The organism is Stenotrophomonas sp. PFBMAA-4, assembly GCF_030053215.1.
Taxonomy (GTDB): Bacteria; Pseudomonadota; Gammaproteobacteria; order Xanthomonadales; family Xanthomonadaceae; genus Stenotrophomonas.
Map to the genome: position 1 here is coordinate 56,986 of NZ_JASGBW010000019.1, position 42,912 is coordinate 99,897.

Consider the following 42,912-nt stretch of genomic DNA (forward strand, 5'->3'; position numbering starts at 1 on the left):
GCTGTCGGCGCCACCGTTGCACTGGTCCACCGCCGCGATCGGTGCACTGGGCGTGGCGGGCATTGTTGGCGCGCTGCTGGCCGCGCGCGTGGGCCACTGGATGGATCGTGGTTTCGCGGTGCGCGTCAGCCTGGCCGCGCTGCTGCTGATGCTGGCGGCGTGGTGGCCGCTGCTGGGGCTGCCGCACTCGCTGGGGTTGCTGCTGCTGGGCGTGGTGCTGCTGGACCTGGGCGGGCAGGCACTGCACGTAGCCAACCAGGCGCTGCTGCTGCGCGCACCGGTTGAACAGCATGGGCGCCTGGTGGCGCTGTACATGCTGTTCTATGCGGTGGGCAGCGGTAGTGGCGCGGCGGCCGGCACCTGGGTGCAGGCGCGCCACGGCTGGGGCGCGGTGTGCCTGCTGGGGGCCGGCATCGCGGCGTTGGCGCTGTTGTGGTGGGCGCTGTGCCGCCTGCGCCGCCAGCCGTGCGGCGCGAGGGGATAGTCAGCGTTGCAGGGCACGGCGCCCGGGTGCGTCGGGCAGGGTGGCATCAGCCAGCACCACCCGGTTGCGTCCGCCACGCTTGGCGGCATACATCGCCGCATCGGCACGCGCCATCAGCCGCTCGTAGTCGGGGTGGCCATCGTGGGCGGCCACGCCGATGCTGGCGCTGAGGTCCAGCTGCTGGCCGTTGGCCAGGCTGACTGGCGACTGCGCGATCTGTCGCCGCAGGCTTTCAGCGATCACCATCGCCTGCGATTCGCTGGCGGCCACCAGCACCACCACGAACTCTTCGCCGCCGTAGCGGAACAGGTAATCGCTGCCACGGGTCAGCTGCCCCAGCAGGGCGGCCACGTGCTGCAACGCGCGGTCACCGGCGTCGTGGCCATGGCCATCGTTGATCGCCTTGAAGTGGTCCAGGTCCAGCAACAGCAGCGAGAAAGGTGTCTGGTTGCGCGTGGCCAGCTCAATTTCCCGGCGCAGCACGGTCGGCAGGAAGCGGCGGTTGAGCAGGTTGGTCAGTGCATCGCTGCCCGCATCCAGTTCGCCGATACGCTCGAACAGCAGCGTCATCAGGCTGCGGATGGTGGCCAGGTCTTCGCGGATGGGCGGCAGCACGGCCAGCCGCTGTGCGGTGTCATCGCTCTTGGCGCGCACCAGGCAGGCGTCGATGCGCGCGACCAGGCGGGACACCTGCTGGGTCTCGCTGCTTTCGCCGAAGCTGGGCACGCCCTTGTGGGTGAACCACAGGCCGAACTCGGACGTGGCCAGGCTCGCGCCTTCGCCATCGCAGGTGTGGCCGGCCAAGGTGTACAACAGGGTGTTTTCCCAGTCCAGCAGCAGTGCACGCTGGCGCTCGCGTTCGGTGCTCACGTTCTGCACCAGCGAGAACAGGCGATATGCCGCATCGGCGCGCGATGAGCGCTCGCGGGCATGGGTATAGGCCAGGGTCATGCCTTCCATGGCGATGTCCATGGTTGCACTGAGGCAATCGATGGCAGCGAATGCCGTATCCGCATCACTGGCCAGGCCACGCACGCGCACGAACAGTTCGTGCTTGAGCACGCGCGCACCGCGGGTGACGAGGTCCACGGGAATGCCGACCCGTGCATGGACATCGCCGATTACACGCTGCGCGGCCACCGCCATGGCCACGCCTTCGGCATCGGTGCACAGCAACTGGTTCAGCCAGCGCTGCATGGCGGGCTGCAGGCGATCCTTCACCTGCTCGTGGGACAGGAAGCGGCGCGCACGCGCATCCTGCAGCAGGACGTCGTAGAAGCGCTGTGCCAGCGCGGGCGGTGCATCCTGCGCGACCTGCCGCAGCAGCGCGGTCGCTGCGGGGCCAGCCTGCAGCAGGCAGTGCTGCCAGGCGTCGGCCAGCGGTTGGCTGGCCTCATCCAGTTGGGGTGTGTCCACGTCGGTATCCAGCGGCGTACGGCAAACCACCGATATCGGCAGCGCGGGTGTACGGTTGATGGGGGGCGAGCCGGCAGTTTAAGCGGCATGCAGCGTGCCTGCATCGATGGCAGGGCGGCGACGCCTGCAATGTTATAAACAGCGTAATAGTCTCCCGCGGCCACCGCGCGTAGCCTGACCGCATTGCACAGGAGCTTTGCCATGGGCCACGACCACGACCACCTGCCATCGGAAATCCGCCACGAGAAACCGTTGTGGTGGGCGCTCGGCCTGACCACCACGTTCCTGGTGGTGGAGGTGGTGGGTGCGTTCTGGACCAACAGCCTGGCCCTGCTGTCCGATGCCGCGCACATGGCCACCGATACGTTGGCACTGATGATCGCGCTGGTGGCGGTGCGGCTGAGCCGGCGCCCGCCGGATGCGCGACGCACTTACGGCTATGCGCGGCTGGAAGCACTGGGCGCGATGATCAATGGCGCGATGCTGTTCGTCGTTGCCGGCTACATCCTGTGGGAAGCCATTGCGCGCTTCCGCCAGCCGCAGGAGATCGCATCGACCGGCATGCTGGTGATCGCAGCGATTGGCCTGGTCATCAACCTCATTTCAATGCGCCTGCTGCAGGCCGGCAGCGGTGAAAGCCTCAACGTGAAAGGCGCCTACCTGGAAGTGTGGGCGGACATGCTGGGCTCGGTGGCGGTGATCGTTGGCGCGCTGCTGATCCGCTGGACCGGCTGGAAGCCGATCGATCCGATCCTTGCCGTGCTGATCGGCCTGTGGGTGCTGCCGCGCACCTGGGTGCTGATGCGCGAAGCCATCAACGTGCTGCTGGAAGGCGTGCCCAAGGGCACCGATGTGGCCAAGGTGCGCGCAGGCTTGAGTGCGCATGCCGCCGTGCTGGACGTGCATGACCTGCACGTGTGGGCACTGGCATCAAGCACCCCGGCGCTGACCGCGCACGTGGTGATGCGCGATGGCACCGACGCCGACGCGCTGCGCCGTGAACTGGGCGCACGCCTGCACGAGGAGTTCGGCATCGATCATGTGACCCTGCAGATCGAGGCTGACCACTGCGGCGAAGCGTGCGGGGAGCCGGCCAGGCACGAGCACGATCATGACCATGATGTACAGGGTCATCATGGCCACGTGCACCGGTAACAGATCCCGACTGGGTCTCGTCGGCTGGGTAGAGTCGCCTCTACCCGTCGACCCTACCCTCATCGCGGCGCGAGGCCAGGCGGTCGGCCAGGCGGGTTGGTTCGGGCAGGCGATAGCCGCGCAGCGTGCGCTGCACCCAGGCCAGCGCGGTATCGGCGCTGACCCGGTGGCCGCCCGCCACGAACAACGGCTTGCAGCGGGCCTTGCTGCGCAGCACCCAGCCCAGCTGCTCGTCTCCGTCCAGCAATGGTGTCTGTGCGCCGGGCTCGGCACCGGGTTCTTCGAAGCGGCCGACCAGCTTCGACTTGGCCACGCCGATGCTCGGCAGGTCGGTCACCACGCCCAGATGTGATGCCACGCCCAGCCGCCGCGGGTGGCTGATGCCATGGCCATCGACGAACACCAGGTCCGGGGTGCGTGGCAGCTGCGCCAGCGCGGCCAGCAGGGCCGGCAGTTCGCGGAAGCTGAGCAGGCCCGGGATGTAGGGCATGACGGTGGGAATGCGCGCGATTTCCTGCGCCACCGGCTGCAGGGTGGTGGCATCAAGCAGCACGGCGGCCGCGCGGGTGATGGCGCCGTTGTCCTCGAACCCCACGTCCAGACCGGCCAGCCAGCGCGGCGCGGCCGGCAGCCGGTCCTGGCGCTCGACGCGGCTGGCCAGCTGCACCTGGTGTGCGCGGGCGGCGGCGACGCTGCCTTGCCAGTGGCCCGGATCGATCACGGTCTTCATCGGCCCGGAGCATGGCATGACCGCTGCCACGGCGCGGTGAGCGTGGCCGGGGCTACAATGTCCGCCTGCCTATCCTCGCGTTGGAGATCCTGCAGTGACCCGTAAACTCGTACTGTTGCGCCATGGCCAGAGCCAGTGGAACCTGGACAACCGCTTCACCGGCTGGGTCGATGTCGACCTGACCGACCAGGGCCGCAGCGAGGCCGCCAACGCCGGCCGCCTGATGCGCGAAGAGGGCCTGCAGTTCGACGTCGCCCACACCTCGGTGCTCAAGCGCGCCATCCACACCCTGCAGGGCGCGCTGGCCGAACTGGGCCAGGACTGGCTGCCGGTCAACAAGTCCTGGCGCCTGAACGAGCGCCACTATGGTGGCCTGCAGGGCCTGGACAAGGCCGAGACCGCTGCCAAGCACGGCGAGGACCAGGTCAAGGTGTGGCGTCGTTCGTACGACATCCCGCCGCCGCCGATGGAGCTGGAAGATCCGGGCCACCCGATCCACGACCGCCGCTACGCCGGCCTGGACCGCAACGCACTGCCGGGCACCGAATCGCTGGCGACCACGCTGGACCGCGTGCTGCCGTACTGGCACGACGCCATCGCGCCGCAGCTGAAGGAGGGCAAGACCGTGCTGGTCACCGCCCACGGCAACTCGCTGCGCGCGCTGTACAAGTACCTCAACAACGTCTCGCGCGAGGAGATCCTCGAGCTGAACATCCCGACCGGCATCCCGCTGCTGTTCGAACTGAACGACGACCTGACCGTGAAGTCGTTCCGCTACCTGGGTGACCCGGAAGCAGCGCGGAAAGCTGCTGAAGCCGTGGCCAACCAGGGCAAGGCAAAATAAAGCAGAAGGCCGGCGCAAGCCGGCCTTTCGCTTTTTGTAGAGCCGAGCCCATGCTCGGCTGCTGTCTGTAGAGTCGAGCCCATGCTCGGCTGCTGTTTCCCCAGAGAGCCGCTGCACCGCCGTCAGCAGTCGTAACCCCAGTCTTCCACGGTCAGTGTGCAGCCCAGCAACGCGCCCAGTGCGGCCTGCTGCGCCAGCAATCGATCCAGTGCGGCCTGTTGGAAGGTCTGGCTGCCCACGACCTCGATCATGCCCGCGTCGGCTGTTTTCACGAACAGCGTGACGAAGCCACTGCCCTTGGCCCGTTGCATGCTGCCGATGCCGGCGCCCAGCAGCGGAAGTGGCAGGACCAGGCTGCGGCCGTCCTGGCTGAAACCCGCGATTCCGTTTTCGGCTGCGGACCACGCAAGCAGGTGCCCCGCTGGGGCCTCCACGATCCGGACGGCAAGGGAGGCGGGCAAGTGTGCTGGATCAACCAGGCCAGGGAGGGTGTAGAGCCGCAGCGCAGCGTCCGATGGCGTGGCGAGGGTAATGATGGTCATGGCAGGGCATGGTAACGGCCCGCATCCCTCCTGTGACCTTTGGCCGGTCCCCGGCATCGCCGCGCCCGCTACGCTGGACGATTCGCCGTCGGAGAGAGACTCCATGAACGTCCGCAACCTGGTCCCGCTGGGCCTGACCATCGCCATCGCTGCTTCGCTGGCCGCCTGTGGCAAGAATGAAACCGCGCCGGCCGCCACCGCCGATGCCAAGCCGGCCTTCGATCAGTCGCAGATCAAGACGCCGCTGATCTCGCTCAACAGCGCCGACCTGGACCCGTCCATCGCCGCCTGTACCGACCTCAATGGCTTCGTCAACAGCAAGTGGCTGCAGGCCAACCCGGTGCCGGGCGACCAGACCACCTGGGGCAGCTTCGAGATCCTGCGCGAGCGCTCGCTGGAAGTGCAGCACGCGCTGGTCGAGCAGGCCGCCGCCAGCCAGGCCAAGGCCGGCTCGGTGGAAGCCAAGATCGGTGACATCTGGAAGACCGGCAACGACGAAGCCAAGATCGAGGCCGCCGGCCTGGCGCCGCTGCAGCCGCAGCTGGACAAGATCGCTGCGCTGAACGACACCGCCGCCATCACCCAGTACCTGCGCGACAGCCAGGCCGAAGGCAAGGGCGTGCTGTTCTCGCTGTTCGGCAACGCCGACTACAAGGATTCGGCCAACGTCATCGCCTACGTCGGCCAGGGCGGCCTGGGCCTGCCGGAAAAGGGCTACTACTTCGACGAATCGCAGGCCAAGATCCGTGACGCCTACGTGGCCTACATCGCCCAGGTGCTGACCCTGTCGGGCATGGACGCGGCGCAGGCCGCCGAGCAGGCCAAGGCCGTGATGGCCTTTGAAACCCGCCTGGCCAAGGCATCGATGTCGCGTATCGAAATGCGCGACCCGGCCAAGCGCTACAACCCGCTCAGCGCTGCCGACGCCGACAAGCTGACCCCGAACTTCAGCTGGACCGCGCTGTTTGACACCCTGAAGGTGCCGGCCGCGCAGAAGTTCTCGCTGGCGCAGCCGGGCTTCTTCGGTGAAATGGACAAGATGCTGGCCGACGTGCCGGCCAGCACCTGGCAGGCGTACCTGCGCTTCCACACCATCGACGACGCCTCGCCGTACCTGAGCAGCCAGTTCGAGAAGGCCAACTTCGATTTCTACGGCACCACCCTGCGTGGCCAGAAGGAAATGCAGCCGCGCTGGAAGCGCGTGCTGGAATCGGTGAACGGTGGCATGGGTGAAGCCCTGGGCCAGCTGTACGTCGACGCCGTGTTCCCGGCCGAATCGAAGGTCGCCATGCAGCACCTGGTGGAAAACCTGTCGGAGGCGCTGAAGGCGCGCCTGGAGCAGCTGCCGTGGATGGGCGAGGAAACCAAGAAGAAGGCACTGGAAAAGTGGGCCAGCTTCACCCCGAAGATCGGCTACCCCGACAAGTGGCGTGACTGGGCGGGCCTGCAGACCAACGGTGACAGCTACCTGGGCAACATGCAGGCGGCACGCGCGTTCAACTACCGCTACATGCTGGACAAGATCGGCAAGCCGGTGGACAAGACCGAGTGGGGCATGACCCCGCAGACCGTCAACGCCTACTACAACGCGACCAAGAACGAGATCGTGTTCCCGGCGGCGATCCTGCAGGCGCCGTTCTTCGACGCCAAGGCCGATCCGGCGCTGAACTACGGCGGCATCGGTGCGGTCATCGGCCACGAGATGATGCACGGCTACGACGATTCGGGCAGCCAGTTCGCCGCCAACGGCAACTTCGACAACTGGTGGACCGACGGCGACCGCAAGGCCTTCACCGAGCGCACCGACAAGCTGGTCGCGCAGTTCGACGGCTACGAGTCGGTGCCGGGCGTGTTCGTGAAGGGCAAGCTGACCCTGGGCGAGAACATCGGTGACCTGGGCGGCCTGACCGTGGCCTACGACGCGCTGCAGATGGCCCTGAAGGAAGACCCGAAGGCGAATGTCGACGTCGATGGCCACAGCCAGGACCAGCGCTTCTTCATGAACTGGGCCACCGTGTGGCGCCGCAACTTCACCGATGGCGAACTGCGCGTGCGCCTGAACACCGATCCGCACGCACCGGCCAACTTCCGCGCCAACGGTGCACCGTCGAACATGCCGTCCTTCGCCGCAGCGTTCCAGTGCAAGGCGGGCGATGCGATGGTGCGCGCCGACGACAAGCGCGTCGTGATCTGGTAATCGATCGCACGTGATGCGTGATGCAGAAGGCCCGGCGAAAGCCGGGCCTTTTGTATGGCGGAACGGTGACCCGGTAGAGTCGACCGTTGGTCGACTATCGCGCGCAGCGCGCGGTTTTGGCGGTCTGTGCGAAGGGCAGTCGACCAACGGTCGACTCTACCTGTCTGGCGGAACGGTGACCCGGTAGAGTCGACCGCTGGTCGACTATCGCGCGCAGCGCGGGGTTTTCGCGGTCTGCGCGAAGGGCAGTCGACCAACGGTCGACTCTACCTGTCTGGCGGAACGGTGACCCGGTAGAGTCGACCGCTGGTCGACTATCGCGCGCAGCGCGGGGTTTTCGCGGTCTGCGCGAAGGGCAGTCGACCAACGGTCGACTCTACCTGTCTGGCGGAACGGTGACCCGGTAGAGTCGACCGCTGGTCGACTATCGCGCGCAGCGCGCGGTTTTGGCGGTCTGCGCGAGGGGCAGTCGACCAACGGTCGACTCTACCTGTCTGGCGGAACGGTGACCCGGTAGAGTCGACCGCTGGTCGACTATCGCGCGCAGCGCGGGATTCTGGCGGTCTGTGGGTAGAGCAGTCGACCAACGGTCGACTCTACCCGGCCAGCATGACGCGGAACCGGCCCAGCACGTAGGGGTCGATCAGGCCACCAGCCTGGTCATCAAGGATGCGCAGCACCGCCTCATGTTCCATCGCCTGGCGGTAGGGGCGTGCGCTGGTCATCGCATCGTAGGCGTCGACCACGGTGAGGATGCGTGCGCCCAGCGGGATCGACTCGCCCTGCAGGCCATCGGGATAGCCGCTGCCATCGTGTGCCTCGTGGTGGGCGCGGATCAGCCGCGCCACCGCCACCGCATCACTGCGGCCGGTGGCCAGGAAAATATGCTCGCCGCGCACCGGGTGCTCGCGCATGACTGCGCGGTCCTCTTCGGTGTGGCGGCGCGCGCTCAGCAGTACGTCATCGGGAATGCCGATCTTGCCGATGTCGTGGAAGCGCGCGGCGAGGGCGGTGTGTGCGCAGCCTTCGCTGTCCATGTCGCAGTGGAGGGCCAGGCGCTGCGCAAGCAGGCCGACGCGGTCGCAGTGGTGGCGGGTATAGGCATCACGCATCTGCAGCGACATCGACAGGGCATCGATCAGGCAGGAACCGGCGTGCAGCAGGTCGGGAGGACTGGAATGAAGCATGGGGGTGGGGCGCCGCCTTGGCATGCAGAAACAACAAGGCCCGCATCTGCGGGCCCGGATGGGGGGGGCGCATAGGGTAGCGCGCGTGGCACGTCGTGCAGGGCCACGCGCGTACCGTGGGCTACGGCATGCGGTGCTGTGTTCAGCCGCGCAGGGGCAGGGCGATCAGCCGCTGGTCTGCAGGGTCACGCGGTTGGCCTTGGCGAACGCGTCCTGCGCATCGCTCAGCACCTGCATGTCCTTGTCCATCTTCGTCATGGCCTGGTCCAGCTGTTCCAGCAGCGGTGCAACCTGTTCTTCGCTGTAACCGTCGGGCAGAGCGGCGATCTGCTCCATCACCGCGAACATGGCAGCGGTACTCTGCACCGAGTCACGCAGGTTCTGGTGCAGCGGTTCAGCATCCTTGCCGTGGGGCAGCTGTTCGATGTGGGTCAGGCGGTTGGTGGCTTCCTGGTGCGCGTTCTTCAGGCCGAAGCGGTACTGCTCCAGGCTCTTGCCGTCCTGCAGGGCGGCATGGAACGCTTCGCCACGCGCGCCACTGGTCCACTGCTCGACGGTATGCACCATGCTGTTCCAGCTGGCGACGTTTTCCAGCAGATAGTCGCGATTGCTCATGCCGCTGTTGCAGGCTGGTGGCCAGCAGAAGGGGGGCAAATCGATTCACGCAAACACTCCTTGTCTCGGGCGCAGGTTCGGTAGGTGCCAGCCCATCGCCCGCAACGGGCTGGCACCGGTGGTGCGCGGTGGCGTCAGCGCACCGCCAGGGTCAGCAGCAGCGCGCGGGCCGCGTTGAAACGGTCTTCCGGCAACGGCAGCGGGTGCTTGATGCGCAGCTTGTCCGGTCCTTCCATTGCGTACAGGTTGGGCTGCTTCTGGATCAGCTGGATCACCGCCATCGGGTCGATGTTCGGCTTGGATTCGAACACGATGCGGCCGCCGTTCTCGCCCAGGTCCAGTTTGCGGATGCCCAGGGTATTGGCCTGCAGCTTCAGTTCGGCGATGGCGAACAGGTGCTTGGCCGGATCCGGCAGCAGGCCGAAGCGATCGATCATCTCCACCTGCAGCTCGCGCAGCGCATCGCTGTCACGTGCGCTGGAAATGCGCTTGTACAGGGTCAGTCGGGTGTGCACGTCCGGCAGGTAGTCTTCCGGAATCAGCGCGGGTACGTGCAGCTCCACCTCGGCGCCGCGTGCTTCCTCGCCGGCATCCAGGTCAGGCAGCTTGCCCTGTTTGATGCTGCGCACCGCACGTTCCAGCAGCTCGGTGTAGAGGCTGAAGCCCACTTCGGCCATCTGCCCGCTCTGGTCCTCGCCCAGCAGTTCGCCGGCGCCGCGGATTTCCAGATCGTGGGTGGCCAGGGTGAAGCCGGCGCCGAGTTCGTCCATCGAGGCGATCGCTTCCAGGCGCTTTTCCGCATCGGGGGTGATCGACCGACGGTCCGGCGCCACCAGGTAGGCGTACGCGCGGTGGTGCGAACGGCCGACGCGGCCGCGCAGCTGGTGCAGCTGGGCCAGGCCGAAGCGGTCGGCGCGGTTGATGATGATGGTGTTGGCGTTGGGAATGTCGATGCCCGATTCGATGATCGTGGTCGACAGCAGCACGTTGAAGCGCTGCTTCTGGAAATCCAGCATCACCTTTTCCAGCTCGCGCTCGGGCATCTGCCCGTGGGCGATGCCGATGCGCGCTTCGGGTACCAGCTCGGACAGCTCGCGCTGCATGCGGCCGATGCTTTCCACGTCGTTGTGCAGGAAATACAGCTGGCCACCACGCGCAAGCTCGCGCTGGAACGCTTCGCGCAGCAGCGCGTTGTCCCACCGGGTGATGAAGGTCTGCACCGCCAGCCGGTTCGGCGGCGGGGTGGCGATGATCGACAGGTCGCGCAGGCCGGCCATGGCCATGTTCAAGGTACGCGGGATCGGCGTGGCGGTCAGCGTCAGCAGGTGCACGTTGGCGCGCAGCGCCTTCAGGGCTTCCTTCTGGCGCACGCCGAAACGCTGCTCCTCGTCGACGATGACCATGCCAAGGTCCTTGAACTTCACGTCCGGCTGCAGCAGGCGATGGGTACCGACGATCACGTCGATGGTGCCGGCGGCGACCTTCTCCAGTTCGGCCTTGATTTCCTTGGTGCTCTTGAAGCGCGAGAGCACTTCCACCTTCAGCGGGTAATCGGCGAAGCGGTCGCGGAAATTGCGGTAGTGCTGTTCGGCCAGCAGCGTGGTCGGCACCAGCACCGCCACCTGCTTGCCGGCACTGGCGGCGGCAAACGCCGCGCGCACGGCCACTTCGGTCTTGCCGAAGCCGACGTCGCCACAGACCACGCGGTCCATCGGCTGGCTGCTGGCCAGGTCGCGCAGGGTGGCGTCGATGGCGGCCAGCTGGTCCGGGGTTTCCTCGAACGGGAAGCCGGCCGCGAACGGTTCGTACATCGCGCGGTCCACCTGCAATGCCAGGCCGGCACGCGCCTGGCGGCGGGCCTGGATCTCCAGCAGTTCGGCGGCCACGTCGCGCACCTTTTCGGCCGCCTTGCGCTTGGCCTTGGTCCACTGCTCGCCGCCCAGCGAATGCAGCGGCGCGGTTTCCGCCGATGCGCCGGAATAGCGGCTGATCAGGTGCAGCTGGGCCACCGGTACGTACAGGCGGTCGCCCTTGGCGTATTCGATTTCCAGGAACTCGCCCGGCATGCCGCCGACGTCCATCGCGATCAGGCCACGGTAGCGGCCGACGCCATGGTCTTCGTGCACGATCGGCGCGCCTTCGGTCAGCTCGCCCAGATCACGGATGATCGCCTCCGGCTCGCGGCCGGCACGGCGCGTGCGACGGGTGCTGCCGGCGCGCTCGGGGAACAGCTGGCGCTCGGTCAGTACCGCGATGCGCGGTTCGTCCAGCGCGAAGCCGTCTTCCAGCGGTGCCACCGTGATGGCGAAGCGCGCATCGCTGGCGAGGAAGCTGGGCAGGTCGGCCGCCACCGGCGGCTTCAGCTCGGCGGCCTGCAGCACTTCCAGCAGGGCTTCGCGGCGGCCCGGTGAATCGGCGGCGATCAGCACCCGGCCCGGGTAGTGGCCGAGGAAGGACTTCAGCGCATCGCCGGCGGGTGCCTCGCGCGCGGCCACCGGCAGCGGCGGCAGCGGCTGGTCGCCCAGCGCGTGCGCATCGGCAATGCGTGCATGCTCAGGCGCCCACACCTCGATGCGCGCGGCATCGTTCAGGCGCTCGCGCAGCAGTTCCGGCGACAGGTACAGCGACGACGGCGGCAGCAGCGGTCGTTCCACATCGTGGCGGCGCTGCTCGTAACGGTCACCGGTCTGCGCCCAGAAGGCGACCGCCGCTTCGTCCGCACCGGTGCACACCACCGGCAGGCTGCCGGCGGGCAGGTAGTCGAACAGGGTTGCGGTGCGGTCGAAGAACAGCGGCAGGTAGTACTCGATGCCGGCCGGGGCCAGCCCGGATTTCAGGTCCTGGTACAGCGAGCTGCGCCGGGTATCGACATCGAAGCGCTCGCGCAGCGTGCCCAGCACGCGGGCGATGCTGGCATCGTCCATCGGCACTTCGCGGCCGGGCAGCATGTGCACCGACTCGACCTTGTCCAGTGAACGCTGGCTTTCCGGGTCGAAGGCGCGGATCGAATCGATGTCCTCGTCCAGCAGCTCGACCCGCAGCGGCTCGTCGGCGCCCATCGGGAACACATCGAGCAGGCCGCCACGCACGGCGAAATCGCCCGGGTCCATCACCTGTGGCACGTTGCGGTAGCCGGCGCTTTCCAGGCGGCGCTTCTCGGCTTCCAGGTCCAGGCGCTGGCCGACCTTCAGGTCGAAGCTGCCACCGATGACGTAGCTGCGCGGGGCCAGCTGCTGCAGCACCGTCTGTACCGGCACCACCACCAGGCCACGCTTCAGCGTGGGCAGGCGGTGCAGGGCAGCCAGGCGCTGGGAAATGATGTCCGGGTGCGGACTGAAGCGGTCGTAGGGCAGCGTTTCCCAATCCGGGAAAGCGACCACCGGCAGGTCCGGCTCGTTGCCGATCAGGGTCTGCAGGTCGGCTTCGAGCTGGTTGGCGCCGTGGTTGTCACGGGCGATCACCAGCAGCGGCGCGTCATGCGCGCGCGCCGCCTGGACCAGGTACCAGGCCAGGGCGGTCGGCGAAGCGGGGGCGCGCCACCAGGCGCGGAGCTGGCCGGCGCGCGGCAGCGGCGGGGCGGGGTATGAGGTACGCGACATGGACCGCTGATCTTAGCAGAAGGGGGTGTCGCTACCGTGTGCGCGAGTAGGGTCGAGCTTGCTCGACTGCCGGTGAATATGCGCCGGCCAGCGGCCGGCGCTACCTTAATTGTCCAGTTCCAGCACCATGCGCACCAGGCCGTCGGCGCCGTTGGGGTGCGGTACCGGCTTGAAGCCCAGCGAGGCCGCCAGCTGCTTCATCGGCTCGTTCTCGGCCGCCACGTCGCCATACAGGCGGTCCAGGTACTTGCCACGGCCCCACTTCACCAGCTTGCGCATCAGCTGCCGGCCCAGGCCTTGGCCGATCAGGAAGCGGCTGATCAGGATCGCGTACTCGGCCTCACGGGTGCCGGGGATGATCGAGGCGCGGGCCACCGCACCCACGACCGCCTCACCGGCGGGCAGCGACTCGGCGGCCACCAGAGTGATTTCGGTCTTGGGGTTGGGATGGGTCAGGCGCTGGGTGGTGTCCGGCGAAAGCTCGGTCACCGACTGCAGGAAACGGTCACGGATTTCTTCCGGCCCGAAGAGGCTGAAGGCGGCCTGCAGCGGCGCGCCGTCTTCCGGGCGGATGGGGCGGATCAGCAGCTCGTGGCCGCTGGGAGCCTTGAAGATCTCATGCCAGGGCGGCATGCGGTTGCGAGTGGCCATACCGGGTGATTCCTTGGTGGTCCATCGATTGTGGCATCACCGGGGCTGCATTCCGTGAACGAAAGGCTCACGGGCGTACAGCCTCGTGAAGACGGCAGATCGGCACCCGATCGTCGCTTGCGCGTGGGCTATTCGGGAGCCTTCAGCCAATCCAGGCGGGTCGTGGCACCCGGTTCGCCCAGGTGCTGGCGCAGCGCCGGCAGGGCCGGGCCGACCACGCGGTCGAACTGCCAGGGGGCATTGAGCAGCAGCATGCCACTGCCGTTGAGGCGCAGCGGGGAATCGTCCGGGCGCACCAGGAATTCGATGGTCATGGCCGATTTCACCGGCAGGGCGGCAGCCTTGCGCAGGAAATGCAGGATGGTGCGGCGCTGCTTGATCGGGAACCAGACCGCGCAGGTCGCCTGCGGCCAGCGCGCCAGGGTCTCGGCCAGGGCGGCCAGAATGGCCTGGTACTCGGCGTCCTGCGCTTCATACGGCGGGTCGATCAGGACCAGGCCACGGCCGATCTTGGTGCCGTTGGCCTTCGGCGGCAGCTGCGAGCGCAGCAGGGCATAGCCGTCGCCTGGGTGCACGCCGACGCGGCTGTCGTGGGCGAACAGCGCCTTCAGCGAGGCCGCTTCGTCTTCCTGCAGCTCGCAGACGGCCATCCGGTCCTGCGCGCGCATGGCCTGGGCGCTCAGCAGCGGCGAACCGGGGTAGGTGATCATCGCGCCCACCGGGTTGTCGGCCTGCACGGCCTTCAGGTAGCGCTCGACCACCTCCGGCAGCTTGGGCTGGGCCATCAGCCGCATGATGCCGTCTTCGGCCTCCAGGGTCTTGCGGCCCTCTACGCTGGCCAGCAGGTAGCGGCCGGCACCGCCATGGGTGTCGAGCACGAAGAACGGGCTGTCCTTGCGCTTGAAGCTGTCGATCAGGGCCAGCTGCACGATGTGCTTGAGGACATCGGCATGGTTGCCGGCATGGAAGGCGTGGCGATAGTTCATGGGCGGCAGTGTACGGGGCGGCGGCCGCAGCGGCTATGCTGCGCGCCATGACACACCCTGTTGCCCAGGTCCTGGTGGTCGAGGACGAAGCCGCCATCGCCGAAACCGTGCTGTACGCCCTGCGCAGCGAAGGCTACGCGGCCAGCCACTGCCTGCTGGGTGGCCAAGCCCTGCAGCGCCTGCAGGAGGGCGATGTGGACGTGGTGGTGCTGGACGTGGGCCTGCCCGACCTCAGCGGCTTCGAGGTCTGCCGCCGCCTGCGCGCCCTGCCGGGGCCGCAGGCGCAGGTGCCGGTGATCTTCCTGACCGCCCGCAACGATGAGCTGGACCGCGTGCTGGGCCTGGAGCTGGGGGCCGACGATTACATGGCCAAGCCCTTTTCGCCGCGCGAGCTGGTTGCCCGGGTGCGCGCCCGCCTGCGCCGCGTGCCGCCCGCCGCCCCGGCCGCGGCGGTGGCCGAGCCCGGCTGGCGCGAACACGGGGCCTTCGCCATCGACCGCGAGGGCCGGCGCATCCGCTACCAGGGCCATGCGCTGGACCTGACCCGCTACGAATACGCCCTGCTGGAGGCGCTGCTGCAGCGCCCCGGGGCCATCCTCAGCCGCGCGCAGCTGATGGACCGCGGCTGGGACAGCAGTGCCGACAGTGCCGACCGCACCGTCGATACCCACGTCAAGACGCTGCGCGCCAAGCTGCGCGCCGCCGGGGCCAGCGACGACCCGATCCGCACCCACCGTGGCCTGGGCTACGCGCTGGAGACCTGAGCCATGCGCCTGGTACTGAAGCTGTTCCTGGGCTTCTTCCTGATCACCGGCATCGCCGCGTTCTTCGTGATGCGGGTGTTCGTCAACGAGGTGAAGCCGGGCGTGCGCCAGGCGATGGAATCGACCCTGGTCGATGCGGCCAACGTGCTCGCCGAAATGGCCGCCGCCGACGTCAAGGCCGGCACCATCGGCAGCGGCAGCTTCACCCGCAACCTGGCCAAGGCCCGCCAGCGCGACCTGAAGGCGATGGTCTGGCGCTTCCCGAAGCGCTCGCTGGATTACCGGGTGACGATCACCGATGCGCGCGGCATCGTCATCTACGATTCGCTGGGCCGCGACATGGGCCGCGACAATTCGCGCTGGAATGATGTCTACCGCACGCTGCGCGGCGAGTACGGCGCGCGCTCCAGCCCGGAGATTGCCGGCAGCGAGGGCGACACGGTGATGCACGTGGCCGCGCCGGTCTACGACCCTGCCGATGGCCACACCCTCATCGGCGTGCTCAGCCTGGCCCAGCCCAACCGCAGCATCGATCCGTTCATCGCCGCCAGCCAGCGCGCCATCATGGAGCGTGGGGCGTGGCTGATCGGCCTGTCCGCGCTGGTGGGCATACTGGTGACGATGTGGCTGACCACCGGCCTGGGCCAGCTCAGCCGTTATGCACGCGCGGTCACCGCCGGCGAGCCGGTGCCGCCGCCACGGCGCCGCCGCGACGAGATCGGCGATCTCGGCCAGGCCCTGGAAACCATGCGCCGCAAGCTGGAAGGCAAGGCCTACGTCGAGCAGTACGTGCAGTCGCTGACGCACGAAATGAAAAGCCCGCTGGCCGCCATCCGCGGTGCCGCCGAACTGCTGCAGGAACCGATGCCCGATGCCGACCGCGCGCACTTCGCGCGCAGCATCGTCGACCAGCAGGAGCGGCTGACCGAAACCATCGACAAGCTGCTGGCGCTGGCCGAGGTCGAACAGCACGGCTGGCTGCAGACCCGCGATCCGATCGCGCTGGGCGCGCTGCTGGATGATGCCGCCGCTGCCGCCCAGGTGCGCGCACGGGCGGCCGGGGTGGAAGTGCGCATCGGCGCGGTGCCGGACCTGCGCGTGTACGGCGATGCCTATCTGTTGCGGCAGGCGCTGCACAACCTGATCGACAACGCGGTGGCATTCTCAACGGCCGGCAGCGTGGTCGAACTGGAGGCGGTTGCCGATGGCCAGGGCGTGCGCCTGCAGGTCGCTGACCGTGGCGCGGGCGTACCCGAGTACGCGCGCGAACGGGTGTTCGAGCGCTTCTATTCGCTGGCCCGCCCGGGCAGTGGCCGGCGCAGCTCGGGCCTGGGCCTGCCGTTCGTGCAGGAAGTGGCCCGCCTGCACGATGGTCGCGCCAGCCTCGAGCCGCGGCCCTCGGGCGGCACCATGGCCAGCCTGTGGCTGCCACTGGGTGGGCCGGTGCAGCGCGCCCGCCGCTGACTTCACATCCGCTTCAAATTCGCCACAAACCCCGCTCACCGCCGCCGTCCATCCTGCAGCCCTCTCCAACGAGGATGGACGATGAAATCCCTGAAGATGCTGTTGCGGTTCGCCATCGTCGGCGGACTGATCCTGCTGCTGCTGATCCCGCTGACGATGATCCGCGGCGTCATCAACGAGCGCAGTGCGTACCGCGACGAAGCGTTCGCACGTGTGGCCGACAGCCGCGCCGGTGCGCAGCGCCTGGTGGGCCCGGTGCGGGTGGTGCCGTGGGTCGAGCGCCAGCACGTCGAGGTGGTCGACGCCAAGGGCAACAAGAAGACCGAGGTGCAGGTGACCGAAGGCCATTGGCTGCAGATGCCGGCCTCGCTGGACGTGGGCGGCGAGATGCTGCCCAGCCAGCGCGAAGTGGGCCTGTTCAAGGTGCCGGTGTACAGCTGGAGCGGCCAGCTGAAGGCGACCTTCGCCGCAGACGATTACCCGGTGAAGCCCGGCCGCAGCTACGGCCAGCCGTACGTGGTGCTGGGCGTGTCCGATGCCCGCGGCCTGGTCGGCACGCCGGACCTGCGCGTGGACGGCAAGCCGGTGCGGCTGCTGCCCGGGGTCGGCGTGGCCAGCCAGGTGGGGCGTGGCCTGCATGCGCCGGTGGCCGGCTTCAGCGACAGCCAGGGCGGCACCCTGGCCGGCAGCAGCATCGAACTGCAGTTGCGCCTGGATGGCAGCCGCGCGCTGTCGGTGGTGCCGGTGGGCGATGACACGACGATCGCGCTGCGCTCGCGCTGGCCGCACCCGTCCTTCAGCGGCGCCTTCCTGCCCAACGAGCGGCGCGTCGATGCGCAGGGCTTCAATGCGCACTGGGCGGTGTCCTCGCTGGCCTCCGATGCACAGGCCCAGCTGCGTGCCGAGGGTGCAGTCGATTCGCAGGCGGTGACCGTATCGCTGGTCGACCCGGTCGATGCCTACACCCAGGCCGACCGCGCTTCCAAGTACGGCATCCTGTTCGTGGTGCTCACCTTCGTCGGCTTCATCCTGTTCGAGCTGATCAAGTCGCTGCGCATCCACCCGCTGCAGTACCTGATGGTCGGCCTGGCGCTGGCGATCTTCTTCCTGCTGCTGATCAGCCTGTCCGAGCACATCACCTTCTGGAAGGCGTACCTGGTGTCGGCCGTGGCCTGCATCGGCCTGCAGGCGGTGTACCTGGCCCACGTGCTGGGCCACTGGAAGCGTGGCCTCGGCTTCGCCGCGATGCTGACGCTGTTGTACGGCGCGTTGTATGGCCTGCTGGTGTCGGAAAACAACGCGCTGCTGATGGGATCGCTGCTGCTGTTCGTGATCCTGGCACTGGCGATGTGGGTGACCCGCCGGGTCGACTGGTACGCGCTGGGCGCGGACCTGAAGTAAGGAGCACACCATGGGCTGGCGCCAGGGATTGCGGCAACGGGCACGTCAGGGCATACCGGCCCTGCTGGAAGTGGATGCACTGCTGCAGGCACATGGTGTGCTGGCGGCCCTGCCGGGGGCACGGATCGCCCCCGGCCTGGTCCGCTTCCAGCTGGCAGCGGTGACCTGCGAGGGATTGCAGCGCAAGGGGCTGGAATGGCTGGCCGGCGCGCGGCAGGGACGCGGCGCGCTGGGCGGGCGGGTGCCACGCTACCGGCCATGGAAGGCCGGCGCGGCGGCGCTGTCGGAGATCGGCATCGACGGGCTGCCGGCGGACTGGCCGGGGCATGCGGCGGTGTATGGCTGCAGCAGCGTGGACCAGCGCCACTGGTTGCTGTTGTTGCCGGGGCGCGCGCAGTTGTGGCTGGGGTGGTGCGGGTGAGCGCGCACGGAGCATCCACGCATGGCGTGGATCTACTGGATCCATCGCCCATGACCGATGGGACGGGGGCGCTGCGCCCCCGCTGGCTAGACTCGATGGGTTGACGATCGAGCCGAAGGGCAGGGGTGTGGCGTGTTGAAGTGGAACGGGCTGAAGTGGGGCGTGCTGGCCACAGCGCTGGCGATGGGTGGCAATGCAGTGGCGCAGCAGCGCGAACCGGTGGACCTGGACATGGTCAGCCGCATCCGCCAGGAGGCCTTCCACCGTTCGCAGGTGATGGACACCTTCAGCTACCTCACCGAGCGCATCGGCCCGCGCCTGACCAACTCGCCGGCGATGGGCCGCGCCAATGCGTGGACCCGCGGCAAGTTCAGCGAATGGAAGCTGGACAACGTGCACGACGAAGCCTTCGATGATTTCGGCCGTGGCTGGGAATTCACCTCGGCCAGCGTGGAAATGCTGGGCGACCGCGTGCAGCCACTGCACGCCCTGCCCAAGGCGTGGACGCCCGGCACTCGTGGCCCGGTCGAGGGCGAGCTGGTGCACGTGGAGATCAAGAAGCTCGAGGACATCGAGCAGTACCGCGGCAAGCTGCGCGGCAAGATCCTGCTGCTGGGCGAGGCGCGCGAGTACAAGCGCGGTACCGAGCCGGATTCGCACCGGCACGATGCGACCTCGCTGGAGGGGCTGCAGGAATTCACCCTGCCCAAGGACGTGGCCTCCGAGCGGGCCAAGCGGGTGAAGGAATACAAGGAACGCCAGGAACTGGCCGCCAAGGTCAATGCCTTCTTCGTGGAAGAGGGCGCGCTGGCCGCGATCAGCATCAGCAGCTGGGACAACGGCATCATCCGTGTTGCCGGCGGCGGCTCGCGCAAGGCGGGCGAATCGGTGGGCATCCCGGAACTGGCGATGATCGCCGAGCACTTCAACCCGCTGGTGCGCGCGCTGGAGGCCAAGCAGCCGGTGCGCCTGCGCGTGGACGTGGCCGCACGCTTCACCGATGAGGCCGACCAGCCGGGCTACAACACGCTGGCCGAGATCCGTGGCAGCAGCAAGCCCGATGAAGTGGTGATGATCGGCGCCCACCTGGATTCCTGGCACAGCGGCACCGGCGCCGCCGACAACGCTGCCGGCGTGGCGGTGATGATGGAAGCCATGCGGATCCTCAAGGCCACCGGCGCCAAGCCGAAGCGGACGATCCGCGTGGCCCTGTGGAGTGGCGAGGAGCAGGGCCTGATCGGCTCGCAGGCCTACGTGGCCAAGCACTTCGGTCGTTTCCCGGAGCCCACCGACCCGGCACAGAAGGCGCTGCCGGCGTCGCTGCGCGACCCGACCGGTGCCCTGCAGAAGACCCGCGATTACGGCAAGTTCCAGGTCTACTTCAACATGGACAACGGCTCGGGCCGCTTCCGTGGCATCTACGCCCAGGAAAACCTGGCGGCGATGCCGATCTTCGAAGCCTGGCTGGCCCCGTTCCATGACGTCGGCGCGACCACCGTGGCCACCCGCAACACCGGCAGCACCGATCACATCAGCTTCGACCGCATCGGCCTGCCGGGCTTCCAGTTCATCCAGGACCGGCTGGACTACTTCACCAACGTCCACCACAGCCACCTGGATACCTGGGACCACGCCGAGCCGGACGACCTGAAGCAGGCCGCGGCCATCGTCGCCTCGTTCGCCTACAACGCGGCGATGCGCGAGCAGTCGTTCCCGCGCAAGGCTGAACCGCAGCCCTGAGAAACCGGGCGGGAGGGGCTGGCTGCGTCCGCCCCTCCTTGCCTTTCCGGGGCTGGTGGTAAAATCGGGGGATTCCCGTTCCCCGAGCCCTCCATGATCTGCCGCACCCGCTTCGCCCCCAGCCCCACCGGTTACCTGCACATCGGCGGTGCCCGCACCGCGCTTTACTGCTGGCTGGAGGCCCGCCACCGCGGCGGCGAGTTCGTGCTGCGCATCGAGGACACCGACCGTGAACGCAGCACCCAGGGTGCGATCGACGCGATCCTGGAGGCGATGGACTGGCTGGGCCTGGACTACGACGTCGGCCCGATCTACCAGACCGACCGCGTCGCCCGTTACCTGGAAGTGGCCGAACAGCTGGTGGCCGACGGCAAGGCGTACTACGCCTACGAGACCCGCGAAGAGCTGGACGCGATGCGCGAGGCCGCCATGGCCAAGCAGGAAAAGCCGCGCTACAACGGCGCCGCGCGTGAACTGGGCCTGCCGCGCAGGGACGACCCGAACCGCGTCATCCGCTTCAAGAACCCGCTCGACGGCACCGTGGTGTTCGACGACCTGATCAAGGGCCGCATCGAGATCGCCAACAGCGAGCTGGATGACATGGTCATCTTCCGCCCGGACGGCTACCCCACCTACAACTTCGCGGTGGTGGTGGACGACTGGGACATGGGCATCAGCGAGGTCATCCGCGGCGACGACCATATCAACAACACCCCGCGCCAGATCAACCTGTACGAAGGCATCGGCGCGCCGGTGCCGAAGTTCGGCCACATGCCGATGATCCTGGACGAGCAGGGCGCCAAGCTGTCCAAGCGCACCGGCGCGGCCGACGTGATGCAGTACAAGGACGCCGGCTACCTGCCCGACGCGCTGCTGAGCTACCTGGCCCGCCTGGGCTGGTCGCACGGTGACCAGGAGCTGTTCAGCCGCCAAGAGCTGGTCGAGCTGTTCGACGTGACCAACTGCAATTCCAAGGCCTCGCGCCTGGACATGGCCAAGCTGGGCTGGGTCAACCAGCACTTCCTGAAGACCGAGGAGCCGGCCAGCATCGTGCCGCACCTGGTCTACCAGCTGGAAAAGCTGGGCCTGGACGTGGCCGCTGGCCCGGCCCCGGTGGACGTGGTGATTGCCCTGCGCGAGCGCGTGCAGACCCTGAAGGAAATGGCCGAGAAGGCCGTGGTCTGGTACCAGCCGCTGACCGCGTACGACGACGCAGCCGTGGCCAAGCACTTCAAGGCCGGCGCCGAACTGCCGCTGGGCAAGGCCCGCGAGCTGCTGGCCGCCCTGCCGGAATGGACCGCCGAAGCCGTGGGCGTGGCGCTGCACGACGCTGCCGCCGCCCTGGAAATGGGCATGGGCAAGGTCGCCCAGCCGCTGCGCGTGGCCATCACCGGCACCCAGGTCAGCCCTGACATTTCCCATACCGTGTACCTGGCTGGCCGCGAACAGGCCTTGAAACGCATCGATGTGGCCATCACCAAGGTAGCAACGGCCTGAGCCCTGCCGCCCAGACCTGAACCGGAGAACGCGCATGCCTGCCAAACCTGCTTCTGCCTGTACCGCCCCGCACCACCACGTCCACGACGCATCGGATTTCGTGGCGGTGGTGGAGCGTGTCTCGCGCGAGCGCGGCCTGCGCCTGACCCCGATCCGCGCCAACGTGCTCAAGCTGATCGCCGAGGCCGGCAAGCCGGTCAAGGCCTACGAGCTGCTGGAGTGGGTGCGTAACGGCAAGGGCGTGGGCGCCGACGCCCCGCCCACCGTGTACCGCGCGCTCGATTTCCTGATGGCCAATGGATTCGTGCACAAGCTGGAATCGGTCAATGCCTTCGTGGCCTGCCACCATCCCAGCAGCGCGGCGCATTCGGTGCCGTTCCTGATCTGCAACAGCTGCCACAGCGCGGTGGAGCTGGAAGACCGCGAAATCGTCACCCAGCTGGAAAAGCGCGCCAAGGAACTGGGTTTCCAGCCGCAGGCGCAGACCCTGGAAGTGCACGGACTCTGCGCGCGCTGCGCCGGGTAATGGATCGGTAGTGCCGGCTGCTGGCCGGCAGCCTCAGCGCGACGCCCGGGCCTTGAGTCGCTTCAGCACGGGCGTCCGCGCAGCAACCAGTTCGTCGTCCTGCAGTGCCAGCGACTGCACCCAGTCCAGCGCCTCGGGCATGCAGGCACCGCGTGCGGCATACAGCGCCAGGCTGCGGCCCCGCATTGACGGCGCCTGTTGCCACGCGTGTTGAACCAGGTGCAGCAGCGCCTGCTGCATGGCCACTGGCACCACGACGCCCTTGTCGAACGACAGCAGCGAGTTCAGCGCGGCCAGCGCCCGCGAGGGCGGCGACTGCGGATCGTCCTGGCTGAAGTCGGCCTGTTCGCAGAACGCCAGCAGTGCCGCCACCGACGCCTCGCTGCGCACGTCCTCCAGAACGCTGATCGCATAGGTCGCCAGGCGCGGGTCCTCCAGCAGTGGCAGAAGCCCTGCAACGCCCTGGTGGCCGAATGCCGCGCACGCCTGCGCCCACGGTGCCATCGGTGCGAAGTGCGTGCCATCGGCGTTGTACTGGAATTCCTCGCGCCAGCGGTACAGCGCACACAGCCGCTCGATCTCGGCCGCGCCCTCGGCACCGTGCTCCAGCACGAAGCGGATCAGGTCCTCCACTTCCACGTTGCCGCCATGCTCCAGCGGCGCAGTGCCCTTGGCCGCCTTCTTGGCCAGCGCGTTGAATTTCATGTCTGTTGCCTTTTCCCGGGGTAACGCAGTCGAGCATGGCTCGACTCTACAAACAGAGCGGAGCCGCAGGCCCCGCTTTTGATTCTATTCCTTTGATCCACGTGGCTGACGCGCACGGAAACCGTCCGTGGCCGGGTGGGTGGGGCAGGCGGGACCGCAGGCGCCATGGATGGGTTCACGGCGTGTCCCGACTGCCCCACCCACCCGGCCCATCCAGCAAACCCCAACCGCAACGATCAGCCACGAGGGGCTCCGCCGTTCGCCGCCTACGGCGAAGCCGCGCTTCTCGGCAGGCAGCAGAGCAGTCGACTGACAGTCGACTCTACCAGTCGACTCTACCGTTCCGGTGCCGGTGCCGGTGTCGCCGCAGGCGCAGGCGCAGGCTCCACCGCCGTATCCACCCGCGCGATCACCGACATCCCCGGCCGCAGCCGCGCCGCCAGTTCCTGCCCCGGATCAATCGAAATCCGGATCGGCAACCGCTGCACCACCTTGGTGAAGTTGCCGCTCGCATTGTCAGGGCGCAGCACGCTGAACTCCGAACCGGTGGCCGGCGCGATCTGCTCCACGTGCCCGTGCAGGCGCTCGCCCTTGAACGCATCCACCGAGAACGTCACCGGCTGGCCGATACGCATCTGCCAGGTCTGGCCTTCCTTGAAATTGGCCACCACCCACAGCGCCTCCGGCACCAGGAACAGCAGTTGCGAGCCGGCCGCCACGTACTGGCCGACGCGCACGGTGGCCTCGCTGATCTGCCCGTCGCGCGGGGCGTGGATGACCGTATTGGCCAGGTCGATGCGCGCCAGTTCAAGCTGCGCCTGCGCGCTCTCGACCTGCGCTTCAAGGCTCTTGCGCGCGACCTGGGTCGATACCAGCGTCTCTTCGGCGATGCGGATCTGTGCCTGCGACTGCTGCACGCTGGCCTGTGCCGAGGCCTGGGTGGTGCGGAACTTGTCGCGGTCGTTGATCGAGACCAGCTGCTGCGCCGCCAGCTCTTCGTAACGCCTGGCCTCGTTGCGCGAGCGCTGCAGCTCGGCCTGGCCGGACGACAGGGTGGCGCGCGCCGAGGCGATCTGCGCGCGGTTCTGCGCCTGCGACTGGTCCGAGTTGGCAAGTGCCGCGCGCGCGCTGTCCAGCGCCGCTTCGGCCTGCGCCACCTTCTGCGCGTAGATGCGGTCATCGATGCGCAGCAGCGGCTCGCCCTTCTCCACGTGCTGGAAGTCCTTCACCAGCACCTCGGTGACATAGCCGGCCACCTGCGGCGCCATCACCGTGATCTGCCCGCGCACATAGGCGTTGTCGGTGACCATCACGCTGCTGGTGAACGGCCACAGGTTCCAGGCACGCAGGATCAACGCGATGCCCAGCAGCGCCACCACCACCATCACCACCACGCTGCGTGAGCTGGGCTTGAGGTATTTCGGTGCCGCCGCGGGCGCGGCAGGCGTGGGGGCAGGCGCGGCATCGGTCGGCGGCGGTGGGCTGACGTTCTCGGGGGCGTCGCTGTCGGGGCGGGGCGGTAGCGGGGACATGGCGGCGGACTCAGTGGGGCGGGGCGGCGTGGGCCGCAACGGGCGGTGACGGGTGGCGCTTGTGCCATTGCTTGAGGATGGCGGTACGCAGCGACAGCAGCAGCAACCAGCACAGGAAGCCGATGGCCAGCCAACCGCTCAGGGTGAACACATCATTGAAGCCGCGCACGTTGGCTTCGCGGCGCGCAGTCTGCGCCAGCTGCGCAGTGCCCTGTGCGCTGCGCAGCACCGGATCGGTGATCTGCGCGGCGTAGATCTGCTGCTGGATGCGCAGGCGCTGTGCGACCACCGGGTCGGCGGGGTCGAGCTGGCTGGTGATGGCGCTGGAATAGAGCTGCTCGCGATGCAGCTGGAAGGTACCCAGCACGGCCGAACCGGCCAGGCCACCCAGGGTCTGGGTGATCGACAGCGTGACCAGGAAGGTGATCATGTGGTCCACGCCCTGCTTCAGCGCGGCGGAGATGCCGAGCATGATCAGCGGGCCCATGAACATGCCGGCACCGATCGAGGCCAGGAACTGGCTGATGTAGAAGTCGTGCGGCCGGTCCAGGCTGGTACGGCTCTGGTCGAAGAACGCGGCGGTGCCCAGCAGCAGGATGGCCATCAGCAGCTGTGCGATCAGCCGCTTCGGCCCGAAGGTGAGCGAGGCACCGGCGATGCCGACGATCACCCCGGCCAGGATCACCACGAACAGTGGCCGCATCTGGTCCGGGCCCATGCCCAGCGTGCGCATCAGGTTGACCACGCCGTAGGACTGTTCGGTGGTGAGGAAGCGCAGCAGGAACGCGCCGACGATGAAGTGCAGCACCGGCAACGTCGACAGCCAGCGGATCTGCAGCAGTGGATTGCGCCGGTAGTGCTCGATGACCAGGGCCGTGGTGGCCAGCGCGATCGAGGCCACCAGCGCCCAGCCCAGCCACGGCGTGTTCAACCACCAGCGCGTGTAGCCCTGCGCCAGCACCACCACCAGCAGTGCAACGGCCGGTGCCAGCAGGGCGAAGGTGAGGAAATCCAGCGGCTCGAAGGCCTTGATCTGCACGCCCGGCGGCAGCTTCAGCAGCACCACGGCGGCGAACGCGCACAACGCCAGGCCCGCCTCGAACGAATACAGCTGGTGCCATTGGCCGGTATCGACCAGCGCCGGCGAGACGATCCAGGCGATCGGCACCGCCAGCTGCGACAGGCCCACGCCGATCACCAGCAGGTTGCCGGTGAAGCGCCGCGGCAGCGCCTGCAGCATGTACAGCGTGCCCAGCGTCGAGCAGGCCGCACCGGCAAAGCCGCTGGCGGCGCGGGTCAGCATCGTGGTTTCGAAACTGCCCACGAACAGGTGCAGCACCGCCAGTGCCGCATACAGGCCCAGGCCGATCTCGGCGAACAGGCGGATGCCGTACTGCTGGCGGAACTTGAAGGCCAGCAGGTTGGCGGTGACATTGACCATGGCATAGGCGGCCACCAGCCAGCTGCCCTGGGTGGGCGTCAGCGCGAGCTGGCCCTGCAGGAAGGGCAGGTTGGCGGTGACCAGCGCATTGCCCAGGCCACCGGTGATGGCCACCAGCAGTGACACCAGCGCATAGGCCGCGCGGCGGTACGGAGGATGCCAGGGCATCGAGGCCGAACCGGGCATGGTCGGCTTCTCGTGCTCCTCCCAGTCCGGAACCGGCTTGAGATACGGCTGGACCATCAGCGCCCCTGGTTGGCTGCTCCCTGGAGGCCGCCGCGCAGCAGTTGCAGGGCGCGCCCGGCCAGGTGGGCGCGCTCCTCGCGGGTCTTGCCACGCAGGGCCGCACCCAGCATGCCCGAGATCAGTGAAATATCCGTCTTTTCCAGGTCGGGCCGGCACAGGCCGGCCGCCTTGGCGCGGGCGATGGGGGCTTCCAGCAGGTCGCGCACCGTTTCGCGGGCGATGCGCATGGCCGCCACGTCCGAATCCACCGCGCGCCAGTAATCGGCCAGCGCCGGCGAGTCGATGATGCGCTGGGCCATGCCTTCAAAGACCTCGAACAGGGCGTCATCGCGGTCGCCCAGTTGTTCCACCTGGCGGCGGATGCGGTCCACGGTCCGCTGCAGCAGCGCCTGGATCAGGGCGGTGCGGTCGGGGAAGTTGCGGTACAGGGTCGCGCGGCCTACCTGGGCGCGTTCAACCACCAGGTCCAGTGGCGCGGTAACGCCGTGTTGGCCGAACACATGGTCGGCGGCATCGAGGATGAGGGCACGGCGGGCAGCAGCATCGGCACGTTGGGTGGTCATGGCTTCAGTATCGGACAAATATGTCCGGTTGGCGAGGCGTTGAGTGACGGGAATGTCCGTTTGTTGCTGTACGCACATCTTTGTAAATGCGACGTGAAGATCACGGTGCCGGGAGCGCGCACATAAAAAACGGGGGCCATGAAGGCCCCCGGGAGAGAACGGCGATGAACGCCGCCAGGAAATGGTTGGCTGGGGTCAGTAGATCCACGCCATGCGTGGATGACCGATCAGAAGTACGCGCGGATGCCGAAGGCGACACCACGGCCCGGCAGCGGCGAGTAGTCACGCAGCAGCGAGGTATGCGGACGAACTTCGCGGTTGGTCAGGTTGCTGCCATCCAGGAACACCTCGTAGCTGTTGCTGTCGCTGCGGTCCCAGCGGTAGGCGAAGTGCGCATCGACCAAGGTGTAGCCGTTGCTCGGCTCCTCGTTCTGGGCCACGTCCTTCTGCCGGCTGTAACGCACCGCGCCGACCGAGGCGCGCCAGCCGTCCTTCGCCCAGCGCAGGTCCGCGCCGACGCGGGCCGGGGCGATGCGCGGCAGGTAGCCGGTGTTGGCCAGATCCACGCTGTAGTTGTGGTTGTGGTCGCCATGTGGCACGGCGATGTCCAGCGTACGGCTGCCGCTGCCATCCAGCTTGGCCTGCACGTAGTCACCGAACACGCGCAGGTCCCAGTCACCGGCGTTGCCTTCAAACAGGTGCACCAGCGCCTCGGCCTCGGCACCCTTGAACACCGCATCCTGCTGGGTCCAGGTACGCACCGGCAGGCCTTCGGTGATGCCGGTGTCGGCCAGGTAGATGAAGTCCTTGAACTTCGTCTGGTAGATCGCCGCAGAGAAGTCCAGGCGATCGCTGTGGGTGTGGATGCCCAGCTCGACGCGCTGGCCGCGCTCGGTCTTCAGGTCTGCGTCGCCGATTTCCAGCGAACGGGTCGCGATGTGCGCACCGGCGGCATACAGCTCTTCGTTGGTCGGCGCACGCTCGGAGCTGTCCACGCCGATGCGCAGGTCGACCGCATCGTTGAGCTTCCAGATGCCGGCGGCGGACAGGTTGGTGGCGTCGAACTTGCGGCGGCGGTAGTCACCGGTCGGGTCCAGCTTGACCTGGTCGTGGCGGCCACCCAGTTCCAGCTTGAACGGGCCGAACTGCTTTTCCTGCAGCACGAACAGGCCGACGTTCTTCGTGTTGGTGTCCGGCACGAAGGCTTCTTCACCCTTGGCGCCGAAATCGCTGTTGCCGAACTGCAGGCCGAAGGCGCCGTCCCAGCCGCCGATCTGCTGCTGCACGGCTTCCACGCGCGTCTCGATGCCGCGGTTGGTGAAGCGGGTGGACGGCGTGCCGGCCTCCAGTTCCACGTGCTCGTAATCGGTGTAGGCCACGCGCGCGTTGACGTTCTTCAGGAACGACACCGGGTTGTAGATGCCGGCCTTGGTCTCGAAGCGGTTCTGCACCATGTCGATGCGGACGTCGTGCTCGTCGCCTTCCTCCTCCTCGTCGCCATGATCGTGGTCATGGTCATGGTCGTGGTCATCGCCATCGGCATGCACGTGGGCGCCGTTGGGGATGCCGTAGTTGGTGCGGTACGTGCTGGCCGACACGCCGAAGTAACCGCCTTCGCCCAGCCAGGTGGCACCGACGCCACCGGCACGGGTGCGGATGGAGCTGTTGTCCAGGCGGCCGCGGCGCGGCTCTTCGCCTTCCTCGCCCGCGTGGTCGTGGTCATGGTCTTCGTGGTGGTCTTCCAGGCTGTCGATCACCGCGTAGCCGGGGATGCGGTAGTCATCGCCGTTGCGCACCAGGCCGTCGACGTGCAGCACGACATTGCCGCTGACACCGTCGAGGCGGAACATGCCGCTGCGCTCGTCGTTGACCGAGTTGCCACGCAGTTCGGCGCGGCCGCTCAGCGGGCGGTCCGGCAGCTCGCGGGCGATGCGGCCGTCGACCACGTTCACCGCGCCGCCGATGGCGCCGCTGCCGAACAGCAGGGTGGCCGGGCCCTTCAGCACTTCGATCTGGTCAGCCAGGAAGGGTTCGATGCTGGTGGCGTGGTCGGCGCTGACGGTGGAGGCATCCATGTTGCCCATGCCGTTGGACAGCACGGCCACGCGCGGGCCTTCCTGGCCGCGGATGATCGGGCGGCCGACGCCGGGGCCGAAGAAGGTGCTCTGCACGCCGGGCAGCTTGGCCACGGTGTCACCCAGGGTGCCGGCCTTCTGCTCGTCCAGGCGCTCGCCGGCCAGCACGTCCACCGGGCGCGCCAGCGACTCGGCATCGCCCTGCAGCGGGGAGGCGGTGACCTGCACTGACGACAGCTCGGTCAGGTGGCGGTCACGGTGGGTGTCCTGGTCGGCGGCGGCAAAGGCGGCCGACGGCAGCAGGGCGGCGAGGGCGATGGCCAGCGAATGTGGCTTGAAACGAGGGGCGTGAGAGGGCATCCGGTGCTTCCTTTGTTACATTGTATCAATCGGGTGGCGCACGTATCCCGTCGTGGGACAGGGGGAGGGAAACCGTGCGGGTCGGGGACGGATGTTATATTATTCCATAACGATTCGCCGACCCTGCTGGAAGTCATGTCCCTGTCCTCCTCCTTCCGCCGCCTGCTCGACCGCTTCGGCGCCACTGGTTCGATGCTGTGCGCCGTGCACTGCGCGGTGATCCCGGTGCTGCTGGCGATCGCCCCCTCGCTGGGCCTTTCGTTCTGGCTGAGCGACGGGGTGGAAATGACCCTGGTGGTGTTCGTCACCCTGCTCGGGCTGTTCAGCCTGGTCATGGGCTACCGCCGCCATGGTGCGCTGCGCGCGCTGGGCTTCCTGCTGCCGGGCCTGGTCGCCCTGTGGGCGGGCGTGCTGGTCGACGCGCTGCATCACAATGCGGTGCCGCACGCGGTGGTGATGACCCTCGGCGGCCTGCTGGTGGGCGTGGCCCACCTGGTCAACCTGCGCCTGAACCACGTCCACGTCCATGACGCCAGCTGCGCGCACTAGGCGCGTCGTGTTAGGCTTTCCGATCGTGCGCGGGGGCGTCCAGCAAGACGGCCCCGCCGAACCCGTGTCAGCACGGGGTAACCAGATTTCACACTTTAGGAGTTGAAGACATGGGTAAGGGTGACCGCAAGACCGCCAAGGGCAAGCGCTACAACGCCAGCTACGGCAACGCCCGTTCGCACACCGCGAGCAAGGTCGCTGTAGGCGCCGGTGCCCCGGTTGCCAAGAAGACCGTGGCCAAGGCTCCGGCCAAGAAGGCCGTGGCGAAGAAGGCTGCTGCCAAGGCCTGATCCGGCCGGGTAGAGGTCCAAAGAAAAACGCGGCGCCTGGCGCCGCGTTTTTTTTGTGCCTGGCATCGGTGCCGCTGCGCTCGCCGGGCATGGCCCGGCGCCACCTTCGGGCCTGCCGGCAGCGCCGGGCCATGCCCGGCGGCCACCCACCGCAGTAGCGCCGGGCCATGCCCGGCGGCCACCCACCGCAGTAGCGCCGGGCCATGCCCGGCTGCCACTCACCCCAGTAGCGCCGGGCCATGCCCGGCGGCCGTTGTGGTTCAGCGCAGCGCCTTCTGCAACGTTTCGGCGTTGCCATCGTTGGGCGCAGCCGGCACCTGCAGCAGATGGGCAAGCAGCGGGTAGACATCGACGTTGTCGAAGCCATCGATCACCAGCCCCTGCTGGAACGAGGGGCCGCGCGCCACGAACACCGCGCGCATCGACGGCAGGGCATTGTCATAGCCGTGCGAACCACGATCCTGGTGGTCGCGCTTGGCGATCCGCTCGGCGTGCAGTGCGTCCCAGCCTTCATCCATCTGGCAGACGATGGGCGGCACGCGCGGGTGCGAACCGTAGTGCCAGCGCGCCGGCAGCGATTCCTTCTTCCAGCATTCGTAGTGCGCGTGGCGGCCCAGCAGGGCGCGCTCGGCCTGTGCCTCGCGGCCCGCCAGCGGCGCGAAACCGACCGACTGGCCCTGGCTGACGTTGCGCGCGATGGAGGGATCGACCATCGATTCGGTGGACACCACATGGCCTTCGGCCACACCGGCCATGCCGTGGTCGGAGACCACGATGACGTTGGTGCTGGCTGCCAGCCCGCCGGCATCCAGGCCATCGAGCACCTGGCCGATGATCTGGTCGGCCTGCATGATCGCATCGCGGTACTCGGTCGAATCGGGGCCATGGTTGTGGCCGGCCTTGTCGACGTTTTCCATGTACAGGGTGGTCAGCCGCGGCGCATCGGCATCGGTCTGCGCCAGCCATTCCAGCACGGTGCGCGCGCGCTGCTGCAGCGGTTCCTTGCCATCGTAGACCTGCCACTGGCTGGGGCGGGTGCCATCGATCTCGGCCTCGCTGCCCGGCCACGACGTGGTCGCGGTACGCACGCCCACTTTCTCGGCGCCGACCCAGATCGGTTCGCCGCCCCACCAGGCGCTGTTGGTCACCGCATCGCGGTCACCCAGGCTGAAGCGGCCGAGCTGTGCATCGTCCATGCTGTTGTTGACGATGCCGTGGTGGTCCGGGCGCAGGCCGGTGACGATGGTGTAGTGGTTGGGGAAGGTGAGCGACGGATAGGACGGGGTCATCCAGCGCGCACGCACGCCGGTATCGATGATGCGCTGCAGGTTCGGGGTGATCCCCCGGTCCAGCGCATCGGCGCGCAGGCCATCGATGGAAACCAGCAGCAGTTTCGGCGGCGGCGCGTCGGCGCGCGCGACCGGCGCGGACGAAGAAGGCGTGGTCGTGCAGGCCGCCAGGGGCAGCAGCAATGCCAGCGAGCAGGTCAGGCGTACGGAAGTCATCTGGCAATCATAAGCCGCAGCAATGACGTGCCCAAGACACGGCGCGCAAAAGCGCGTGTCGAGCAAGGTGGACACCTACCAACAGCCGCTCGGAGTCGACACAGTAGAGCCACGCCATGCGTGGATGATTTATTCGATAGCCGACAGATGTGCCGACCAACGGTCGGCACCCACCAACAGCCGCGTGAACCTGTCGAAGGCGGGGCGGTGTCGGATTGCGGGGTGTCCGCGGCATGGATGCCGCGGCCAAGCCTACAAGGACGTACTTGCGGCGTCCCCGCAATCCGACACCGCCCCGCCAACCCACGGATAGCCCGCTGTTGCTGTTGCAGTTGCTTGTGCTTTCGCGTCGGCGGGTGCAGGGCGCAGCCCTGCCGGAAAACCCAACCCTCAGGCAAACAGCGGTGCCTGCCGCTGCTCCAGCCGCAGCAGTGCAGCCTTGGTTTCCAGCCCGCCGCCAAACCCGGTCAGCGCGCCGTTGCTGCCAATCACGCGGTGGCACGGCAGGATGATCGGCAACGGATTGCGCCCATTTGCCGCGCCCACCGCACGCGTTGCCGTCGGCTGGCCCAGATGCTGCGCCAGCTGCAGGTAGCTCCAGGTCTGCCCGAACGGGATCAGCGCCAGCGCATGCCACACCCGCAGCTGGAACGGCGTGCCGTGCGGCGCCAGCTGCAGATCGAACGTGTTGCGCTCGCCGTGCAGGAACTGCAGCAGCTGCGTGCGTGCCTCCGGCAACGCGCCCGGTGCGTACCGCCAGTCGCCACGGCCACGTGCCGGGTGGCGGTTTTCAGGGAACAGCACATGGGCCAGGCCATGCTCGTCACCGGCGATGGTCAGCTCGCCGATAGGGCTGTCGAAACGATCGAACAACAAGGTCATGTCGGTTCTCCAACAAAGGTGCCGGACAGATGCCACAGGTGCAGCACTGCATAGGCCCGCCAGGGGCGCCATGGCTGCGAGCGGGCCTCGGTGGCACGTTCGCTCAGGCGCTGGCCCTGGGCGTGGCCCAGTACCTGCTGCAGCACCAGATCGCCGGCGGGGAATGCATCGGGCTGGCCCAGCCCGCGCAGCGCGATGTACTGCGCCGTCCACGGGCCGATACCGGGCAGGGCCACGCAGCGGGCGACGAAATCGTCCAGGGCCTGGCCCGGGCCGAAGTCCAGTTCGCCGCTGGCGCACGCCGCGGCCAGGGCACGCACGGTGGCTGCGCGGGTACGCGGCAGGCCGATGGATTCCAGCGGCGCGTCGGCCAGTACCTCCGGTGCGGGGAACTGGCGGTCGAACTCGGCCGGCATGCCCAGCAGGTGCGCACCCCACGCATTTACCAGGCGGCGCGCGAACGTGGTGGCAGCGGCGACGGTCACCTGCTGGCCCAGCACTGCGCGCACGGCCACTTCAAAACCATCCCAGCCGCCCGGCACGCGCAGGCCTGGCCGTTCGGCGATGCCGCGAGCCAGCAGCGGCTCTTCGGCCAGTGCGGCGTGCACCTGCTGCAGGTCCGCATCCAGATCGAACACGCGGCGCACGCGGCGCACGATGTCCGGAATCAGCCGTGGATCGACCGCGCCCAGCTGCAGGCGCAGTTCGGGACGCTTCGGGTCCGCGGTGACCCGCAGCAGGGTGGGGCGCTCGGGCGTGCCCAGCACCCGCTGGTAGCTGTCTTCGCCGATCAGTTCGATGCCCGGCAGGCTGCGCTTGCGCAGGAAGGCGAGCATGCGCGGGAAATCCAGCGGCGGGCGGTAGCCCAGGCGCAGCACCAGGCTGCCGTCATTGGCTGCCGACGGTGCATGCTGGCGGCGCAGCGCGGTCGGCGCCATGCCGCAGCCCTGCAGGAAGGCGGTGTTGAAGCGGCGCAGGCTGTTGTAGCCGGCGGCCAGCGCAACGTCGGTCACCGGCAGGGTGGTTTCGGTCAGCAGCTGCTTGGCCAGCAGCAGGCGATGGGTGGCATGGATCTGCCCCGGCGTGGCGCCCAGGTGGTCCACGAACAGGCGTTGCAGCTGGCGTGCGCTCAGGCCGAGCTTCGCGGCCAGTTCGGCCACGGCCTGTTCCTGCAGGTAGCCGGCGTGGATGAGTGCCAGCGCGCGCTGCACGGTCTGCCCGGCCAGCGCCTGCTGCGCCTGCGGTGCCAGCTCCGGGCGGCAGCGCAGGCATGGCCGGTAGCCCGCAGCGGCGGCCGCAGCGGCCGTGGGGTAGTAGGTGATGTTGCGCGGCTTCGGCGGCGGTGCGGGGCAGACCGGGCGGCAATAGATGCCGGTGCTGCGCACGGCGGTGAAGAACACACCGTCGAAGCGCGCGTCACGGGCCAGGCGGGCACGGTCGCAGGCGGCGGGGTCGAGGGTGGGGGCGGTGTCCATGGCGCCAGTCTAGGGCGGGGCGGGGGCAGATACTCGCCGGATTCGGACATGGATGTTGGAGGGGTTGTTGGCAGGGCTTGCAGCCCTGCACCCGCGAGGTCAACGTCAACGTCCAAGTCAAAAGCTGGCTATCTGTGGGATGGCGGGATGGGTCACCGCTTTTGGTGGGTGCCGACCGTTGGTCGGCACGCTTTTGCTGTCGGTAGGTGTCGACCTTGGTCGGCACGCTTTCCCCGGGGTCAGAGGGGGTTCAGTGGCGCGCGCTGAATACGCGCCGGGGGCGGGTAGACTGGGGGCCTCGTTTCCATGAAAACCGGTTGCCCGATGTCCGTCAGATTCCGCTGGTTGCCCCTGTTGTGCCTGGCCCTGGCGGGCTGCAGCAAGCTGGAGAACCCTGGCAACGTGACCGCCGCCGACAAGGCGACGCGGGCGCCGGCCAGTGATGGCGAGAACATGGTCTCCATCAATGCGGCCGATGCACCGCCGCCGCCGGTGGCGCCGCCACGCAGCCGTGCCGATCGGCCGTGGCCGCAGGCGCAGCTGGAGAACGGCAAGGCGTGGGTCAGCTGTGGCACCGACTATGCCGCTGACGGCGGCGATGGCATCGAACTGGAAGGCCTGCAGCGCGAGCAGGTCCAGCAGGCCCTGCAGCCCTGCGTCGAGCGCGGGCTGCTGCGCGTGCGCTACCAGGGCAAGATCAATCCCGGTTTCGCCGAAATGATGTGGCGGCTGGCCGTGGTGGCCGACGCGCTGAAGATCCACAAGCGCATCCTCGATCTGGATTCCAGTGGTGGCCAGGTCGAATCGGCCATCGTGGCCGGCGACAGCATCGGTGAGTCGGGCTGGACCATCTGGGTGCGCGAGGGCTCCATCTGCCACAGCGCCTGTGTGTTCGTGCTGGCGGCGGGCGACAACCGGTTGCTGTCGGGCAAGGTCGGCATCCACCGGATGATGCGCATCAGCTCCAAGGCCACCTCGCGCGCCGAGCTCAACCGCGAGCTGCACGAGGTCTACGACAACGTGAAGGATTACCTGCAGCGCAACGGCGTTGCGGTGGGCGTGGCCGACCTGATGATGACCGTGCCCAACCGCAGCCTGCGCCTGCTCACCCCCGACGAGCTGCGCCAGTACGGGCTGGACGGTACCAATGCGGTGCAGGACGACCTGGAGCGGATCAAGCAGATGCGCGCCTGCGGCGATGATTTCGTGCAGCGCAAGGATGCCTTCCTGGTGGCCTTCGACCAGCAGTGCAAGCGCGAAGGCGCGGACATGGAATCGATCAACAGCTGCGGCCAGGCGCTGAAGCAGCGCTTCGGTTTCCCCGATGAGGTGTGCCCGGAAGAAAGCCCGCTCTCGGAAATCGACGTGGCGACCATGCCGCCGGCGCCGCCGGAGAAGCCGCCGGTGGCCGAGCAGCCGGCGGGCGAGGGTGCCGCACCGGCCGCGCAGGGCGATGCCGCGACGGTGGAAGCCAGCGCACCCGCGCGCTGACGGCGTTCTCACCGGGCTGAAGTAGACTGCGGTTCTTACCCTAGAACCGGCGGTGTCCATGAAGCGCGTGCGTTTGCCGAAGTTCCTGCTGTTGTCCCTGCTGCCGATGACCGCGCTGGCGCAGGCCCCCGCGCCGGCCACGCCCGCGCCGGCTCCGGCGCGCCCGGCACCTGCCGCAGCGGCAGCCGCCAGGCCGGCCACGGCTGCGCCGGTCCTCACCGCTGCGCAGCAGGCACAGGTGCAGAAGCAGGATGCCGACATGAGCGCTGCGGCACTGATGGCTGCGCAACTGGTCGACAGCAACCGTGCCGGCGAGTTGTGGGATGGCGCGTCGGCCGTGGCCCGCCGCGCGGTGCCCAAGGCGGCGTTCGTCAGCCAGCTTGCGGCCGACCGCACGCGCCTGGGCGCGATGAACGGACGCGGCCAACCCACCATCACCCGGGTCAAGTACGCCGCCGGGGCTGCGGTGCCGGAGGGGCTGTACATCAATGTCAGCTTCCCGACCCGTTTCGCCAACAGCACGCAGCCGGTGCGCGAACTGGTGTCTTTCCGCTTCGACGAAGACCAGACCTGGCGCCTGGCCGGTTACAGCCTGCGCGCGTCCGCGCCCTGACGGAGAACCTCGATGGCCACCGAGCTGACACTGCTGGCGTGGGCGATGCTGCTGGGCTTCGTGCACATCTTCGCGGCATCGGCCGTGGTCACGCGCGAGCGCGGGATGAAGTGGAACGCGTCGGCGCGTGATGCGCCCGACGTGCCACTGAGCCCGCTGGCGGGAAGGCTGAAGCGGGCGCAGGCCAATTTCTTCGAGACGTTCCCGTTCTTCGCCGCCGCCGCGATCGCGGTGGTGGTGGCCGGGCGCAGCACGGATACCACGGTGCTGGCGGCGCAGGTCTATTTCTGGGCGCGCGTGGTCTACCTGCCGCTGTATGCTGCCGGCGTGCCTTACGTGCGCAGCCTGGTCTGGGTGGTCTCGATCGTGGCGGTGCTCAAGCTGGTGTTCGCACTGCTGTGATACGCGCGCGGGCCTGATCCAGATCAAGGCCAGTCATACGCCTGGCGCTATGCTGGGCGCGACTGGATCAACGGCAGGAGGCGCGGATGCGCAGGATGGACGTAGTGGTGGTCGGTGCCGGCCCGGCGGGCCTGTGCTTCGCGCGTGCGCTGGCCGGCAGTGGCCTGCAGGTCGGGCTGGTCGAGGTGCAGCCGCGGCAGGCGCTGGCGCAGGCCGCCTTCGACGGCCGCGAGATCGCCCTGACCCACACCTCGCGGCAAAGCCTGGAACAGCTGGGCCTGTGGCAGCGCCTGCCCGACGCCGAGATTGCCGAGCTGCGCGATGCGCGGGTGATGAACGGCGGTTCGCCGTTCGCGCTGACCTTCGCCAGTGGCCAGGTCGATGGCCAGCCGCTGGGCTGGCTGGTGCCCAACCACCTGATCCGCCGCGCGGCCTGGGAGGCGGTGCAGGGCCAGGACGGGCTGGAACTGTTCGATGGGCGCAAGGTGCTGGCCGTGCAGGCCGACGCGCAGGGCCACGTGGTCAAGCTGGATGACGGCAGCGAGCTGCATGCCCGCCTGCTGGTCGCCGCCGACAGCCGTTTTTCCACTACCCGCCGCATGCTCGGCATCGGTGCGCAGATGCGCGACTTCGGCAAGTCGATGCTGGTCTGCCGCATGCAGGTCGAGCGCGATCACCACCACACTGCGTGGGAGTGGTTCGGCTATGGCCGCACGATGGCGCTGCTGCCGCTCAACGAAGGCCAGGCGTCGGCGGTCATCACGTTGCCGCCGCGGCAGATCGAGGAACTGCTGGCGATGGACGAGGTGGGCTTTGGCGAGGCCATCACCGCGTGCTTCGAGCACCGCCTGGGGCAGATGCAGCCGGTGGCCACGCCGCAGGCCTATCCGCTGGTGGGGGTGTACGCACACCGCTTCGTCGGCGAGCGTTGTGCGCTGATCGGTGATGCCGCAGTGGGCATGCACCCGGTCACCGCGCATGGGTTCAACCTGGGCCTGGCCAGCGCACAGCGGTTGGCGCAGGGCATCCTGGCGCAGCAACGGCGGGGCGCGGACATCGCCGCGGCCGGCATGCTGGCCACGTACCAGCGCGGCCACCGTCTGGCGTCGCGGCCGCTGTACGGGGCCACCAACGCCATTGCCAGCCTGTACACCGACGACCGCCGGCCGGCACGCCTGCTGCGGGCGGCCGGGCTGCGGGTGGCGCAGGGCGTGGCGCCGTTCCGGCAGCTGATCGCCTCGCACCTCACTCAGCGGGTGGCCTGAACGGGCCTGGCCCCCAGGCTCAGCTGGCGGCCAGCACGCGGATCTGGCTGTCGGCGAATTCAACCACCTGGCCTGCGCGGATCTTGCAAGCCTTGCGCAGCTCGACCTCGCCGTCGACCAGGACCTGGCCCTCGCTGATGACCATCTTGGCCTCGCCGCCGCTGGTGACCAGGTCGGCCAGCTTGAGCAGCTGCTTGAGCTCGACGTAGTCGCCGTCGAGGTCGAATTCGAGGATCTGCATGGTGTGGGTGTCCTGGAGAGGGGGCGGGAAGGGCGCGTATTGTGCGCCAGCGCGGCCCGGAAGGGGATGCGAATGGTTTCCTGTACGCATGGTTCAGGAAGAGTGCGGTATCATTCCGCTCTGAGTGAGTGAAATCTCCTCCGACCGAGCAGCGCCAGGGCACGCGATAAGAAGGGCGCCCAAAGCGCGGACCATCCCTTTTTTATCGCACTGCCATGCAGATGGCCGTGCCTTTGGAGTTCCCCATGTCCCAAGATTCCCAAGCGCAGCTGCAGTTCGCGCAGCTCGGCCTGTCCGAGCCCGTGATGCAGGCGGTCACCGCCATCGGCTACGAAACCCCGTCGCCGATCCAGGCTGCCACCATCCCGGCGATGCTCGAAGGCCGCGACGTGCTGGGCCAGGCCCAGACCGGTACCGGCAAGACCGCAGCGTTCGCACTGCCGGTACTGTCCAACATCGACCTGCAGCAGATCAAGCCCCAGGCCCTGATCCTGGCGCCGACCCGCGAACTGGCCATCCAGGTCGCCGAGGCGTTCCAGTCCTATTCGTCGAAGATCCCGGGCTTCCGCGTGCTGCCTGTGTACGGCGGCCAGCCGTACGGCCAGCAGCTGTCGGCCCTGCGCCGCGGCGTGCACATCGTGGTCGGTACCCCCGGCCGCGTGATCGACCACCTGGACCGCAGCACCCTGGACCTGTCCGAGCTGAAGACCCTGGTGCTGGACGAAGCCGACGAAATGCTGCGCATGGGCTTCATCGACGACGTCGAAGCCGTGCTGAAGAAGCTGCCGGAGCAGCGCCAGGTGGCCCTGTTCTCGGCCACCATGCCGCCGCAGATCCGCCGCATCGCGCAGACCTACCTGCAGGATCCGGTCGAAGTCACCATCCAGGCCAAGACCACCACCTCGGCCAACATCCGCCAGCGCTACTGGTGGGTGAGTGGCATGCACAAGCTGGACGCGCTGACCCGCATCCTGGAAGTCGAGCCGTTCGACGCGATGATCATCTTCGCGCGTACCAAGGCCGGCACCGAGGAACTGGCCAGCAAGCTGCAGGCCCGTGGCCTGGCCGCTGCCGCCATCAACGGTGACATGCAGCAGGCCCAGCGTGAGCGCACCATCGCCATGCTGAAGGAAGGCAAGCTGGACATCCTGGTCGCCACCGACGTGGCTGCCCGTGGCCTGGACGTGGAGCGCATCAGCCACGTGCTGAACTACGACATCCCGTACGACACCGAAAGCTACGTGCACCGCATCGGCCGTACCGGCCGTGCCGGCCGCAGCGGCGAGGCGATCCTGTTCGCCACCCCGCGCGAGAAGGGCATGCTGCGCCAGATCGAGCGCGCCACCCGCCAGCCGATCGAAGAAATGCAGCTGCCGAGCGTGGAAGCGGTCAACGACACCCGCATCAACAAGTTCACCTCGCGCATCAGCGAAACCCTCGGTGCCGGCGGCCTGGACTTCTACCGCCAGCTGCTGGAACGCTTCGAGACCGAGCAGAACGTGCCGGCCATCGAAGTGGCTGCTGCCCTGGCCAGGATGCTGCAGGGTGATACCCCGTTCCTGCTGCAGCCGCCGGTGCGCGCCCCGCGTGAAGAGCGTGCGCCGCGTGAGCGTTTCGACCGTGGCGACCGTCCGGAGCGCGGCGACCGCTTCGACCGCAACGAGCGTGGCCCGCGCTTCGAACGTGGCCCGCGCCGTGAAGATGGCGAGGGTGGCTTCGAGCAGCGCCCGCGCCGTGACGTTCCGCCGCGCGGTGCGCCGGAGCAGGGCATGGAGACCTACCGCATCTCGGTGGGCCACCAGCATGGCGTGAAGCCGGCCAACATCGTCGGCGCCATCGCCAACGAAGCCGGCCTGGAAAGCCGCTTCATCGGCCGCATCGACATCCACGACGACTTCTCGCTGCTGGACCTGCCGGCGCAGATGCCGTCGGACGTCCTGTCGCACCTGCAGAAGGTCTGGGTGTCCGGCCAGCAGCTGCAGATGCGTGCGCTGGCCCCGGGTGAAGACACCAACCCCGCCCCGCGTCCGTTCAAGCCGCGCTTCGACAAGCGTGGCCCGGGTGGTCCGGGTGGCCCGCGTCGTGGTGGTCCGGGTGGCCCGGGCGGCCATGGTGGCGACCGCGGCGGTGACCGCGACAGCCGCCCGCCGCGTCGTGACGGCTTCAAGCCGCGCGGCCCGCGCAGCTACTGATCCCCAGTGATGTGACAGAACAACGCCAGCCTCCGGGCTGGCGTTGTTCGTTTCCGCTGCCCGAAACGGCAGCGGGGGAATTGAATCGGTTCAAACCCGCCCGCCCCCACGACCGTCGCGCCCGGTTTCGCATGGTCCACACATCGCCGTCCATAGGCTGGAATAGTTGGACAAGGAGGCTGTCACGGCACATTCGGGGGGATCCGGGATGGGTAGAGGTGGCAAGGAGCAGCATCAGCACCGGGTGCCGATGACCCGTGGGCTGGGGCTGAGGTTCGCATTGTTGACGGGCATGGCGATCGGACTGGTCGGCCTGTCCGCCTTGATCCAGGAACTGCAGGCGGCGTCCACCGCCTGGATTGCGGGCCAGGGGCACTGGTCGCGCGGCCAGCAGGATGCCACCGCTGCGCTCAGCCGCTATCTGGCGCGGGGGTCGGCGCACGACCTGGAGGACGCCCGGCGCGCCCTGCAGGTGCCGCTGGGCGATCTGCATGCGCGGTTGGCGCTGGAACAACCGCAACCGGACGTGGTGCAGGCGCGCGAAGGTTTCCTGCGCGGCGGCAACGCGCGTTCGGATGTGTCGCGGCTGATCTTTTCATTCCGGTACGCACGCGACCTGGGCGAGTTCCGCGAAGCCACCCGCCTGTGGCGGCAGACCGACGCGCACCTGCTGGCCATGCAGGCGTTGATTGAAGAACTGGAGAAGGTGCCGCCGGAAGCGCTGCAGCAGCCCAGCGTGCGCGACCGCTACATGCAGCGCGTGCACGACGTGGACCTGCAACTGCAGTCGCAGGCCGAAGCATTCTCCCAGGCCCTGCTGCGCATGGCGCATACGGTGCGCATTGCCACGCTGATCGTCGGCGGCTTCTCGGTGCTGGCCATCACCCTGATGGCGGTGGCCTTGGCGCGGCGCGTCGGCAAGGACCTGACCGAGCATGAGAGCCGATTCCGCGCTGCCTTCTACCAGGCCAACGTGGGCATGCTGAAGCTGGATGCGGCCGGGCGGGTGATGGAGGCCAACCAGGCCATGGCGGACATCCTCGACTACCGGCGCGATGTGCTGCAGCAGATGGCCCTGGGCGACCTGCTGATGGAAGGCGAACTGGTGCTGGACGATGACGGGCGGATCAACTGGGACCGCCAGCTGCGGCCGGGCGAACTGCGTTTCCGCCGCCGCGACGGCAGCCTGGTCTGGGGCCGCTGGAGCGGCACCGGCGTGCGCAGCGCCGGCGGCCAGCTGTCGGTGTTTTCGATCATCGAGGATGTCAGCCAGAACCATGCGCTGGCCCGCGAGATCGAGCACCATGCCAGCCACGATCCGCTCACCGGCCTGATCAACCGCCGCGAGATCGAGCGGTTGCTGGAGCGGGCGCTGCTGCAGGTCCGTTCCGAGGGCGGCACGCATGCGCTGTGCTACATCAACCTGGACCACTTCAAGCTGGTCAACGACAGCTTCGGCCACGCCGCCGGTGACCAGATGCTGCGCGGGTTCGCCGAATACCTGGTGGGCGCGGTACGCGATGGCGACTGGGTGGGGCGGCTGGGTGCGGACGAATTCGCGGTCTTCCTCGGCCGCGCCAGCCAGGACGAGGCCAAGCGCGTACTGCAGCGGCTGATCCGCAACCTGGGCCAGGCAACGTTCCCGATCAGCGAAGGCAGCCCGCAGCTGAGCTGCAGCATCGGCGTGGTGGAAGTGACTGCCGACGCACCGGACGTGAACTGGCTGATGAGCGCGGCCGACAGCGCCTGCTATGCGGCCAAGCAGGCTGGCCGCAACCGCGTCCACTGCTTCAACGAGGACCGCCTGGCGCTGGACGAACGCCGCCATGAAGCCGAGCGCCTGCAGCGGGTAAGCCGGGCGATGGCCGAGAACCGCATGCTGCTGTATGCCCAGCGCATCGCCAAGGTCGGCGATCCGGGTTACCTGCATTACGAGGTGCTGGTACGCATGCGCGATGCCGACGGTGCGTTGCACATGCCGGGGCAGTTCATGCCGGCGGTGGAGCGCTATGGCATGGCCGTGGCGCTGGATCGCCACGTGCTTGGCCTGCTGTTCCGCCACCTGCAGGTGTGCCCGGCGCACGTGCGCCAGCTGGGCCTGTGCAACGTCAACGTATCGGCGCAGTCGATCGCCGAGCCGAGCTTCCTGGCCTTCGTCTGCGACCTGCTGGAGCGCAACCGCGCGCTGGCGGCCAAGCTCTGCTTTGAAGTGACCGAGACGGCAGCGATCAGCAACCTGACCCAGGCGCGTTCGTTCATCGACGCGGTGAAGGCACGCGGCTGCCGCATGGCGCTGGATGACTTCGGCTCGGGCCTGTCCTCGTTCGGTTACCTGCGGCAGCTGCCGGCGGACATCCTGAAGATCGACGGCGCGTTCGTGCGTGACATGGACACCGACGCGGTGAGCCGGGCGACGGTGCGCGCGATCAGCGAACTGGGTCGCGAGCTGCAGATGGAGGTGGTGGCCGAGTGGGTGGAGACGGCGGAGGTGGCGCAGACACTGGCCGACATGGGCGTGGATGGGCTGCAGGGCTATGCCATCGAGCGGCCGCAGCCGCTGGAGCGGTTGACGCTGGCCAACCAGCGGCCGGTGCGTCTGGTGGGTACCCCGGGCCCGCAGGGGTAGGGGGTGTTCGGCAGGGCTTGCAGCCCTGCACCTGCGGTAGTGCCGGCCGCTGGCCGGCAACCTCAAGATCAAGAGCGGCATTCCGTGGGATGGCGGGGCGGTGTGGGTGGGCAGGACACGCCGTAAACCCGTCCCTGAAGTGACCCCCTGAAGTTGGACGGGTGGGGGCTAGGCGGCCAGCGCGACCTGCTCCCGGTACTTTACCGGGCTCAAGCCCTTTAATTTCAGCCGGATACGGTC

Annotated in this window: 36 protein-coding genes (1 of these 36 only partly in view); 19 read left to right on the plus strand and 17 right to left on the minus strand. The window is 68.2% G+C overall.

What is annotated here, in order from left to right:
* Nucleotides 1-484 carry the 3' portion of an MFS transporter gene (locus QMZ26_RS13065; protein WP_283221711.1) on the plus strand. The gene continues 707 nt to the left of window position 1, outside the view, so the window shows 484 of its 1,191 coding nt (coding positions 708-1,191); its start codon lies off the left edge, out of view; it ends in the stop codon at nucleotides 482-484.
* Here QMZ26_RS13065 and QMZ26_RS13070 read toward each other — a convergent pair whose 3' ends face one another.
* On the minus strand, nucleotides 485-1,900 hold the full coding sequence (locus QMZ26_RS13070; protein WP_283221712.1) for a GGDEF domain-containing protein: 1,416 nt from the start codon (nucleotides 1,898-1,900) through the stop codon (nucleotides 485-487).
* 201 nt (nucleotides 1,901-2,101) lie between these two features.
* Between QMZ26_RS13070 and QMZ26_RS13075 the strand changes: the two genes are divergently transcribed.
* On the plus strand, nucleotides 2,102-3,055 hold the full coding sequence (locus QMZ26_RS13075; RefSeq protein WP_283221713.1) for a cation diffusion facilitator family transporter: 954 nt from the start codon (nucleotides 2,102-2,104) through the stop codon (nucleotides 3,053-3,055).
* 40 nt (nucleotides 3,056-3,095) lie between these two features.
* Here the strand turns inward: QMZ26_RS13075 and nfi are convergent, their stop codons facing one another.
* Nucleotides 3,096-3,785 (minus strand): deoxyribonuclease V, encoded by a 690-nt coding sequence (gene nfi / locus QMZ26_RS13080; protein WP_283221714.1) that lies wholly within the window; start codon nucleotides 3,783-3,785, stop codon nucleotides 3,096-3,098.
* 94 nt (nucleotides 3,786-3,879) lie between these two features.
* Between nfi and gpmA the strand changes: the two genes are divergently transcribed.
* A complete protein-coding gene (gene gpmA, locus QMZ26_RS13085; protein ID WP_283221715.1) occupies nucleotides 3,880-4,629 on the plus strand; it encodes a 2,3-diphosphoglycerate-dependent phosphoglycerate mutase in 750 nt (249 codons plus the stop codon).
* 122 nt (nucleotides 4,630-4,751) lie between these two features.
* On the opposite strand, the gene QMZ26_RS13090 is transcribed toward gpmA, so the two are convergent.
* On the minus strand, nucleotides 4,752-5,171 hold the full coding sequence (locus QMZ26_RS13090) for a hypothetical protein (RefSeq protein WP_283221716.1): 420 nt from the start codon (nucleotides 5,169-5,171) through the stop codon (nucleotides 4,752-4,754).
* 103 nt (nucleotides 5,172-5,274) lie between these two features.
* Between QMZ26_RS13090 and QMZ26_RS13095 the strand changes: the two genes are divergently transcribed.
* Entirely contained in the window at nucleotides 5,275-7,368 is a 2,094-nt protein-coding gene (locus QMZ26_RS13095) for a M13-type metalloendopeptidase (protein ID WP_283221717.1), read from the plus strand.
* A 596-nt stretch (nucleotides 7,369-7,964) separates the two neighbouring features.
* Here QMZ26_RS13095 and QMZ26_RS13100 read toward each other — a convergent pair.
* From QMZ26_RS13100 to rlmJ, 5 genes are all read right to left on the minus strand, one after another.
* Nucleotides 7,965-8,555 (minus strand): HD domain-containing phosphohydrolase, encoded by a 591-nt coding sequence (locus QMZ26_RS13100; protein WP_200734217.1) that lies wholly within the window; start codon nucleotides 8,553-8,555, stop codon nucleotides 7,965-7,967.
* A 165-nt stretch (nucleotides 8,556-8,720) separates the two neighbouring features.
* Nucleotides 8,721-9,170 (minus strand): hypothetical protein, encoded by a 450-nt coding sequence (locus QMZ26_RS13105; protein ID WP_283221718.1) that lies wholly within the window; start codon nucleotides 9,168-9,170, stop codon nucleotides 8,721-8,723.
* A 134-nt stretch (nucleotides 9,171-9,304) separates the two neighbouring features.
* Nucleotides 9,305-12,769: a transcription-repair coupling factor gene (gene mfd, locus QMZ26_RS13110; protein WP_283221719.1), complete on the minus strand. Its 3,465-nt coding sequence runs from the start codon at nucleotides 12,767-12,769 to the stop codon at nucleotides 9,305-9,307.
* Between the two features lie 105 nt (nucleotides 12,770-12,874).
* Nucleotides 12,875-13,420, minus strand: a complete 546-nt coding sequence (locus QMZ26_RS13115; RefSeq protein WP_079221197.1) for a GNAT family N-acetyltransferase — start codon at nucleotides 13,418-13,420, stop codon at nucleotides 12,875-12,877.
* A 128-nt stretch (nucleotides 13,421-13,548) separates the two neighbouring features.
* Nucleotides 13,549-14,406 (minus strand): 23S rRNA (adenine(2030)-N(6))-methyltransferase RlmJ, encoded by an 858-nt coding sequence (gene rlmJ / locus QMZ26_RS13120; protein WP_079221198.1) that lies wholly within the window; start codon nucleotides 14,404-14,406, stop codon nucleotides 13,549-13,551.
* A 35-nt stretch (nucleotides 14,407-14,441) separates the two neighbouring features.
* Between rlmJ and creB the strand changes: the two genes are divergently transcribed.
* The 7 genes from creB to QMZ26_RS13155 all read left to right on the plus strand — a co-directional run bounded on the left by creB (nucleotide 14,442) and on the right by QMZ26_RS13155 (nucleotide 22,219).
* Entirely contained in the window at nucleotides 14,442-15,170 is a 729-nt protein-coding gene (gene creB / locus QMZ26_RS13125) for a two-component system response regulator CreB (RefSeq protein WP_200734219.1), read from the plus strand.
* A 3-nt stretch (nucleotides 15,171-15,173) separates the two neighbouring features.
* Nucleotides 15,174-16,634 (plus strand): two-component system sensor histidine kinase CreC, encoded by a 1,461-nt coding sequence (creC, locus tag QMZ26_RS13130; protein ID WP_283221720.1) that lies wholly within the window; start codon nucleotides 15,174-15,176, stop codon nucleotides 16,632-16,634.
* Nucleotides 16,635-16,715: 81 nt separating this feature from the next.
* The gene (gene creD / locus QMZ26_RS13135; protein WP_283221721.1) at nucleotides 16,716-18,035 is read left to right on the plus strand and encodes a cell envelope integrity protein CreD; all 1,320 of its coding nucleotides are present in this window, start codon (nucleotides 16,716-16,718) and stop codon (nucleotides 18,033-18,035) included.
* Nucleotides 18,036-18,045: 10 nt separating this feature from the next.
* On the plus strand, nucleotides 18,046-18,456 hold the full coding sequence (locus QMZ26_RS13140; protein ID WP_283221722.1) for a hypothetical protein: 411 nt from the start codon (nucleotides 18,046-18,048) through the stop codon (nucleotides 18,454-18,456).
* Between the two features lie 183 nt (nucleotides 18,457-18,639).
* The gene (locus tag QMZ26_RS13145) at nucleotides 18,640-20,196 is read left to right on the plus strand and encodes a M20/M25/M40 family metallo-hydrolase (RefSeq protein WP_283221737.1); all 1,557 of its coding nucleotides are present in this window, start codon (nucleotides 18,640-18,642) and stop codon (nucleotides 20,194-20,196) included.
* Between the two features lie 93 nt (nucleotides 20,197-20,289).
* Nucleotides 20,290-21,693 (plus strand): glutamate--tRNA ligase, encoded by a 1,404-nt coding sequence (gltX, locus tag QMZ26_RS13150; RefSeq protein ID WP_283221723.1) that lies wholly within the window; start codon nucleotides 20,290-20,292, stop codon nucleotides 21,691-21,693.
* 34 nt (nucleotides 21,694-21,727) lie between these two features.
* Nucleotides 21,728-22,219, plus strand: coding sequence for a Fur family transcriptional regulator (locus tag QMZ26_RS13155; protein WP_079221204.1), 492 nt, complete (start codon nucleotides 21,728-21,730; stop codon nucleotides 22,217-22,219).
* A 33-nt stretch (nucleotides 22,220-22,252) separates the two neighbouring features.
* Here QMZ26_RS13155 and QMZ26_RS13160 read toward each other — a convergent pair whose 3' ends face one another.
* The 5 genes from QMZ26_RS13160 to QMZ26_RS13180 form a co-directional block, all read right to left on the minus strand.
* A complete protein-coding gene (locus QMZ26_RS13160) occupies nucleotides 22,253-22,924 on the minus strand; it encodes a hypothetical protein (protein WP_283221724.1) in 672 nt (223 codons plus the stop codon).
* Nucleotides 22,925-23,259: 335 nt separating this feature from the next.
* Entirely contained in the window at nucleotides 23,260-24,456 is a 1,197-nt protein-coding gene (locus QMZ26_RS13165) for an HlyD family secretion protein (protein ID WP_283221725.1), read from the minus strand.
* A gap of 10 nt (nucleotides 24,457-24,466) precedes the next feature.
* Nucleotides 24,467-26,140 carry an MFS transporter gene (locus tag QMZ26_RS13170; protein ID WP_283221726.1) on the minus strand — a complete coding sequence of 558 codons (1,674 nt, stop codon included), beginning with the start codon at nucleotides 26,138-26,140 and terminating at the stop codon, nucleotides 24,467-24,469.
* On the minus strand, nucleotides 26,140-26,706 hold the full coding sequence (locus QMZ26_RS13175) for a TetR/AcrR family transcriptional regulator (RefSeq protein ID WP_079221208.1): 567 nt from the start codon (nucleotides 26,704-26,706) through the stop codon (nucleotides 26,140-26,142). The genes QMZ26_RS13170 and QMZ26_RS13175 overlap by 1 nt, the downstream gene beginning before the upstream one ends.
* Nucleotides 26,707-26,933: 227 nt before the next feature.
* A complete protein-coding gene (locus tag QMZ26_RS13180) occupies nucleotides 26,934-29,141 on the minus strand; it encodes a TonB-dependent receptor (RefSeq protein ID WP_283221727.1) in 2,208 nt (735 codons plus the stop codon).
* 135 nt (nucleotides 29,142-29,276) lie between these two features.
* On the opposite strand from QMZ26_RS13180, the gene QMZ26_RS13185 reads away from it, so the two are divergent.
* Entirely contained in the window at nucleotides 29,277-29,690 is a 414-nt protein-coding gene (locus QMZ26_RS13185) for a MerC domain-containing protein (RefSeq protein ID WP_079221210.1), read from the plus strand.
* Between the two features lie 110 nt (nucleotides 29,691-29,800).
* The gene (locus QMZ26_RS13190) at nucleotides 29,801-29,980 is read left to right on the plus strand and encodes a 30S ribosomal protein THX (RefSeq protein WP_079221211.1); all 180 of its coding nucleotides are present in this window, start codon (nucleotides 29,801-29,803) and stop codon (nucleotides 29,978-29,980) included.
* Nucleotides 29,981-30,240: 260 nt separating this feature from the next.
* Here QMZ26_RS13190 and QMZ26_RS13195 read toward each other — a convergent pair whose 3' ends face one another.
* The 3 genes from QMZ26_RS13195 to QMZ26_RS13205 all read right to left on the minus strand — a co-directional run bounded on the left by QMZ26_RS13195 (nucleotide 30,241) and on the right by QMZ26_RS13205 (nucleotide 33,842).
* On the minus strand, nucleotides 30,241-31,485 hold the full coding sequence (locus QMZ26_RS13195; RefSeq protein WP_283221728.1) for an ectonucleotide pyrophosphatase/phosphodiesterase: 1,245 nt from the start codon (nucleotides 31,483-31,485) through the stop codon (nucleotides 30,241-30,243).
* Nucleotides 31,486-31,875: 390 nt separating this feature from the next.
* Entirely contained in the window at nucleotides 31,876-32,367 is a 492-nt protein-coding gene (locus QMZ26_RS13200) for a methylated-DNA--[protein]-cysteine S-methyltransferase (RefSeq protein WP_283221729.1), read from the minus strand.
* Nucleotides 32,364-33,842 (minus strand): DNA-3-methyladenine glycosylase 2, encoded by a 1,479-nt coding sequence (locus QMZ26_RS13205; protein ID WP_283221730.1) that lies wholly within the window; start codon nucleotides 33,840-33,842, stop codon nucleotides 32,364-32,366. Before QMZ26_RS13205 ends, QMZ26_RS13200 begins: the two co-directional genes overlap by 4 nt.
* 324 nt (nucleotides 33,843-34,166) lie before the next feature.
* Between QMZ26_RS13205 and QMZ26_RS13210 the strand changes: the two genes are divergently transcribed.
* From QMZ26_RS13210 to ubiM, 4 genes are all read left to right on the plus strand, one after another.
* Nucleotides 34,167-35,333 (plus strand): hypothetical protein, encoded by a 1,167-nt coding sequence (locus QMZ26_RS13210; RefSeq protein ID WP_200734405.1) that lies wholly within the window; start codon nucleotides 34,167-34,169, stop codon nucleotides 35,331-35,333.
* A 58-nt stretch (nucleotides 35,334-35,391) separates the two neighbouring features.
* Nucleotides 35,392-35,946 carry a DUF4019 domain-containing protein gene (locus QMZ26_RS13215; protein ID WP_283221731.1) on the plus strand — a complete coding sequence of 185 codons (555 nt, stop codon included), beginning with the start codon at nucleotides 35,392-35,394 and terminating at the stop codon, nucleotides 35,944-35,946.
* Between the two features lie 12 nt (nucleotides 35,947-35,958).
* Nucleotides 35,959-36,348, plus strand: coding sequence for an MAPEG family protein (locus tag QMZ26_RS13220; protein ID WP_079221217.1), 390 nt, complete (start codon nucleotides 35,959-35,961; stop codon nucleotides 36,346-36,348).
* A gap of 86 nt (nucleotides 36,349-36,434) precedes the next feature.
* A complete protein-coding gene (gene ubiM, locus QMZ26_RS13225; RefSeq protein ID WP_283221732.1) occupies nucleotides 36,435-37,613 on the plus strand; it encodes a 5-demethoxyubiquinol-8 5-hydroxylase UbiM in 1,179 nt (392 codons plus the stop codon).
* A gap of 19 nt (nucleotides 37,614-37,632) precedes the next feature.
* Here the strand turns inward: ubiM and QMZ26_RS13230 are convergent, their stop codons facing one another.
* Nucleotides 37,633-37,854: an RNA-binding S4 domain-containing protein gene (locus QMZ26_RS13230; RefSeq protein WP_108760017.1), complete on the minus strand. Its 222-nt coding sequence runs from the start codon at nucleotides 37,852-37,854 to the stop codon at nucleotides 37,633-37,635.
* A 245-nt stretch (nucleotides 37,855-38,099) separates the two neighbouring features.
* Here QMZ26_RS13230 and QMZ26_RS13235 point away from each other — a divergent pair, with 245 nt between their 5' ends.
* Nucleotides 38,100-40,046: a DEAD/DEAH box helicase gene (locus QMZ26_RS13235; protein WP_283221733.1), complete on the plus strand. Its 1,947-nt coding sequence runs from the start codon at nucleotides 38,100-38,102 to the stop codon at nucleotides 40,044-40,046.
* A 208-nt stretch (nucleotides 40,047-40,254) separates the two neighbouring features.
* On the plus strand, nucleotides 40,255-42,672 hold the full coding sequence (locus tag QMZ26_RS13240; protein WP_283221734.1) for an EAL domain-containing protein: 2,418 nt from the start codon (nucleotides 40,255-40,257) through the stop codon (nucleotides 42,670-42,672).
* Nucleotides 42,673-42,912: the final 240 nt, after the last annotated feature.

Coding starts and splice junctions, on each gene's coding strand:
- QMZ26_RS13075 (WP_283221713.1), top strand. CDS start 2,102: ATGGGCCACGACCACGACCACCTGCCATCGGAAATCCGCCACGAGAAA.
- nfi (WP_283221714.1), bottom strand. CDS start 3,785: ATGAAGACCGTGATCGATCCGGGCCACTGGCAAGGCAGCGTCGCCGCC.
- QMZ26_RS13090 (WP_283221716.1), bottom strand. CDS start 5,171: ATGACCATCATTACCCTCGCCACGCCATCGGACGCTGCGCTGCGGCTC.
- QMZ26_RS13095 (WP_283221717.1), top strand. CDS start 5,275: ATGAACGTCCGCAACCTGGTCCCGCTGGGCCTGACCATCGCCATCGCT.
- QMZ26_RS13100 (WP_200734217.1), bottom strand. CDS start 8,555: ATGCTTCATTCCAGTCCTCCCGACCTGCTGCACGCCGGTTCCTGCCTG.
- QMZ26_RS13105 (WP_283221718.1), bottom strand. CDS start 9,170: ATGAGCAATCGCGACTATCTGCTGGAAAACGTCGCCAGCTGGAACAGC.
- mfd (WP_283221719.1), bottom strand. CDS start 12,769: ATGTCGCGTACCTCATACCCCGCCCCGCCGCTGCCGCGCGCCGGCCAG.
- QMZ26_RS13115 (WP_079221197.1), bottom strand. CDS start 13,420: ATGGCCACTCGCAACCGCATGCCGCCCTGGCATGAGATCTTCAAGGCT.
- rlmJ (WP_079221198.1), bottom strand. CDS start 14,406: ATGAACTATCGCCACGCCTTCCATGCCGGCAACCATGCCGATGTCCTC.
- creB (WP_200734219.1), top strand. CDS start 14,442: ATGCTGCGCGCCATGACACACCCTGTTGCCCAGGTCCTGGTGGTCGAG.
- creC (WP_283221720.1), top strand. CDS start 15,174: ATGCGCCTGGTACTGAAGCTGTTCCTGGGCTTCTTCCTGATCACCGGC.
- creD (WP_283221721.1), top strand. CDS start 16,716: ATGAAATCCCTGAAGATGCTGTTGCGGTTCGCCATCGTCGGCGGACTG.
- QMZ26_RS13140 (WP_283221722.1), top strand. CDS start 18,046: ATGGGCTGGCGCCAGGGATTGCGGCAACGGGCACGTCAGGGCATACCG.
- QMZ26_RS13145 (WP_283221737.1), top strand. CDS start 18,640: ATGGGTGGCAATGCAGTGGCGCAGCAGCGCGAACCGGTGGACCTGGAC.
- gltX (WP_283221723.1), top strand. CDS start 20,290: ATGATCTGCCGCACCCGCTTCGCCCCCAGCCCCACCGGTTACCTGCAC.
- QMZ26_RS13155 (WP_079221204.1), top strand. CDS start 21,728: ATGCCTGCCAAACCTGCTTCTGCCTGTACCGCCCCGCACCACCACGTC.
- QMZ26_RS13160 (WP_283221724.1), bottom strand. CDS start 22,924: ATGAAATTCAACGCGCTGGCCAAGAAGGCGGCCAAGGGCACTGCGCCG.
- QMZ26_RS13165 (WP_283221725.1), bottom strand. CDS start 24,456: ATGTCCCCGCTACCGCCCCGCCCCGACAGCGACGCCCCCGAGAACGTC.
- QMZ26_RS13170 (WP_283221726.1), bottom strand. CDS start 26,140: ATGGTCCAGCCGTATCTCAAGCCGGTTCCGGACTGGGAGGAGCACGAG.
- QMZ26_RS13175 (WP_079221208.1), bottom strand. CDS start 26,706: ATGACCACCCAACGTGCCGATGCTGCTGCCCGCCGTGCCCTCATCCTC.
- QMZ26_RS13180 (WP_283221727.1), bottom strand. CDS start 29,141: ATGCCCTCTCACGCCCCTCGTTTCAAGCCACATTCGCTGGCCATCGCC.
- QMZ26_RS13185 (WP_079221210.1), top strand. CDS start 29,277: ATGTCCCTGTCCTCCTCCTTCCGCCGCCTGCTCGACCGCTTCGGCGCC.
- QMZ26_RS13190 (WP_079221211.1), top strand. CDS start 29,801: ATGGGTAAGGGTGACCGCAAGACCGCCAAGGGCAAGCGCTACAACGCC.
- QMZ26_RS13195 (WP_283221728.1), bottom strand. CDS start 31,485: ATGACTTCCGTACGCCTGACCTGCTCGCTGGCATTGCTGCTGCCCCTG.
- QMZ26_RS13200 (WP_283221729.1), bottom strand. CDS start 32,367: ATGACCTTGTTGTTCGATCGTTTCGACAGCCCTATCGGCGAGCTGACC.
- QMZ26_RS13205 (WP_283221730.1), bottom strand. CDS start 33,842: ATGGACACCGCCCCCACCCTCGACCCCGCCGCCTGCGACCGTGCCCGC.
- QMZ26_RS13210 (WP_200734405.1), top strand. CDS start 34,167: ATGTCCGTCAGATTCCGCTGGTTGCCCCTGTTGTGCCTGGCCCTGGCG.
- QMZ26_RS13215 (WP_283221731.1), top strand. CDS start 35,392: ATGAAGCGCGTGCGTTTGCCGAAGTTCCTGCTGTTGTCCCTGCTGCCG.
- QMZ26_RS13220 (WP_079221217.1), top strand. CDS start 35,959: ATGGCCACCGAGCTGACACTGCTGGCGTGGGCGATGCTGCTGGGCTTC.
- ubiM (WP_283221732.1), top strand. CDS start 36,435: ATGCGCAGGATGGACGTAGTGGTGGTCGGTGCCGGCCCGGCGGGCCTG.
- QMZ26_RS13230 (WP_108760017.1), bottom strand. CDS start 37,854: ATGCAGATCCTCGAATTCGACCTCGACGGCGACTACGTCGAGCTCAAG.
- QMZ26_RS13235 (WP_283221733.1), top strand. CDS start 38,100: ATGTCCCAAGATTCCCAAGCGCAGCTGCAGTTCGCGCAGCTCGGCCTG.
- QMZ26_RS13240 (WP_283221734.1), top strand. CDS start 40,255: ATGGGTAGAGGTGGCAAGGAGCAGCATCAGCACCGGGTGCCGATGACC.